46 protein-coding genes (1 of these 46 only partly in view) are annotated in these 57,671 nt (G+C 55.4%); 24 read left to right on the forward strand and 22 right to left on the reverse strand.

Annotation, left to right across the window (positions count from 1 at the left end):
• The 8 genes from secY to LCM31_RS15765 form a co-directional block, all read left to right on the forward strand.
• Window positions 1-198 carry the 3' portion of a preprotein translocase subunit SecY gene (secY, locus tag LCM31_RS15730; RefSeq protein ID WP_077406642.1) on the forward strand. Its footprint begins 1,149 nt before the window's first position, so only the last 198 of its 1,347 coding nucleotides appear in the window; its start codon lies off the left edge, out of view; its stop codon occupies window positions 196-198.
• A gap of 39 nt (window positions 199-237) precedes the next feature.
• Window positions 238-354 (forward strand): 50S ribosomal protein L36, encoded by a 117-nt coding sequence (gene rpmJ, locus LCM31_RS15735; protein WP_010133825.1) that lies wholly within the window; start codon window positions 238-240, stop codon window positions 352-354.
• Between the two features lie 394 nt (window positions 355-748).
• On the forward strand, window positions 749-1,105 hold the full coding sequence (gene rpsM, locus LCM31_RS15740) for a 30S ribosomal protein S13 (RefSeq protein WP_010133823.1): 357 nt from the start codon (window positions 749-751) through the stop codon (window positions 1,103-1,105).
• 49 nt (window positions 1,106-1,154) lie between these two features.
• Window positions 1,155-1,544 carry a 30S ribosomal protein S11 gene (rpsK, locus tag LCM31_RS15745; protein WP_010133822.1) on the forward strand — a complete coding sequence of 130 codons (390 nt, stop codon included), beginning with the start codon at window positions 1,155-1,157 and terminating at the stop codon, window positions 1,542-1,544.
• Between the two features lie 15 nt (window positions 1,545-1,559).
• The gene (rpsD, locus tag LCM31_RS15750) at window positions 1,560-2,180 is read left to right on the forward strand and encodes a 30S ribosomal protein S4 (protein ID WP_222232525.1); all 621 of its coding nucleotides are present in this window, start codon (window positions 1,560-1,562) and stop codon (window positions 2,178-2,180) included.
• Between the two features lie 45 nt (window positions 2,181-2,225).
• Window positions 2,226-3,230 (forward strand): DNA-directed RNA polymerase subunit alpha, encoded by a 1,005-nt coding sequence (locus LCM31_RS15755; RefSeq protein ID WP_224871629.1) that lies wholly within the window; start codon window positions 2,226-2,228, stop codon window positions 3,228-3,230.
• Between the two features lie 122 nt (window positions 3,231-3,352).
• Window positions 3,353-3,745 carry a 50S ribosomal protein L17 gene (rplQ, locus tag LCM31_RS15760; RefSeq protein ID WP_010133817.1) on the forward strand — a complete coding sequence of 131 codons (393 nt, stop codon included), beginning with the start codon at window positions 3,353-3,355 and terminating at the stop codon, window positions 3,743-3,745.
• Between the two features lie 129 nt (window positions 3,746-3,874).
• The gene (locus LCM31_RS15765; RefSeq protein ID WP_224871631.1) at window positions 3,875-4,138 is read left to right on the forward strand and encodes a YeaC family protein; all 264 of its coding nucleotides are present in this window, start codon (window positions 3,875-3,877) and stop codon (window positions 4,136-4,138) included.
• A 108-nt stretch (window positions 4,139-4,246) separates the two neighbouring features.
• Here the strand turns inward: LCM31_RS15765 and LCM31_RS15770 are convergent, their stop codons facing one another.
• The 12 genes from LCM31_RS15770 to LCM31_RS15825 all read right to left on the reverse strand — a co-directional run bounded on the left by LCM31_RS15770 (window position 4,247) and on the right by LCM31_RS15825 (window position 20,148).
• Complete coding sequence (locus LCM31_RS15770) at window positions 4,247-6,241, reverse strand: glycoside hydrolase family 19 protein (RefSeq protein ID WP_224871633.1); 1,995 nt, start codon at window positions 6,239-6,241, stop codon at window positions 4,247-4,249.
• Between the two features lie 291 nt (window positions 6,242-6,532).
• Window positions 6,533-7,465 carry a 5-oxoprolinase subunit C family protein gene (locus tag LCM31_RS15775; RefSeq protein WP_224871635.1) on the reverse strand — a complete coding sequence of 311 codons (933 nt, stop codon included), beginning with the start codon at window positions 7,463-7,465 and terminating at the stop codon, window positions 6,533-6,535.
• Entirely contained in the window at window positions 7,459-8,241 is a 783-nt protein-coding gene (pxpB, locus tag LCM31_RS15780) for a 5-oxoprolinase subunit PxpB (RefSeq protein ID WP_224871637.1), read from the reverse strand. Before pxpB ends, LCM31_RS15775 begins: the two co-directional genes overlap by 7 nt.
• Window positions 8,238-8,987 carry a 5-oxoprolinase subunit PxpA gene (gene pxpA, locus LCM31_RS15785; protein ID WP_224871639.1) on the reverse strand — a complete coding sequence of 250 codons (750 nt, stop codon included), beginning with the start codon at window positions 8,985-8,987 and terminating at the stop codon, window positions 8,238-8,240. The genes pxpB and pxpA overlap by 4 nt, the downstream gene beginning before the upstream one ends.
• Before the next feature lie 105 nt (window positions 8,988-9,092).
• Complete coding sequence (locus LCM31_RS15790; RefSeq protein ID WP_224871641.1) at window positions 9,093-9,884, reverse strand: WecB/TagA/CpsF family glycosyltransferase; 792 nt, start codon at window positions 9,882-9,884, stop codon at window positions 9,093-9,095.
• A gap of 87 nt (window positions 9,885-9,971) precedes the next feature.
• Window positions 9,972-11,012: a polysaccharide deacetylase family protein gene (locus tag LCM31_RS15795; RefSeq protein ID WP_224871643.1), complete on the reverse strand. Its 1,041-nt coding sequence runs from the start codon at window positions 11,010-11,012 to the stop codon at window positions 9,972-9,974.
• A 19-nt stretch (window positions 11,013-11,031) separates the two neighbouring features.
• Window positions 11,032-12,357: a UDP-N-acetyl-D-mannosamine dehydrogenase gene (gene wecC, locus LCM31_RS15800; RefSeq protein ID WP_224871645.1), complete on the reverse strand. Its 1,326-nt coding sequence runs from the start codon at window positions 12,355-12,357 to the stop codon at window positions 11,032-11,034.
• Window positions 12,332-13,465, reverse strand: a complete 1,134-nt coding sequence (gene wecB / locus LCM31_RS15805) for a non-hydrolyzing UDP-N-acetylglucosamine 2-epimerase (protein WP_224871647.1) — start codon at window positions 13,463-13,465, stop codon at window positions 12,332-12,334. The genes wecC and wecB overlap by 26 nt, the downstream gene beginning before the upstream one ends.
• Window positions 13,466-13,812: 347 nt before the next feature.
• Window positions 13,813-16,797, reverse strand: a complete 2,985-nt coding sequence (locus tag LCM31_RS15810) for a polysaccharide biosynthesis tyrosine autokinase (protein ID WP_224871649.1) — start codon at window positions 16,795-16,797, stop codon at window positions 13,813-13,815.
• A gap of 12 nt (window positions 16,798-16,809) precedes the next feature.
• Window positions 16,810-17,373, reverse strand: a complete 564-nt coding sequence (locus LCM31_RS15815; protein ID WP_224871651.1) for a polysaccharide biosynthesis/export family protein — start codon at window positions 17,371-17,373, stop codon at window positions 16,810-16,812.
• Between the two features lie 17 nt (window positions 17,374-17,390).
• Window positions 17,391-18,575, reverse strand: coding sequence for an outer membrane beta-barrel protein (locus LCM31_RS15820; protein WP_224871653.1), 1,185 nt, complete (start codon window positions 18,573-18,575; stop codon window positions 17,391-17,393).
• Window positions 18,576-18,738: 163 nt separating this feature from the next.
• Window positions 18,739-20,148 (reverse strand): undecaprenyl-phosphate glucose phosphotransferase, encoded by a 1,410-nt coding sequence (locus LCM31_RS15825; RefSeq protein ID WP_224871655.1) that lies wholly within the window; start codon window positions 20,146-20,148, stop codon window positions 18,739-18,741.
• A 786-nt stretch (window positions 20,149-20,934) separates the two neighbouring features.
• Here LCM31_RS15825 and LCM31_RS15830 point away from each other — a divergent pair.
• Window positions 20,935-22,431, forward strand: coding sequence for a right-handed parallel beta-helix repeat-containing protein (locus tag LCM31_RS15830; protein ID WP_224871657.1), 1,497 nt, complete (start codon window positions 20,935-20,937; stop codon window positions 22,429-22,431).
• A 21-nt stretch (window positions 22,432-22,452) separates the two neighbouring features.
• Here LCM31_RS15830 and LCM31_RS15835 read toward each other — a convergent pair whose 3' ends face one another.
• Together LCM31_RS15835 and LCM31_RS15840 are read right to left on the reverse strand one after the other, a co-directional pair.
• The gene (locus tag LCM31_RS15835) at window positions 22,453-24,003 is read right to left on the reverse strand and encodes a hypothetical protein (RefSeq protein ID WP_224871658.1); all 1,551 of its coding nucleotides are present in this window, start codon (window positions 24,001-24,003) and stop codon (window positions 22,453-22,455) included.
• A complete protein-coding gene (locus LCM31_RS15840; protein ID WP_224871660.1) occupies window positions 23,993-25,480 on the reverse strand; it encodes an oligosaccharide flippase family protein in 1,488 nt (495 codons plus the stop codon). The genes LCM31_RS15835 and LCM31_RS15840 overlap by 11 nt, the downstream gene beginning before the upstream one ends.
• A 330-nt stretch (window positions 25,481-25,810) precedes the next feature.
• Between LCM31_RS15840 and LCM31_RS15845 the strand changes: the two genes are divergently transcribed.
• The 5 genes from LCM31_RS15845 (at window position 25,811) to LCM31_RS15865 (ending at window position 31,781) form a co-directional block, all read left to right on the forward strand.
• On the forward strand, window positions 25,811-27,088 hold the full coding sequence (locus tag LCM31_RS15845; protein ID WP_224871663.1) for a polysaccharide pyruvyl transferase family protein: 1,278 nt from the start codon (window positions 25,811-25,813) through the stop codon (window positions 27,086-27,088).
• 194 nt (window positions 27,089-27,282) lie between these two features.
• Window positions 27,283-28,536 (forward strand): Coenzyme F420 hydrogenase/dehydrogenase, beta subunit C-terminal domain, encoded by a 1,254-nt coding sequence (locus LCM31_RS15850; protein ID WP_224871664.1) that lies wholly within the window; start codon window positions 27,283-27,285, stop codon window positions 28,534-28,536.
• A gap of 67 nt (window positions 28,537-28,603) precedes the next feature.
• Window positions 28,604-29,953, forward strand: coding sequence for a hypothetical protein (locus LCM31_RS15855; protein WP_224871666.1), 1,350 nt, complete (start codon window positions 28,604-28,606; stop codon window positions 29,951-29,953).
• A 30-nt stretch (window positions 29,954-29,983) separates the two neighbouring features.
• On the forward strand, window positions 29,984-30,934 hold the full coding sequence (locus LCM31_RS15860) for a glycosyltransferase family 2 protein (RefSeq protein ID WP_224871668.1): 951 nt from the start codon (window positions 29,984-29,986) through the stop codon (window positions 30,932-30,934).
• Window positions 30,927-31,781, forward strand: a complete 855-nt coding sequence (locus LCM31_RS15865; RefSeq protein ID WP_224871670.1) for a glycosyltransferase — start codon at window positions 30,927-30,929, stop codon at window positions 31,779-31,781. Before LCM31_RS15860 ends, LCM31_RS15865 begins: the two co-directional genes overlap by 8 nt.
• 39 nt (window positions 31,782-31,820) lie before the next feature.
• Here LCM31_RS15865 and LCM31_RS15870 read toward each other — a convergent pair whose 3' ends face one another.
• Genes LCM31_RS15870 through LCM31_RS15880 form a run of 3 tightly spaced genes read right to left on the reverse strand, consistent with a single transcriptional unit; the run spans window position 31,821 to window position 39,888 of the window.
• Window positions 31,821-33,095, reverse strand: a complete 1,275-nt coding sequence (locus tag LCM31_RS15870) for a GNAT family N-acetyltransferase (RefSeq protein ID WP_224871672.1) — start codon at window positions 33,093-33,095, stop codon at window positions 31,821-31,823.
• Between the two features lie 56 nt (window positions 33,096-33,151).
• Window positions 33,152-39,082 (reverse strand): non-ribosomal peptide synthetase, encoded by a 5,931-nt coding sequence (locus tag LCM31_RS15875; RefSeq protein WP_224871674.1) that lies wholly within the window; start codon window positions 39,080-39,082, stop codon window positions 33,152-33,154.
• Window positions 39,079-39,888 carry a CheR family methyltransferase gene (locus LCM31_RS15880; protein ID WP_224871676.1) on the reverse strand — a complete coding sequence of 270 codons (810 nt, stop codon included), beginning with the start codon at window positions 39,886-39,888 and terminating at the stop codon, window positions 39,079-39,081. The genes LCM31_RS15875 and LCM31_RS15880 overlap by 4 nt, the downstream gene beginning before the upstream one ends.
• 327 nt (window positions 39,889-40,215) lie before the next feature.
• Between LCM31_RS15880 and LCM31_RS15885 the strand changes: the two genes are divergently transcribed.
• On the forward strand, window positions 40,216-42,393 hold the full coding sequence (locus tag LCM31_RS15885; protein WP_224871678.1) for a penicillin acylase family protein: 2,178 nt from the start codon (window positions 40,216-40,218) through the stop codon (window positions 42,391-42,393).
• 22 nt (window positions 42,394-42,415) lie between these two features.
• On the opposite strand, the gene uvrA is transcribed toward LCM31_RS15885, so the two are convergent.
• Window positions 42,416-45,241: an excinuclease ABC subunit UvrA gene (gene uvrA / locus LCM31_RS15890; protein ID WP_224871683.1), complete on the reverse strand. Its 2,826-nt coding sequence runs from the start codon at window positions 45,239-45,241 to the stop codon at window positions 42,416-42,418.
• A gap of 193 nt (window positions 45,242-45,434) precedes the next feature.
• Between uvrA and LCM31_RS15895 the strand changes: the two genes are divergently transcribed.
• The 3 genes from LCM31_RS15895 to LCM31_RS15905 all read left to right on the forward strand — a co-directional run bounded on the left by LCM31_RS15895 (window position 45,435) and on the right by LCM31_RS15905 (window position 48,270).
• Window positions 45,435-46,607, forward strand: a complete 1,173-nt coding sequence (locus tag LCM31_RS15895; RefSeq protein WP_224871687.1) for an MFS transporter — start codon at window positions 45,435-45,437, stop codon at window positions 46,605-46,607.
• 213 nt (window positions 46,608-46,820) lie between these two features.
• Window positions 46,821-47,405 carry a single-stranded DNA-binding protein gene (ssb, locus tag LCM31_RS15900; protein WP_224871691.1) on the forward strand — a complete coding sequence of 195 codons (585 nt, stop codon included), beginning with the start codon at window positions 46,821-46,823 and terminating at the stop codon, window positions 47,403-47,405.
• 16 nt (window positions 47,406-47,421) lie between these two features.
• A complete protein-coding gene (locus LCM31_RS15905; RefSeq protein WP_224871694.1) occupies window positions 47,422-48,270 on the forward strand; it encodes a sugar nucleotide-binding protein in 849 nt (282 codons plus the stop codon).
• A 96-nt stretch (window positions 48,271-48,366) separates the two neighbouring features.
• Here LCM31_RS15905 and fabB read toward each other — a convergent pair whose 3' ends face one another.
• Both fabB and fabA read right to left on the reverse strand, forming a co-directional pair.
• Window positions 48,367-49,590: a beta-ketoacyl-ACP synthase I gene (gene fabB / locus LCM31_RS15910; protein ID WP_224871696.1), complete on the reverse strand. Its 1,224-nt coding sequence runs from the start codon at window positions 49,588-49,590 to the stop codon at window positions 48,367-48,369.
• A gap of 76 nt (window positions 49,591-49,666) precedes the next feature.
• Entirely contained in the window at window positions 49,667-50,191 is a 525-nt protein-coding gene (gene fabA, locus LCM31_RS15915) for a 3-hydroxyacyl-[acyl-carrier-protein] dehydratase FabA (protein ID WP_010132163.1), read from the reverse strand.
• A gap of 329 nt (window positions 50,192-50,520) precedes the next feature.
• On the opposite strand from fabA, the gene galU reads away from it, so the two are divergent.
• The gene (galU, locus tag LCM31_RS15920) at window positions 50,521-51,357 is read left to right on the forward strand and encodes a UTP--glucose-1-phosphate uridylyltransferase GalU (protein WP_224871698.1); all 837 of its coding nucleotides are present in this window, start codon (window positions 50,521-50,523) and stop codon (window positions 51,355-51,357) included.
• Between the two features lies 1 nt (window position 51,358).
• A complete protein-coding gene (locus LCM31_RS15925; protein WP_224871700.1) occupies window positions 51,359-52,708 on the forward strand; it encodes a phosphohexomutase domain-containing protein in 1,350 nt (449 codons plus the stop codon).
• A 105-nt stretch (window positions 52,709-52,813) separates the two neighbouring features.
• Here the strand turns inward: LCM31_RS15925 and ispB are convergent, their stop codons facing one another.
• The gene (ispB, locus tag LCM31_RS15930) at window positions 52,814-53,776 is read right to left on the reverse strand and encodes an octaprenyl diphosphate synthase (protein ID WP_224871702.1); all 963 of its coding nucleotides are present in this window, start codon (window positions 53,774-53,776) and stop codon (window positions 52,814-52,816) included.
• 362 nt (window positions 53,777-54,138) lie between these two features.
• Here ispB and rplU point away from each other — a divergent pair, with 362 nt between their 5' ends.
• The 4 genes from rplU to proB all read left to right on the forward strand — a co-directional run bounded on the left by rplU (window position 54,139) and on the right by proB (window position 57,253).
• Window positions 54,139-54,450: a 50S ribosomal protein L21 gene (gene rplU, locus LCM31_RS15935; RefSeq protein ID WP_222232593.1), complete on the forward strand. Its 312-nt coding sequence runs from the start codon at window positions 54,139-54,141 to the stop codon at window positions 54,448-54,450.
• A 31-nt stretch (window positions 54,451-54,481) separates the two neighbouring features.
• Window positions 54,482-54,739 (forward strand): 50S ribosomal protein L27, encoded by a 258-nt coding sequence (rpmA, locus tag LCM31_RS15940; protein WP_010132157.1) that lies wholly within the window; start codon window positions 54,482-54,484, stop codon window positions 54,737-54,739.
• Window positions 54,740-54,841: 102 nt separating this feature from the next.
• A complete protein-coding gene (gene cgtA, locus LCM31_RS15945) occupies window positions 54,842-56,047 on the forward strand; it encodes an Obg family GTPase CgtA (protein ID WP_224871704.1) in 1,206 nt (401 codons plus the stop codon).
• Between the two features lie 72 nt (window positions 56,048-56,119).
• Entirely contained in the window at window positions 56,120-57,253 is a 1,134-nt protein-coding gene (gene proB, locus LCM31_RS15950; RefSeq protein ID WP_222250602.1) for a glutamate 5-kinase, read from the forward strand.
• A gap of 49 nt (window positions 57,254-57,302) precedes the next feature.
• Here proB and rpsT read toward each other — a convergent pair whose 3' ends face one another.
• A complete protein-coding gene (rpsT, locus tag LCM31_RS15955) occupies window positions 57,303-57,569 on the reverse strand; it encodes a 30S ribosomal protein S20 (RefSeq protein WP_010132154.1) in 267 nt (88 codons plus the stop codon).
• Window positions 57,570-57,671: the final 102 nt, after the last annotated feature.

Here is a 57,671-nt window from a genome sequence, read left to right on the forward strand (position 1 = left end):
TACATCGCATTGGTATCCCTGCTGCCGCAGTTCCTGGTAGTTGGGCTGAACATTCCGTTCTATCTGGGCGGTACATCACTGCTGATCGTTGTGGTCGTTGTGATGGACTTCATGGCGCAAGTGCAGTCGCACCTGTTGTCCCACCAGTATGATGGGTTAATGAAAAAGGCAAATCTGCAAGGCTACGGTCGCCGTTAATCGGTGACCCGGGCAGCAGGATTGAATTGAGGTAAGGTCATGAAAGTACGCGCTTCTGTTAAAAAGATCTGCCGTAACTGCAAAATCGTACGTCGCAAAGGCGTTCTGCGGGTTATCTGCAGCGCTGAGCCTCGTCACAAGCAGCGGCAGGGCTAATCGGCCATTTTGTCGATTAGTGGCTCGCCAGGGAAGGCGAGTTTCGGCGTCAACACGCCGAGTTGGTTGGGAAACCAATTGTTCGTGAAAGAATTTGCCTCTTGGCACAGCCCCGTGTTAAAAGGCGCACCGCAGATGTTTTGATTTGCGGTAAGACCAAAGAGTCAGCAGGTGCTGTTTCGGCGGTCTAAAAAGGGGGCGTTGACTGTCGTCCGTTTCACCCTGAGTTTCGGCTCTGGGAAGGCGGGCTATTGCAATTTGGTGTATGAAAAGCTATTCTTGCGCGCCTTTTTGGTGGTGTTGGTGGCTTTTTATTCGCTGTCAGCGCCGAATTAAGAATTGAATCGCGCCACAACCAAAGTTGTGCGGTTCACAATACGTGGAGTACGCCTCTATGGCACGTATTGCTGGTGTAAACGTACCAGACCACAAGCACGCCGTGATCTCCCTGACCCATATCTATGGTGTCGGACGCACTACGGCCAAGTCTATTCTGGCAGCGGTAGGTATCGCTGAATCCACCAAACTTCGTGATCTGTCCGAAGACCAGATCGAAACCATCCGCGGTGAAGTTGCGAAACTGACCGTTGAAGGTGATCTGCGTCGTGAAGTATCCATGAACATCAAACGTCTGATGGACCTGGGTTGCTTCCGCGGTCTTCGTCACCGTCGCAGCCTGCCGCTACGCGGTCAGCGCACCAAGACTAACGCTCGTACCCGTAAAGGTCCGCGCAAGCCGATCCGTAAGTAATTACTTACGTCGCGCAAGTCTTCACAAGTACAGGATTTAGGATATAGGTATGGCTAAGCCAAAAACTACTGCTCGCAAAAAGGTCAAAAAGACCGTTGTCGACGGTGTTGCCCACATCCACGCATCGTTCAACAACACGATCGTGACGATCACTGACCGTCAGGGCAATACTCTGAGCTGGGCTACCGCTGGTGGTTCCGGTTTCCGCGGTTCTCGTAAGAGCACCCCATTCGCAGCCCAGGTTGCTGCTGAGCGCGCAGGCACTGCTGCTCAGGAGTATGGCCTGAAAAACCTTGATGTCGAAGTTAAGGGCCCTGGCCCCGGTCGCGAATCTGCTGTTCGCGCACTGAACAACTGCGGCTACAAGATCACCAACATCACCGACGTGACGCCAATTCCGCATAATGGTTGTCGTCCGCCCAAGAAACGTCGCGTGTAAGAGGGGGTTGACGAAATGGCACGTTATATTGGACCAAAATGTAAGCTTTCCCGTCGGGAAGGTACCGATCTTCAGCTGAAAAGTGGCGTTCGCCCGCACGACTCCAAGTGTCGTGCAGAGACCAAGCCGGGTGTTCACGGCGCTGGTCGCGGCCGTCTGTCCGACTACGGTATTCAGCTGCGTGAAAAACAAAAAGTACGCCGTATCTACGGTGTGCTGGAAAAGCAGTTCCGCAACTACTATAAGGAAGCGGCGCGTCTGAAAGGTGCAACCGGTGAAAACCTGCTGCAACTTCTGGAAAAACGCCTGGACAACGTGGTTTACCGCATGGGCTTCGGCTCTACTCGTGCTGAAGCACGTCAGCTGGTATCTCACAAGGCGATCCTGGTGAATGGCGCTACCGTAAACATCCCTTCTTACTCTGTTAAAGAAGGCGACGTTATCTCCATTCGCGAGAAGTCCAAGAAGCAGATGCGTATCCAGAACTCCGTTTCCCTCGCTGCACAGCGTGGTGACGTTGAGTGGATAGACGTGAACGCGAGCAAGCTCGAAGGTACCTTCAAGCGTGTTCCGGATCGCGTAGATCTGCCGGCAGAGATCAATGAAAACCTTATCGTGGAACTCTACTCCAAGTAAGGCTCTGTTCCATTTAAGGAATAAAACTGTAATACAGGTATGGCTATGCAGACTGCTGTCAACGAGTTTTTGACACCTCGTCGTATTGACGTCACCGAGTACAACCAGAACCACGCTAAAGTGGTTCTGGAACCGCTGGAGCGTGGTTTCGGCCACACTCTCGGCAACGCGCTACGCCGCATCCTGCTGTCCTCCATGCCGGGCTGCGCCGTCACAGAAGTTGAGATCGACGGTGTTGAGCACGAGTACAGTGCAATTGAAGGTGTGCAGGAAGATGTAATCGAAATCCTGCTCAACTTGAAGGAAATTGCGGTGGTGATGCACGGCAAGGACCAGGCAGTGCTGAGCCTGAGCAAGAAAGGCCCGGGTGCGGTTACCGCAGGCGACATTCAGGTGGACCACGACATTGAGATCGTGAACCCCGAACATGTGATCGCTAACATCACTGGCGATGTTGAACTCAACATTCGTCTGACCGTTGCGCGCGGTCGTGGCTACCAGCCCGCCGACGCACGTCGCGAAGACGAAGAAGAGACTCGCGCCATTGGCCGTCTGCAACTGGACGCATCTTTCGGCCCGGTTCGTCGCGTGTCCTACAGTGTGGAAGCCGCACGTGTGGAACAGCGTACTGACCTGGACAAGCTGGTTCTGGATCTGGAGACCAATGGTACTCTGGACCCGGAAGAAGCGATTCGTCGCGCCGCCACTATTCTGCAGCAGCAGCTTGCAGTATTTGTGGACCTGGAAGGCGAGAAGGATGCCCAGCCAGAAGCCAAGGAAGAGGAAGTTGATCCGGTGCTGTTGCGCCCGGTTGATGACCTTGAGCTGACCGTTCGTTCGGCTAACTGTCTGAAGGCAGAAAACATCTACTATATCGGCGACCTGATTCAGCGTACCGAAGTAGAGCTGCTGAAGACTCCGAACCTGGGTAAGAAGTCTCTGACTGAGATCAAAGACGTTCTGGCCTCTCGCGGTCTCTCCCTGGGCATGCGTCTTGAGAACTGGCCGCCGGCCAGCCTCAAGGGCGATAGCAAGCTGAGCCCCCTGTAAAGCGTTTGTGGTGCGGGTGTTGAGCCCGGCCCTGTAAGAAACCCGAGTGGTGTGTGCCCATAGCAAATACCACTCACAAACGACTTGCTGAGAAAGCAATTCTAGTCGTGAGGAATTGAGTTATGCGTCATCGTTATAGTGGCCGTAAATTCAGTCGTACTAGCTCTCACCGCAAGGCCATGTTCAAGAACATGACCGCCTCTCTGGTAGAGCACGAGCTGATCAAAACCACACTGCCTAAAGCCAAGGAACTGCGTCGCGTTGCCGAGCCGCTGATCACCCTGGCCAAGAAAGACAGTGTTGCTAACCGCCGTCTGGCTTTCGCCCGTATCCGTGATAAGGATGCTGTGCGCAAGCTGTTCGACGAGCTGGGTCCTCGTTACGAAGCCCGTCCTGGTGGATACATCCGCATCCTGAAATGTGGTTTCCGCGCAGGCGACAAGGCGCCGATGGCCTACGTTGAGCTGGTGGATCGCCCGGTTGCGGACGAAACTGCAGAAGCTGCAGAAGCTTAAGACCGCGTGTCTTAAGTCGTCGGTAAACTGTCGGTCGCAAGGCCGATAGTATCCGAGCAAAGGAAAGCCGGTCTTTGACCGGCTTTTTTTTGGTTTGTCTGTTTTGTTGAATACGAAGGTGATTCGAAGATGTTCCAATCGCTCGATGAACTATTGAAGATACTCAATCCTCAGATAGTCGGTAGCCTGAAACGCGCAATTGAGTTGGGCAAATGGCCGAACGGTGTTGCGATTACCGCGGAGCAGAAAATGCTTTGCGCGGAAGCAGTGGCGCATTGGGAACAGCAGCATACCGACCCGAAGAGTCGTATGGGTGTGGTTCCACCCAAGTCCACTCCGTGTGCCGATAAGCATGGAGACGATGAGGCTTCGATAACCTGGGTTGACTCTTAACCTCCAGATTGCTGCTCACGTTTTACGTGACATTGATCCTCGTACAACCGCACTGAACATCGAATGGATAAACAGTGCGGCCTTGCTCATGGCAGTTACAGGATCGCGCTAGTGGCTGTAGTCGATATTCACCTCAAAGAAATGGTCGACGCAACGTACATAGTCGCCCTCGATAAAGGCAGAGAAACGCGTCTGGTAACCGACGAGTTTACACGCGTAACTCTCACCATTCGGATAGCTGGGGTCCCAGCTCCAATCCTGCTCCCAGTAGATTTCCATTGCGCCCGCACCGCCTACTGCGAACCTGTCCATTGAGGCGCAGCCTAATACTTCATCTGCATGAATCGGTACAGACAGATACTCCGCGAAGTTTCGGTAGTAATCGATACGATTTTGCGATTGCGCATGTTCCGTAGTGCCGCCACATTCGATCCCGCCATTTATGATCATCGTCGTGACACCAAAGCCGGGTACCAGACCACTGTTAAGATCTTGACCGTTTGGCTGCCAGGTTCCGTCGATGACGTGCAGCATGCTGGGCTTGGGGGGTTGCGGATAGACGAAAAAGAACACGGCGCTGGCGAGGTTAAGCCAGGTGTCGGCCACTAATTCTGGTGACTCAAGCAGGACGTTTACATCGCCAAACATTGCTGCAGAAAATGGCCCGTAGTTGTAGTTATAACTTAGTTGCTTGGCGCCGCGACCGAAGTAGCTTTTGTAGCTACCGTCAGCAAAGGTTGCGCACGGCCACTGTTGTGCCTGCCAGGTTGATAGATCGCAAATTCCGTAGCCGTTCGCGGCACTCTCGGTCCAGCCCTGCTCGCGCAAAAAGTACAATCCCTGACGCCACTCGGGTTCGATCCAGTGACTCGTATGTCCACCGGTCTCTTGGGTGAAGTGCGCGAACATGGTCGCGAGTGATTTTTGGCAGATGGCGTCCGCATCACGCCCGTCCGAGTAATCACCACAAAATGCCGGGAACTTAGCGATCGCGCGGAGAAAATTGGTGTATGAATATTCCGGAGAGCGGACGGGGAACAGGAAATTCCAGTTGTCGTTGCTGACGATCGCTTCCGCACGGCGCACGTTAGCTGGGTTTGAACTGAGCCCCGGTGCCACCTGTTCAACTGCTGTGTTAGTACGTGTTGCGATCGTTTCCTTTACCGCTTGGAACAGGTCGCTAGATGTCAGTTCAGCTTCTTTCTGTTGCAGAGTACTCAGGGAAATTGGATAACCACTCCCCCCGCATTGTTGGGAGATAGTGGTCGCATCACTGTGTTGTAGTGCACCATCACTCACCGTTAGCTCAAACGAAAAATTCCCGGCCGTACTTGGTAGAGTTACCTGAGTGGTTGGATCGTTGGGCGAGCTAATTTGGGCTGTGGCTCCTGCGGTCTGACGCCACTGGAAGGAAAGGGTATCAAGATCGCTATCGGAAGAGTTACTTCCGTCGAGTAATACCATTGCGGGGCAGCTTACCTGAGACTGATCCGCTTCGGCTCGCGCTACCGGGGCGGTGTTGCCCTGCGTTGTATCAGCACGTTGGAGCAAGCTAATGGAATCTGTTGCGGTCAAACTTCCATCACTGACGGTCACTCGGAAACGGTAGGTGGTGTTAGTGGCAACGGCGGCAAGTTGAACTTCAGTAGTTGCATTCTGCGGGCTTGTGATACTCGCGAGTGGTGTGGCGGGCGAAACCTGGCTCCACGCAAAGCTGAGGGTGTCGCTGTCGGGGTCGTATGAGCCGGCAGCGTCCAGGACCACGCTGCCCGCACCGGTTATCTCTGAAAGTGATACGGAAGCTACAGCTACCGGAGTGGCGTTCGGGTTGCTGTCTGTGCAGCCTCCCTCGGTCGCTAGCAGCCAGGGACTGTCCCAGCTGTTTGTCGCCGTGTATACCGCCTCGGGCGATTGCCCGGCCCCGGCCCACCATTGGGCACGAAACAGGTCAGACTGATAGCAGACCTCGCTGCCACCGGCGTAACTTTGTGTTGGATCGTATGTGGGAGCGGATGCTGCGGTTACCTGTCCCACACAGGAAAGCGCGCAGGTAAGGAAAAGTATGCGACAGGGTATCCATCGAAAAGCGTCGAAAGTAGTCATATTGTCTCCAGTTATTGTTATTTCGGACCGGTCACTGCTTGGCCAGGCTTTAAATCGCGCAAGAGACAACCAATTGACAGCGTTGTCATTTCTTGTGAAAAGCGCATGCACCTTAGAGTCTGTCTCGAGACTAGGGAAGGGGAGCAGGCGCCACACGACCGCATTGAGAGGGACCGCACGTTTTCTTACCGGAAGATTTCAGTCTGCAGGGATTGAAGTGATATTCCGGCGCGCACGAAGCTGAAGGAGATAAGGCGTTAGGGCGGCTTACATCGCGGTGGGAGCAATCGCTTACGCGAGGCGGGCTGGAAGTTGCGCCAATAGTGCGTGTTTTTCCTTGAGGAGTTGGTGCGCAATGTCGAGTGTTACAGGGGTGAAGTTAATGCGGTCACGCGGCTTAAGTTGGCCAAGCAGGTGCTGGTCGGCTTCGATAATGTGGCCAATGCGCGGATAGCCCCCGATGGTTTGTGCCTCTACGAACGACACAATGGGTTGGCCACTCGGGGGTACCTGAATGGTACCTGGGCACAGGCCAGAGGACGTCATTTGCGGCAGTCCCGAGGTGTCTAAGGGGGTGCCCTGTAAACGGATCCCCATGCGGTTACTCTGGGGCGATACCGCATAAGTGGTCGAGGCAAAGCGCTCCCGGTCTTGGGCGGAGAAATACTGCGCCTCGGCACCATCGATTACCCTCAGCTGGGGGCGCCCACTGTAGTTCAAGCGGAATTCGACCGGCAATTGACGTGTGATGGCCATGCGCAAGTTGCACAGTGGGATGTTGTCTCCGGTTTTTAAAGCGCGGTTGCGGAAGCCGCCGAGCCCAACCTGTAACAGGGTGGCAAGGCTACCGAATACGGCGGGAACCTGTATGTCGGCCGATATTGCAAGGTAGGCTCGGGCACCACTGCGTAGAGCGCCAAAATTGAGAATATCTCCCGGACGAACATGGATGACAGTGTCGTTTTCCACGGGTATATCGTTCTGCGACAGATCAAATCGTGCGCCACATACGGCCAGGCACAATTCTACCTCGAACTGAATTTTCGGGCCGACCATGGTGACTTCGAGGCAGGCTGCGGCTGACGGGTTCCCCAAAAGTTGATTGGCCATTGCCATGGCGACTGGATCGGCAGCGCCACCTGGCGCAACGCCATATCGCATCCAGCCACTACGGCCCCCGTCCTGAATACTCGTTTGTAGTCCGCCCGAGAGGATATTCAGCATGGCGGTGTTTTCCCTATCAGCCCCTTCTCTTGCGCCATCGCGAGAGCCTCAAATTCCGCCGGCGAAATAGGGACAAACTGAATACGGTCGAGCGGGCGCGCTATAAACGGGGCGTCGCGCGCCGGGTCGAACAACTGGATCGGTGTGCGGCCGATTATTTGCCAGCCGCCGGGCGTCTCCTGGGGATAAACGCCGGTCTGATTACCGCCAATACCGACCGAGCCTGCCGCGAGCTTCAGTGTAGGTTTGGGTTTGCGGGGGCAGGTAAGCCGAGGGTCAAGGCCGCCAAGATAGAGAAAGCCGGGTGTGAAACCGAGCATATGCACCAGATAGCAAGGGGCGCTGTGCCGGCGAATGACCTCATCGCGCGTCAGGCCGACAGTTTCGCACAGCTCGTTCATGTCCGGCGCATAATCGCCTTCGTAGCACACCGGGATTTCAACTGTCGTGGCACTTGACGGAGGGGTCGGAGCACGGACTTTATCGTTTGCGTGAACGAATTCACCTACCAGCCTTTCCAGTCGCTCCTTCAGTGGCTGCTGATCTTCAGGTGGGGATTGCAACGGGTTGTAGCGCACTGTCAGACAGCAGTACGCTGGAATTAGCTCGATAACTTCGGGCCACTCAGCGCCTCCCATCTCATGCTCAAGATGGGTCTCGATACCAATAATCAGCGTGCTCAATGCCTTCGAGACTTCATCGTCAAAACAGATATCCCAGGCTGTATCGCCATTACTCTGAATAACGAAGCCGGGGGCGTGCATTGTATCGCTCATACGCCAACGCGGATGTGTTCGCGCTGCAGGGCTTCCACGAGTTTTTCCGCGATTTGCACTGCATTGGGGTTGTCACCATGCAAGCAAATGCTGTCTGCGGTAAAGATAAGCTCGTTATCGTCGATGGAAGGGAAACCGTCGCCGCGGATGAGCCCGAGGGTTTGTTGGATACAGTGGTCGAAGTCCTCGATGACAGCGCCGGGCATTGACCTGGGAGAGAGCCGCTGCTTGTTGAGGTAGCGGCGATCCATAAAGCCCTCGCGAATAAATGGATGAGCGAGCACCTTGGCGGCGGTTTCCAACGCGCCGTTAGCGAGTCCAAGGATGTACAGGTCGGGAAAATCACGATGGATCAGTTCGGTCATAAGCCTTGCCAGCTCGGGATTGGCCTCCGCGTCGTTGTATAGAGCCCCATGCAGTTTTACGTGGCCGAGAACGACTCTCTGTTGGTTGGCAAGATCAGTCAGAGCCTGGATCTGTGCGGTTACCGATTCAACGAGTTCTCGCTCCGAAATCTGCAGGCTCTTGCGGCCAAAATTTTCAGGGTCCGGATACCCTGGGTGGGCACCAATGGTAAGTTGGTGCTTTGCCGCGTTTATAAGTGAAATAGCCATGGTTTCCTGATTGCCTGCGTGGCCACCACAGGCAATATTGCAGCGGGAAATATAGGGCATTAGCAGTGCGTCACGCGCACAGTCCTCAGCCGTGCTACCCTCGCCGAGGTCGCAATTGATATCGATATTCACGCGCGGATAGCTCCCCAAATGGCATTCCTAAAGTTCTGGATTGTGCATCCAACTTACTCGAGTACGTAAGCCTGAAGATGGGAGCTTCCGTGCGCAATAGGCAAGTTACTCCCTTGTTTGATTTGATTCTCGTGCATTTACATGGTGGGCGGGTCGGGGCTTGAATCCCAAACGGAATTTCTCTATTAGAAGCTGCCACGCAAATACGCTATTGGTTACCAAGTAGCGGCGCCACATGCGGCGCGGTTCTTGTAGTAGCCGGAATAACCACTCTAGGCCGGCCCGCTGCATCCACATGGGGGCACGCTGCACCTTGCCCGCAACCACATCAAAGGTGCCACCAACGCCCATAACGAAGTCGACGTTAAGCTGGTCACGCCAGCGGTGGATAAAATTTTCCTTGTGCGGGGATGTGATGGCAACGAACAATAATCTTGCCCCGGAACGGCGGATGTCGTCCACCACCGATTGCTCGTCTTCCCAGAAGTAACCATGGTGCCACCCGGCTACATTGAGCGTGGGAAAACGCGATTTTATCCTCAAAACCGCTTTTGATACTACTGGTGCGCGGGCACCAAGAAAATATACTGGGAAGCCCTTTTCACTACTCATTTCCAACAGGCTGTAAAACAGGTCGATGCCAGCAACCCGTTCGGGTATATCGTGACCGAGAAAGCGCGCGCCCCATACCACGCCGGCGCCATCAATATTTATGATGTCACACGATCCGACCGATTGAGCAAGCGTGGAGTCACTCTGCATATGAATCAGTTTTGCCACATTGACGACGACATGCTGCGTAAATGTGTGCGATTGGATCCGATCGCCAATCAGCGCCACGGTATCTTTCTGGGATGCGACGTCCATGGGAGCGCCAAGTAATTCAATTCTATGCATGGAATGAAATCCTTTTCCTGGGCGTGTAACGTCAACTCTCACAAGACACTTCCATGTGCTTGTGAAGGCGTTTTGGCTGGAATCCAACTATTCGTGGACGACCTTGGGTGGCGCCTGAGCCGTTTTAGCTGGTAAGGGGGCTGGACGGCGATAGCCCGACAGCTGGAGACCTTTGTCGTAGAGCCCATGCACCCATTTATGCAGCTGTTCGAGGCTGTAGGGGGTGAGTGATTTTGGATGCCCCATCGCGATGAAGCATTCGAGATGCTTGCGTCTGGCATTATTGAACGCATGCCGTAACAGGCTTGCCTTAAACCCATCCACAGAGACAGCCATGTGCGAGTAATGTGTGAGCAGGTGCAGTAAGTCGGCGCGGCTATTCGCCACAGCCGAGCCATCTCCGAAAGGCCGGTGGTGCCCACCGCGAGCGAGCAATCGGTTCAGTGCAAAGCGCCAGTAGAAGAGTGGTGATACTCGAAGAGAAGAGATCGCCACTTCAGTAAACGGGCCACTGTCCACGGCTTGGCATGGATCGCGATCAAAGTTCCAGCACGCAGCGGAGGGAGCAGAGCGGAAATCAAAATCGTGTGCTTTTGAGCTGGCTCCGCCGCCGTAATAGACCGAGCTGTCTATGCTGAGCCCGTTGTCGATCAGCGGTTGCGCGAGGGGAGCAAACGGCTGTATGCACCAGCCACCGGCGCGAAATGCAAATACCTTTTGTTTGAGATGCTGATTCAGCTCCCGCGTGCATCGAGTAACAATTGAGACGATATCCTGATCTGGCCACTGAGAGAGTCTGTAGCGGTCGATCACCGTTTGCCACTGGCGGCCGTCATGCCATGAGTCAAACCAGTGCGGATGTATATGCAGCTGGATTTGATGGCCGCGCGCTTCAAGCCCGCGGATATGCGACACCACCGAAAGGTATTCTTGCTCGAGGTGTGGGAATTTCTCTACGAACTCGCGCAATCGGACAAGATAGCTGGCGTCGACGAAGAACACAGCAGGTGCTGAAAATACATCGAGAGTTCGTATTAGTGCGTCGCAGGGCTTAAACAAGCAGGCGTCGGGGCTCCCGGTCTGTCTGCCAAAGAACAGCTCATAATCCAACGTTAATGCGATATGCATGTGTGGCAATCCGGTTTAGCTACTCGGCTGTCATTGTGTAGTTATCCACATGCTCTGCCTGTTTATTTAACCGAGGAAGCAGCCCGCGTGTATCTACCACCGTTTTCCCCGCGAGCTGATTACTGTCTATGGCGAGAAATGACGAGTGATCGACAAGCACTACAACGATATCCGCGCAGGCTAGCGCCTCGTCAAGGGACGAAAGCCTGATTCCCTTCGATTCAAGTTCCGCTGGTAACTTGCCTATGTTTGGTTCTACGGTAAGCAGCTGATTGCCACCGTGCTGTGACAGTTCTTTCACCACTTCCATGGCCGGGCTTTCCCGCAAATCATCGATGTCAGGTTTGAATGCAAGCCCGAGACAGGCGATGACGGGATCTGAGTGATTCTGTGTGGCGAGTAAAACCTGTTCCGCTACATAGGCCGGGCGTGCGTCGTTGACCTTCCTGGCCTGAGTAATGAGCTTTGCCTGTTGCGGAGCCCCGCTGACAATAAACCAAGGATCCACGGCTATGCAGTGGCCGCCAACCCCCGGGCCCGGGTTGAGAATACTGACTCGCGGGTGACGGTTGGCAAGACGAATCAGCTCCCAGACGTTGACGCCAAGCTCATCGCAGATAAATGCCATCTCATTGGCGAATGCGATGTTTACGTCACGGTAGGCATTCTCCGTTAGTTTGGATAGCTCCGCCGTGCGTGCATCAGTCACAATACAGTCACCTTCTACAAAAAGGTGATAAAGACTGAGTGCAGCTTGGCTACAGGCGTCACTTACCCCGCCGATGATTCGATCGTTAGAGATCAGTTCTTCAAGCGCTTTGCCCGGAAGAATACGTTCAGGACAGTAAGCAATATGGACATCCGCCGTACCGTGTTGACCCTGGATAGGAAAGGACAAATCGGCGCGCGCGTCACGTAACCAGCACGACAGCTTTTCCGTTGTCCCAACAGGAGATGTGGACTCCAGAATAACCAAGTCTCCGGGCTTCAAAACCGGCGCAATTGCTTCCGCTGCGGCCTGGATATAGCTCAGATCTGGGGCGGGCGACCCGGATGATGTGTCTTCGACGAATGGTGTGGGAACCGCGATAATAAAGGCGTCTGCAGGCTCGGGACTCGTTACCGCCCGCAGTCTACCAGCACTTACGACTTGGCTTACCAGCCGTTCCAAACCTGGTTCAGTAATATGCACTTTACCAGCATTCACAGCTTTAACAGCGGGAGCGGCTACGTCGACCCCAACTACCTCAATACCTCTGGATGCTATAACGGTCGCGGTAGGAAGACCGATATATCCGAGGCCAATAACGGAAACCCGATTAAACGGCGACTTCCTGTGCTGCATGTAAAATTCCTTTCAATATTTTCTCACAGGCGAATCCGTCGCCGTAGGGATTTACCGCCGCGCTCATTGCCTCATAGGCAAACTCATCGTTCAGCAGCGTATTAACTCCAGAAACAATTTTTGCGCTATCTGTCCCCACTAGCTTGACCGTGCCTGCCCTTACACCCTCAGGTCGTTCGGTGATGTCCCGCATTACCAGTACGGGTTTCCCGAGAGATGGAGCCTCTTCCTGAATGCCGCCGGAGTCCGTCAAGATCAGGTGCGCGCGGTGCATCAGGTAGACAAACGGAAGATAGGTAAGCGGACTTATCAAATGGACATTATCGAGTTCTGACAGCATTTGATTGACGGGGCCCTGTACTCGGGGATTGAGATGTACTGGGTAGACAAACTGTACGTCATCGCGAGCGGCGAGTTCACGAATAGCGTGACAAATATTCTCCAGTCCGGTACCAAAGTTTTCCCTTCTATGACCGGTAATCAATACGATCCTTTTGTCCGGATGCAGGAAAGGGAATTGTGATTCGAGTTCTGCACTAAGCTTGTCATCGGTTTCGATGCGACGTACGACGTCAATCAGTGCGTCAATGATAGTGTTTCCGGTCACCGTGATTTTTTCTTCCGCAACAGATTCGTTGAGTAGATTCTGACGGGACAACGTGGTGGGCGCGAAATGGTATTGTGCAATGGCTCCAGTCAGCTTGCGGTTCATTTCCTCTGGCCAGGGGCTGTAGATATCGTCCGTGCGCAGACCAGCTTCGACATGCGCTACGGGTATTTTGCAATAGTAGGCTGACAGAGATGCGGCAAGTGTGGTGGTGGTGTCGCCGTGTACGAATACACGGTCAGGCTTGCAGTCGTTCAGTACATCCCGCATGCCGAGTATAATTCGGGAGGTTACCTGAAAGAGGTCTTGGTCTGGCTCCATAATGTCCAGATCATAATCAGGCTCAATCTCGAATAGAGACAATACCTGATCCAGCATTTCTCGATGCTGGCCGGTGACACACACCTTTGTATCGAATCGCGAGTCTCCCCGCAAGAGGTTTACCAGCGGGGCCATTTTTATCGCTTCTGGTCGTGTTCCAAAAACAAGTAATACTCGCATAACTCGTCGATTCCAGCTGTGGGGGACTTATTAACAACACCCCTTTCTTTATAGCTGTGAGACGCGCGCTTGGCATATCTGATTTCGAATTTCTCGAAGGAATAAATGCCCTTATTTTTTCTGGCTTTTCATACTTTTGATTATTCAATCGATGGTGTTCGTGGGACCTATCCAATTGTTCCCACGATAGTGGGCCGAGGCTTTTCGTCAAAAGTAAGCGGAAGAAGGAAGGGGTTATATGGGCGGTTGGGAGTGCGTGTCTATAGCCACAATAGTTACGTGGCTATAGACAACTGCACTAGGGATAGTTTTGTTAGATCAGCTTTTGAGTGGTTTTTTCGTAGGTGTTACTTTGCCGCTCTTCGTTTAGCTCTCGCACGCTTTTTCCTTTTCTTCTTTTTGGCTCTTGATTTCTGACTTCTCGGGGATCGAGATTTTTTCGCTGTTTTTTCATCGCTATTGGATGTGGTTTCCTCATCGAAGTCGACCTCTGCAATTGCGTCCTCGTCCTCTAATTCATAGTGGTCAAATCGCGCTTCCTGCAGCGGTATAACATCGCCTTCTATTTCCCTGTCGATGGAGGCTTCGGCTGTGTCATCGTCTTTAGACATGAGAGCGCTATAAATGGCCGTTTCGGAGAAACACTCAGGATCGTCATTTACACTACTCTCAGCCTGATCTTCTTCCAGTGAGCCCTCCTGGACATACTCCTGGGTGTCCTCTTGTGAGACTTCTGATTGAATGCCGGTTTCGCGGATATCGGTATCATCCACAGGTACGTGATCTCGTGCACGCACGACTACCACTTCTTGGGTCTCTATCACGACCTCTGATTCGATCAGGTCTACCATTTCAGTATCATCTTCGATCGTTCCGATCTCATCTTCTACTCCCGCCGTTATCGTGCGCTCGACCTCCAAGTCATTCTCCGGGGGGGCAACAACAGCTACATCATCGTCCTCAAGCACGTACGCCTGTTTCACATCTGTATCAAAATTATTAGTAGGAGTGCGCCTTACACGAGCGGAAGACTGTGTGCAGGGTTGCGCATCCAATGCGGGTGAAACAGCCTGAGTAGTTGCGGGAACTATTCGTTCGCCGATGATCGAGTCCGGTCCGGGAGGCTGCGAAACAGGAGAGACCGATTGCGCACGTTTACCGCCTCGTCGCGTGTTGCCATAATCGTAGTCGTAGTACTCGTCGGCGTAGATCGCATCCTTACTCGTGTCCACGTGCGTGAGTACAACACCGTCAATCTTGCTGTTGATTTTGGTGAGCCGCTCCACGCCCCGTGAAACGGTGCGCTTATTGGTGGAGTCATACTTGACCACATACAACAATGCATCCGACAGCCTTGAGATGATCAGAGCATCGCTGACGGCCTGAACGGGTGGGCTGTCGATCACGATACGATCATAATCTTGTGCCAGAGTACAGATGGTTTCCGAAAATTGTGGTGACACAAGTAGCTTTTGCGGATCGGAAAGATGGCTTCCGGACGGCATTACATGCAAGTTGCTGGCAGTGTCAATATAAACGCAGTCTTCTACGGACTTATTTCCCTGAATCAAGTCGGTAATTCCGGGATGATTGGATGCGATGCGGAAATCCGATGCTACTGTGGGCTTGCGTAAGTCAAGGTCCACGAGCAGCACGCGCTCAACCTGACTGAGAGCGAAGGCGAGATTCTCCGCGACCGTTGTCTTGCCCTCAGCGGGGACAGAAGATGTCACCAGTATGGTGCGCATGGTTTTGCCGAGGCCCGTCAGTACCACGCCCGTACGCAACGTACGGACCGCCTCGTTGAATGTATAGTGATCAGGGTCGAAGAAAGTGCGTAGATTCAACTTGGCGTCTTTGGGCTTGTTTACTTGCGGCAGCAGGCCAATCAGGTTCTGGCCGAGATGTACCTCCACATCTTCGGGGCTACGCACGCCCATACGCAGGAAGTCCAGTAACAGGGCGATGGCGGTTGCAAGTACTGCGCTCAAGGCGAGCGCCATCATGGCCAACAGCTTCTTGTTGGGTTTGGTGGCCCTGTTTGGGACGACCGCTGAATCAAGGAAGCGAGCGGGAGCGATTTCGAAACCTGAGGCCTCTCGCGTTTCGTTAGCCCGGGTAAAAAAGGTGTCGTAGAGCTGGCGACTCACGTCAACTTCTCGAACCAGCTCTTGATAACGGAACTCTTTTTGTGAAACGCTCTGATAAGCTGCCTTTGCACGCTGAACTTCCTGCTCTTGTGCCTCAACCCGTGCCCTGGCTGTGTTGTATTGGCTTTCAATAGACTCAGCAAGAATGCGGACTTCACTGGCCAGCTGATTGCGAATCATTTCCAGTTCGTTACTGGCCGCGATCATTGTTGGGTGCTTGGGCTTGTAACGCCGCGCCAGCTCGGAAACATTACGCTCTGCAGCCGCTTCGTTGCGCTTAATTTCCTGAATCAGTGGGTTGCTGATGACCTCCGGCAAGTTGGCTAGCGCCAGCTCATTGCCTTTGAGGCGCTCAAACTGATTGAAGACACTGGTGATCTGCTTGAATTCACGGCGTGTTTCCTGAAGTTGGCTGGTGGCCGCATTCAAGTCCTGTTCAGAGAGGCCTCGCACCCCACTGAGATCAACGAGATCTTCTGTCTCACGGAAGCGTTGAAGATTAGTTTCGGAAGCTTCCAGTTTGCTGCGCAGTGTTTCCAGCCGTTCGTTGAGCCACGACGTAGCCCGATTAGTAAACTGCTCCTTTGCTTCCGATTGGAAGAAAATAAACTCTTCTACCAGTGCGTTAGCGACATCGGCTGCGAGTTTTGCCGATTGTGCTTCAAACTCGACTTTGACCAGGTTTGTATTACGGGCCGGTGATATGGTCAGTCGCTTGAGAAATGCTGATGCAACATTGTCGAGGGAGGCCGTGTCCGCTTTGACCGGCGTGGCGCCGTCTGACCCTTTCGTGCGCGAAAGTAGCCCGAACAGCCCAGCATTTCCTTTAGGCGCAAATTCGGGATGATTGATCAGGTCGAGGCGTTCGATAACCCGCTCGGCGAGTTGCCGCGATTTCAGCATCTCTGTTTGCGTGAGAATGTAATCTCGGCGCTGCGCGCCAAGATCATAGATTTCTTCGACGGAAACCGGATTCGCCTGGTCCACTTCAAAAACCAGCGATGCGGTAGCCTGATAGCGCGATGGCATTTTGTAGATAAATGCAATAGCGACGGCAGACATAGTCAGGCTGAGGCTGAAGATCAGCCAGCGCTTGGCGAAGAGAATTTTCCAGTAACGAAGTAAATCCAGGCTTTGTTCCTGAGGTAGTTCGTCGCCACCATTGCCCTGTGCATAGTTCATATGGTTTCTCTACTAAAAAAAGCTCTGCTTTACGGTAATAATGTCACCAGGATATAGCTTCGTATCCAGGTCCGCTTCGATCGTAATTTGCTCGTTTCCCTGCCCCCGCTTGATCAATATCTTGTCTTGCGACGCACGCGGAGTGAATCCACTGGCCATGGCTACGGCTTTATTGATCGTAAGACCAGGCAAATAGGCGTAGCTGCCGGGCGTGTTTACCTCGCCATCAACAAAGAATGATCTGTATTGGGTAATCGTTACCTCAACACTGGGATTTACCAGATATCCATCAAGCAGGCCTGCAGCAATTTTTTTCTCGATTAACGACGCACTAAGCCCTGCAACCTTAATCTCGCCGAGGAACGGATAGTTGATCACTCCGCTGTCACTGAGGCGTACTTCCAGAGAGAGCTCTTCTTCGCCAAAAACGCGGATATTGATGACATCGCCGGCACCGAGCTGGTACTGGTCGTCAAGCAATTTCGAAGATACCTCGGCATTAGCTTGAGTGATGATTACTGCTATAAACCATGGGGCTAGAAAGCACATGGCCCAGCGGATTCTATGTTTGCGCATAAACTCTCCTCACATCTTCAGTAGGACGCGTCAAATCCGATGAATACTTGATTGCGTTGGTAAGAAAATAGTTGGCTACTTGCACCTTGATTCAGGGTGGAAATGCCGGTTCGAAGGTCCATCCAGGGGCGAAATCGATAACGCACAGTTGTGCCCCAACGACGGATGTTCTCGGTCAACTGTGTTCCGGTAAAATCTGCTTTTGTGTAACGAAAGAACAGATCGCTGTCGATTTTTTCGTTCCACGAGTGTTGCCATGCGACAGATCCGGAAGTGGCGTCGACAAAGTTTGCGATACCGGCTGCTGAATCGATTGGGCGCCGCTCGGCGGTGATCAGCAGCTCACTTGTTTCAAGCGGGCTCCAAGTCAGGGAGGCTTGCCAGCGGGGCCGCCGATAGTCTGCTATTGCTGAATCGGTGTAGCTTTTCTTGACCATACCACCAAGAAGCGTGGCACTGAGTTTTTCGGTCTCGCGTTCGACGCCTACCATTAGTGTGGCTTCGTCGTTATCGCGATCCAGTATGTCGCCGGCTGGGGTGTCGTAGCGGATGCGTCGCCCTCCCAGATTGGCGAGAAGAGCCGTTTTGCCACCGATGTTTGCGGAAAATGTACCGTTGATAAATGGCGAGCGCCGATCACGTGCAACGATTTCTTCCCGGTAGTCGCGGTTGGTTGTACCCAGGGTGATGCCAAGAAAGCCACGCGCATCGTCTGCGCCGAAACCATAAGATACAAAGAGGTCGGACTGGCGATAGCGATCTCGCTCGAAAATCAGGCTTTCCAGGTCGTCTACAACCTGATCGTTGAATTCGTCGTTGATACTCAGGTATGCAGCACCGAGCGTTAGATTGTGTCGTGTACCCAGATCCCAGTCTGCGGCGCCACGGAGTGCGTGGTCCGTATAGGAGCTTCGTCCGCTGTTCAGGTAGTTGCCGTGTGAAAGGGCGTACTCCATCGAATAGACAATAGCGCCCCGATCGTACTCGAGCCCAACACGGGGTGTGGTTAGTAGCAGAAAGCTATCGATGCCATCTTGCGGAGCGTTGTTGATGTTGTCATCGTATCGTAAATCCATGCCTATGGCGGGGGTCAGCAGCAGTCCAGATCCAAGTTTGATTGGTTCGGCGGATGCGACAATACAATATGCGGAGAACGCTATGGCAAGAAAACTTGCTGACAAGAAGCGGATGTTAGGGTGCATAGACGTCCTTCCTGCTTGCGATATCGCTTTGAGGCGGGGACTGCTACTAACCCGTCCGTGACAATCGAGATGGTTCTTTTCTACTGAAGTAAGAGTTTAGAAGCACATATGAAGTGTGCACATGAACTGTATGCAAACTTGCAATAATCGGCGCGATGTTATTTCAGTAGGCATTTTTGCCTACAAATCCTCGCGAAACAGTGAGGCACAAAATACGCAGGTCGAGAAAAATTGACCAGTTGCGAATGTAGTCCAGATCGTGCTCGACACGTTTGTGCATTTTTTCCAATGTATCTGTCTCGCCGCGCCACCCATTGATTTGTGCCCAGCCAGTGATGCCAGGCTTTACCTTGTGGCGTAGCATGTAGCCGCTCACGATGGAACGAAATTGCTCATTGTGAGCTACCGCGTGCGGACGTGGCCCCACGATAGACATTGTGCCGCCGAGCACATTGAAGAGCTGCGGCAACTCGTCCAGAGAAGTGCACCTCAAAAATCGTCCAAACGGCGTCACTCGCGCATCATTTTTTTGTGCCTGTTGAATGGTGGGCCCATCTTCTGTGCATGTCATGGAGCGGAATTTCCACACGTCGATAGTATGACCGTTTAGGCCATAGCGTCGCTGCTTGAAGAGCACCGGGCCTGAGCTGGTAAGCTTTACGCCCAGTGCGATGAGCAGCATCAAAGGGCTCAAAAGAGTCAACGCCATTGTGGATACCAGTAGGTCTTCGAGCCGCTTTAACCAACTGTTGATTCCTTGAATTGGACTGTCGTAAATACTCAGGACTGTGCTGCCACCAATACGTTGCCAGCGTGTGCGCAATAGATTACTGCCGAAGATATCCGGGAGAAGAAACACGGTTGCGGTAGTGTCCCCCAGAGCCGCCAGTAGCTGGCCAATATGGCGGGCCTCTCCCACCGGCAATGCGATATAGATTAGATCGAGATCGCCGGTTCTGGCAGCAGATAATGCCTGTTCTAAATCACCTGCGATAAGGTGGGAGTTTCCGGGAAGTGCATCGTCGCCTTCGCCCCCGAGCCCGGGCAGTCGGTAGACACCCTGTAGTCGAATGCCCAGTTGGGGGTTGCGTTGTAATTCTTGCGCCAGCTTGACAGCTGCTTCATTGAATCCAAGGATCGCTGCGGAACGAGTGTTGTGGTCATTGACCCTAAGGTAGTGGAGCAGCTTTCGCAATGCGAAGCGCCATGACCCCAGGCCAAATAGCGTTACGCAGAACCAACTTCCTACCACCAGGCGAGAATAGATTGCTGCCTGCGCGGAGAAGTAGCCGATGAGTAGCAGTAGTAGGCATACCACGGTCCAGGCGAGAGCAGTCGTTAGAAGCATATTGCGGAAGCTTTCTGTACGCCATGACCGGTAGAGCTCGAGGGACTCGCCAATAAAGGCAAATAATATTACCGCAGTAAGACCAGCTATGAGCCAGTCCTTGTCGAGTGGTATGCCACCGACGAGCGTGCAGGCTAACAAGGCGCCGAGTATCAGCGCACCATCAAGTAGACGATAAACAGCGGCCAAATCACTTTGGTGTGTGCGAATCCATCCCTGCTGCACTGCGATACCTCCGGGATCACTTCTAAAACTAACTGCTGATGTTTTGCACGGCCTGTATGTATATTGAACCAGTCGAACATCTTTTGAACATAATATTGGACGAGTATCCGAAGCACGCAAGGTTGCCAGAAAAGAATTGTCACCAATGATTGCGTGTGTGTGGAACCCGCCAACTTTTCCCTTTGCACCAACGACGCAGGCGTCGCCTAACTTCCCTGGCGAGCCACCACCCTGTGGGGATTCCAGCAACGCCCGCAAAGAAGTCCGCGCTCGAAGCTGCGCGGCGTGATAGCAGTACACCTTGTGCCACCTCAATGAAAACCGCTGCAAAAAAAAGCGCAACCATGACACAGTGGCGTAGCGGTGGTCGGAATGCGAACACCACAACGTACGCAACGCCCGCGCATGCGATGAAGTGAAGAACCAGATCGAAATGACGAAACAACTGGGGAATCGGGTTGGGTCGCAAGCCGGCATATAAACAGGCGATGAGTATTGAAAAGAGGAGCAGCCGCCACTTTCCCTGGTGACGTTCGGAAGTGTCATTGAGGTTGAGTTTCACGATTAGAATTTACCGCTGAGAGCAAGAGAATTGAGATAGATACCGGTAGTAGTTAGTGTATGTGTCAATATGTGAAAAGAGGGCATAGATACATATTCCAGCCGCCACTTTATCGAATGTTTGTAAGCAATAATTGATTTCGCCATCGTAGGATGGGTAACAGGGCTATCCTGATTACGCCGTTATCTGGATGTTGTAATTATTGAGTATGAGAGGTCCCGAGAGTGAAGGTTCAGGCGCTAAATCTGTGCGTATTCTTGTTACTGACACTCAGCGTGAATCTATGGGCAGACTATCACGTTGACGGAAAAAACGGTGACGATAACAACCGTGGCACGGCGGATTCTCCCTGGGCAACACTCGAAAAAGCACGCCGCACTGTAAAGGGGCCTGCAAAAGTAATCGTTCATGACGGTCACTACAGGGCGTTTATCGAGGATAAGTCACGTGGTTCCACAGAATTTCTTGAATATGTGGCCGCACCAGGTGCGCGTCCGCGGCTCGAAGGGATCGACATCCATTACCCGGAGCCCTCCGACAGTTATGTTTCCTTCGATGGCTTTGACATCTTCAGCACGCGCCGCTTGCGACTGGTGCAGGTCGTTAATGCACGCCACCTGATTATACGCAATAGTGAGTTGCACGCTGATCATTGGTCGCGGGGTCCAGATGATGGTGTTTATGCGATCAACCTGCGGCGTACCGAAAACGTGCTGATTGAGAGAAACCGATTTTATGAGGTGTTTCGCGGAGTTTTGATTCGCAAATCAAATCACGTCACCGTACGAGGAAACTTTATTACGGTCACCGGCTCGTCAGGCATCATTTACATGAGCCAGAGCCGCAATGGACTTATTGAGAATAACCACATAACCGGGAGGGACTATGTACGCTACCCGGAGGATCCATTGGCGTACCATAAACCTCACCAGAGCATCATTGCGATTAGCGCCAATGATCTGGTGGTGCGAGGAAACCTTTTACACGGTATTGGCAACTCTTCCGGCATGATGCTCTACCAAAATGATATGCCTACTGATGTTACCGCCTATCGCAATATACTCATTGAGAGTAATGCTCTTTACGATACATCGAATAACAGTGCTCTCCGTATCTACAACCTCGGCGACAACGTGATACTGCGCAACAACTTCTTTTTCTCTAAAAAACGACCGGGTAAATGTGATGGTGTAACGAATGATGGCCACTACCGCTACAATGTCGCTTTGAACGTGCATTCGGTGGCCGAGGGGTTCGACGGGTCTGGGCTCAAGCTTTACAACAATATCTTTCTGGGCGCTGCTATGATTCCACCTGCGGCGGAGGAACGGAGCAATGTATTCTGGTCGCTGAAACGTGGAAAAAGATGGCAGGCTCGGCCTATCGACAAGGCATCACGCCTGATTGTTGGCCGTGACCGAGGCTGCGGGGAACATCCGATGTTGATGGAAAATGGCGGATTTTTCCGTGTTCGCAATGATTTAACCTTCCCGGAAAAGTCGGTACTCGATTTAACCCCGTCTGCGGCACCTGAGGAATGGCAAAATGTGGCTGCGGAGCAGCTACCCGAATACTTTCTCGCTCCGTTACAGGAAAGCGGGTTTCTCGGAGCGCCGGTGGTGCGTAAGCAGGTTCTTCGGCCGGTGCCAGGTCCGGTTCAATTGACCGAATCTTCAACAGCAGAAATGCCTAATACAAGGGCGACTGGTACCAGCCCGTAACACCGGGCGTCAGAAAATAAACTAGACCTGAGCCCTCTGCCGGGAACGCACCTTGCGAGCGTGCAACGCCGCGCGAATACGCTTTATCTGATCCTTAAATTCTACAGGCAACATCCGACGTATTTCTTCAGAAAGAAAAAGCAGTTTGGCAAATCCGCTGGCACGGTTGAATGGCGTGTCCAGCAGTTCTGGCCAGAGGTGCCTGTAGACCGAGGGGATCAAATCTCCACGGGCACGTATATTTTCAGGGATGGCCAAGATCGCTCGATAGTAGCGCGCGCTGTTGAATGGACTGATGGATGGGAAGGGTACGTCATGGCCAAACATGCTGGGCCCAGCCCAGCACCCTAAACGCAGTTCGACATAGGCGAAATCCAATAGATTACCGGTGCTAATGTTCTCTGGGAACTCGGCTATCCACGCCTCTGCCAGCTTCGTAGTGATGTCGTTTTCCGGGAACTCGAAGCGGCGCAGCAATCCCTGCGTCGTTAGTGTGGATAAGTTTTCGTCGCCCGGGTACCAATACGGGCTCTTTAATGCTTCGCCACAGGTGCCGGTCATTTCATGGCAATGGTTGTTATGAATGCGCGCAGTCGTACACAGCAGGGTAACCGCGTCCTCCACACAGTAACCGGTGCGCTGACGCCAAGCTTGGATCTCTACATCGGTTGGCTGTTCAAATTGCAAGGTGCGGTAATTGAGCCTGAATTTTCGAGCGATTCTACCCGCGATATGATTATCCAGACGTGTACCCGCATCATCCGCGTGCACTGTCTGGAAGCGCATTTGGTCACTAAGTTCCCTGGAAGCCGCCAGTATCATTCTCGAGTCTACGCCGCCGGTCAAATGCGCCACGTTATGGCCCGCGTTTACCAATGCCGTGACGTTTTGCTTTACCCAGCCGGCAATCAGTCCGGTTACGTTTTCTACATCGAATTCGTCGCATGAAGGAGTGTGGCTCAAGAAGGACTCGATGTGCTGACCATCAGTGTTGGCCAGGTGAGGGTATGTGCGCTCAGCATTCCAATCGCTCAGGGTAAGCCGGTGGTTGGGGAGCAGTCGCTTTACCCCGTGATAGGGAGTGACGCCGAAAGGAAGCCATTTCTTTGGGCTTCCCGCTGTCAGTGCGTCAAAGGTTACCTGATCAAAGTTCAGTTCCTGGATAATTTGCAGCGCTGCGGGGGTAGACGCGGCAGCCTCGAGATCGTCGCTGTATACCAGTGACATCATGCCACCGGCATCCGTAATTGCCGCTAGCTGCTTTTGCAGAGGATATAAGTATACAAAGCGTCCACAAAACGCTTCGTACTCTACAGCGATACCGTCAGCCTGGTTTGTGGATTGGATGATATCCCCGTCCTGCAGGAGTTTTCCCTGCCATATCACCCAGCCGATAATTCGTCCGATAAGCTCTCCTTCGAGGTTCTCAACCGCGATAAGCGGCACTTCTTTGGAGAGAGACAAGCACCAACCCTGGTACTCAACATTGCGCCAGCCGGAAAGTTCGGAAGCTGGTTGCTTCGCTATCAGGTATTGTTTGGGAAGGTGCATGGCGTTTGATTCAAAAGTCATTGTTTATCAGTGATTGCTCTGCAGATTTTGTGTCACGTGCGCGATGCCAGAGGTGACGACATTCCTTACGCAAATGAGGATCTGTCAGCGCAAGAAGGCTGGCCAGTAACAGTGCGATACCGCCACCGTACAGCAACTGCAGGATAAGGCCGGATAACCCACTGACCGTTGTGGGTGGGGGAGCCAGTCCAATTGTGACCACCGCAATTGCGGTACCAAATCCAGATAGCATGATCAGGCGGCGCACGAATATGGATTTCCCTTGCTTAATGGGCGCCAGATAGACGGAGATGGCGAGTGCAACGGCTTCCCCGCCAATGCCGCAGGCCGCAACCGCCTGAACGGAGTGTCCCGTGGCCGCGAGATAGACTGCGACTGGCAGCGCCAGGCTGCGAAAAATATTCGCAATCATTGCATTCTCGGTTCGTCCCTGGCTGTTAGCGATGATGGAAGGCGCAATACGCAGTACTCGTAGCGCTTGCATAACGCTCAATATGACGATGACACTCGCAGCCTGCATATATTGATCGCCGAAGCTCAACTGGATCAATGCGGAACCGGCCAGTGCAAATCCCAGTACCATCAATAAGCCGAAGGCGGCGCAGGCGGTGAGACTCATGGTGCAACAAGGTACGAATATTTCACTCTTGCCGCGATTGCGCGAAAGTATTGGCATCAGAATTGACGCGCTGAGTTTTGCGAAGATGATTGTCGGTAGCATGCAGAGTGAAAACGCAACGCTGTACCAACCGAGGGTATGCATGTCGAATTGTGAACCGATGATTACCCGGTCACCCTGAAAGATTCCGAACATCAGAAAGCCATTAATCAACAGGGGCCAGCCGAAGCGAAGTTTGCGCTTCGCTAGAGCCCAGTTCAATGTCCAGCGATATGGACGACGCGCGAGTATGTGCGAAGCGAGGACGCAGAGTATCGCCTGCAGCAGAATCACAGTAAGCATTACCCGGTAGTCATCGAAAATGTAGGTTGCGAGTAGTGCAACCAACAGGGTGAGCAGTTCAGGCAAGGTATCGAATAAGGCGGTGGGAAAGAAGTCGAGCTCGCGCTGCCGTACAACGAGATCGAAATGCATCAGTCCGTGCAACGCAGGGATCAGCGCCACCAGTTGAAACGCTTGAATCAGGTGGGGCAGACCAAATAGATTTGCCACTGGAGCGGCGATTGCCACCAGAACCAAAGCGATCAGGATGCCTTTGATGAACTGTATCAAGTGTGCGGAGCCCAGCATGGCGTCGCTATCGCCTTCATCATCCTGTACCAGTACGCGATCCAGTGCCAGATTGCTGGTCATTTCCACAAGTGAGATGGTCAGCGCAAACGTTGTGGCAATACCAAAATTCTCACTATCTATATGACGGGCGACAATAATGTTGCGCAACATCGAGCTGATTGCGACGAGTCCCTGACTGGCACTGAGTATCGATGCGCCTTTAAGAATGCTTGAGCGAACGGACAAACCAGACTCCCGCGTACAGGGTTTTTATAGCTAGCGTGATTTCAGCGCAGTCGCCAACAGCGCGCTTGTGCGGCAATACGTAAAGTGCCGGTGAAGGCCCTCGCTAGTTTAGGTCTAATAGAGAGTGCGGAGAGTTAACCGGCGCCAACTATGCAGACATATATATCCCCCCAATGCTTGAATCGCGCACAGATCCATTTTCCGCAATATCAATTATTTCTGCATGAACTAGTCTTCTGCGAGTAGAAATAATTGTTACCGATGCTAAATACAGCGGGATGTGTGTGCCTGTGCTTGGTATCGGGAAGTATCCCAAAAGGCTAATGATCAATGACCAGTATCTCCTTGCTGGGCGCCGCACCCGATACCGGAAATCTTGGTGTAAGTGCGCTCTCCAACTCCGTCGTGCACGCCATTCACGAGCGTATTCCTGGCGCTGACCTGTGTGTGTTTGACAACGGCAAAGGCATTCGGCGTAGAAACCTCCGTATCGGCGATAGCGAGTGGTCCCTGCGCGGTTGTGGGCTGGTGAACAGCCGGCGTGTGTACAGAAGGGAGAGCCTCGCCCATATGCGGCTGAGCCAGATATTTCCGAAATTGATGAACCCGGGGATAGAAACCATCCGCCAGTCCCATGTGGTACTTGATATCAGTGGTGGTGACAGTTTTACGGACCTGTACGGCAGTCGCCGATTTGAATTGATTAGCCGCCCCAAGGAAATCGCATTAGCCGCTCAAAAGCCGCTGATTTTGCTGCCGCAAACCTACGGCCCGTTTCGCAGTAAAAAGGCGCAAGCCCGCGCGGCGGATATTGTGAAGCACAGCCATGCAACCTGGGCTCGAGACGCGCGCAGCTTTGAGATAATGGTGGATTTGTTAGGTTCGGAATTCGACAGTGAGCGACACAAGTGCGGCGTCGACGTTGCTTTCTTGTTGCCGACAGTACGCCCGCAACAGCTGGAAGACTCCGTTGCACAGTGGCTGGAAGATGAAGCGTATGGCGCTAATTCCGATGTCATCGGCCTGAACATCAGCGGATTGATTTACAACGGCGGTGACTCGGCCGCGCGCCAGTATGGTATTTCCGCAAACTATGCCCTGACGGTACAGAATTTGGTTGAGCGACTATTAAGGGAATCGGATGTCAATGTGTTGCTGGTTCCACACGTGAACGTGCCGCAGGCTGAGATTGAGTCCGATCTGAGAGCCTGTCGACAACTGGCGCATAAACTGGGTCCAATCGCCAATGGCCGGGTGCGCGTGCTTACCGGTCAATACAGTGAGATGGAGATTAAATGGGTCATTGCACGATTGCAGTGGTTTTGCGGTACTCGTATGCATTCTACGATTGCTTCGCTCTCTTCTGGTGTGCCCAGTGCTGCAATAGCCTATAGCGATAAAACACTGGGCGTCTTCGCAACTTGCGGTCAGCAGGATCAGGTATTTGATCCTCGAGTTACACAGACTCAGGACCTGGTCGATTCTGTGTTCGAATCTTTTGCGCAGCGGGAGCACATAGCACCGCTACTGCAAAATAAACTCCCCCGTGTACTTTCCATTGCCAGATCACAAATGGATACCATTGCAGAATGCTGCGAGAACCTGTGAGGGTGGGGTCCGCGGGATGATAAACAGACACTACCTAGTAATATGCGCCGTTTTTCAGTCAGCCAGCGGTGAACTACACGTGTTGGACTAATATTTTCATGGCCGATACGCACTAGAAGAAGTCTGCAACGTCGACGCAGGCTTATTTTTCTGACTGATGCAGTTACGAAGAAGTCTTTCGGATATAGAAGTTCATGCAGAAAATCAACACGATTGAAGATGTACGGAATTATCAGCTTTGCACCGGTTGTGGTGTCTGTGCGGAGCTGGAGAGTACGCGATATTCCATTGCGGATATTCCCGGCGAGGGAATTCGTCCATATGTGAAAAACGCTGAAGCAGAGAGCAACGGTGAGGCATTCTCGGTGTGTCCGGGGGCACAGCTGAAGCACGATTCCAGTTTCAAAGATCCACAAGCTCGCGAGGATCTGCGTTCTGGCTGGGGTCCTGTGTATGACGTGCTGGAAGGTTATGCCTTGGATGAAGAAGTTCGGCGAGGCTCATCCAGTGGTGGAGCGATTACCGCAATTGCGTTGTTTTGCCTCGAACAGCAGAACATGCATGGTGCACTCCACACCGCAGCCGATCCGAAGCAGCCTTACCGAAACCGCACTGTGTTTAGTGAGGATCGCGCGTCGCTGCTGGCCGCTGGCGGTTCCCGGTACGCTCCTTCCAGCCCTTGCGCGGATTTGCGAAAGATCACTGAATCCGAAGGTCAATGCGTATTTATTGGTAAACCCTGTGATGTGGCTGCAGTAAATGCCGCACAAAAGGTCTCGCCAGCACTGAAAGAAAAGCTCGGTGTGAGTATCGCGTTGTTCTGCGCCGGTGTGCCGTCTACTAATGCGTCTCTGAAGCTCGCTAAGATGCAGGGAGCGAAGACACCCGAGTCGATTCGTTCGTTGCGCTACCGTGGCAACGGCTGGCCCGGCGTTTGGTCATTGGAGTTTATGGATAGTAAAGAGGGACTTCAGCGACGCGAGATGAGTTATGCCGAATCTTGGGATTATTTGCAGCGCCACCGGCAATGGCGCTGTTACATCTGTCCGGATCATACCGGTGAGTTTGCCGATATTGCGGTTGGCGATCCTTGGTATCGCGAGATAGCCCCGGGAGAGCCAGGCAGTTCCCTGATCGTTATTCGGAGTCAACGCGGCAAAGCAATTGTCGAGGCCGCCATCGCCGCCGGCTATCTGAAAATTACTGCGCGGGATGCATCGTTGCTTCCGCGCTCGCAGCCAAATTTACTGGCAGCGCGCGGTAATCTTTGGGCGCGCTTACATACGCTACGGCTGTTTGGCGTCGCCGTGCCTAACTATGCGGGCTTTGCTTTATTTCCATTCTGGCTGCGTGAACTAAAGCTGGTGGACAAGTTGCGGTCATTCGTTGGAACGATCCGGCGAATTTACCGAAAGCGGCTTCGTGAGCCGGTTGTTGAATCACGCTAGCGTGCAGATTTTTGGGGCGCCCAGCCCAGGGTAAGAGAAGCGGGAAATGTGTCTGGAGTAATCGTGGATGACTGAACGTGTAATGCCGGAGCATTTTGGCGGCGCTCTATGGGCGGACCAGACGATGGTGCATCCCATTGGGCTGGCTGCGCTCGTTGCTGCGCTGCTTGCACTACTGGTACTACCGCGGCGTTTTCAACTAATACCCTTGCTATTGATTGCCGTTGCGCTACCCGGCGCCCAGCGCATCGTAGTACTTTCTCTCGATTTCACCTTTGTGCGCATCATGATTATGGCCACGCTAGCGGTGGCGATTCTGAGTGGGCAATTACGCACAATCCGTTGGGGCTTGGCGGATTCCCTTATTCTGGCTGCGACGCTGTGGAATATGCTCGCCTCGGGGATACTGATTGGGAGCATCGATGGTGTGATTACCAGTGCCGGCGGTGCCTTTGATACCTTCGGAGCCTACCTGGTCGGGAGGGCGTACTTGCATTCATTCGCAGATATGCGGCGAATATTGCTGTGTTTTGCGATGCTATCACTGCCGATGCTTGCCTTTTTCGTGCTGGAGCAACTCAGTGGACGCAATGTATTTTCCGTATTTGGTGGCGTACCGGCGGAGACGCTCGCCCGCTATGGCCGGCTGCGCGCACAGGGCCCATTCATGCACCCGATTATGGCGGGTATTTGCTGGGCAACCATTCTTCCCTGTCTCGTTGCACTGTGGCAGGGGAGAGTCGGAACCCGCCTGCTAATTGCGGCCGGTATCGCCAGCATGCCGTTGATTGTACTGGCCACCGCTTCCAGTACCCCCGTGGTGGCGCTTATATGCGGTTTTGCTGGACTCGCCTTCTACACGTTTCGTCATTACATGCGCACGATGGCAGTGGCCATGGTCGCCGTACTCACTGTCCTGCATTTTTCCATGGATACCCCGGTCTGGCATTTGCTTTCGCGGATTGACATTACCGGTGGGTCTACGGGTTGGCATCGCTACAATCTGATTCAGCAATCCATCAACCATGTGGGTGAATGGTGGGCCTTCGGTACCACCGCCACCGCGCACTGGGGCTGGGGCATGCAGGACATCACGAACCAGTATGTGCTCGAAGGGGTCGATGGCGGAATTGTCCAGTTATTACTGTTTTCGTTCTTTCTACTGGTGCTGTTTGTCCGACTTGGTCGCGCGCAAAAATTTACCCGCTCTCACGCCCAGAGTCGCCTGCTTTGGGGCATGGCGGTGGCACTGTTTGTGCATTGTGTCAGTTTTCTCGCCGTATCGTATTTCGGCCAGATGGTGTGTCTGTTCTATCTCTTCTGTGGCGCCGTGGTTGCGGTTACGGAGCTGCGTCGACCAGTGCCCGCTAGGGTGCCAGCGACGCAGGGGACGCTAGCTCCGGCGACGCAAAACTAACGCTTCATCGAATAACTTCGGGAGGTGAGCGTGTCCAGTAAGACTCGGCTCAATATCGTTATTGTCTGTTACAACTGCGGTGCAGATATTGTCAGATTGCTCGCGGATATCGATGATGGTGACCTGCCGTTAGCGTCGATGGAATTTTTTGTGGTGGACAATGCTTCCATGGATGATTCCCTGTCGATTCTGCGGCCATTGGCTCCGAAAATTCACCTGATAGAGTCTGAAAAAAATATCGGCTTCGCGGCGGGATGCAACCTGGGTGCCGCGGCGATCGACAACTCGGCGCCGATCCTGTTTCTGAACCCCGATGTGCGCTTGCAACATGACAGCCTCAGTAATTTACTGACATTCGCGGCTGCCACGCCCGGCGCAGGAATTTGGGGCGGTGTGACCTGTGATGAGCAGGGCGAGTACGACGGAAAGTCCGCGTGGCGGGAACCCTCCTTAATTGATCTATTGAGCTGGAGCCTGGGGGCGGACTTCCTGCTGCGCAGGACGTTCGGGCGTACCAGTGCCGGCTACTCTCCTCGTGCGCTGTGCAAAGGAGCAAGCGTTGACGCAGTATCAGGCTGTTTTCTGCTGATCGATCAGGCACTTTTCCGGTTGCTGAATGGATTTGATGAGGGCTTCTTTCTGTATTCGGAAGAAATTGATTTGTGCCGCCGGGCGCGCGGCCTCGGGGCGCAGCCCCGGGTCACCGGTAACGCGGTGGTTTTGCATGCTGGCAGTAAGACGCTCTCTGGCATCAATAAACTGAATTATCTGTATCGATCGAAACTGCAGTACTTCGCCAAGCATGGGTCCCCTGTCACGGTTGCTGTAGCGCGAGTACTGATCGCGCTGGGTTCCGCGATACGCTTTGCAGCGTTCTCAGCGTTGGTGCAGATAGGTAAAGGAAGTAGGGAGCAACAATCGGTCTGGAAGCAGTTTTTGGATGACCAGTGGCAACGGCACAAGGCGCGCAGTGATGCTTGATCCGCACAAGCCAGCGATCATTATTCCCGCGTATAACGAAGAGCACTCGATCGCCACCTTGTTGGACGCTGTGTACCCAGGTGTGCTTCTCGGTCACTATTCCGTGGTGGTTGCCTGTAACGGCTGCACGGATGCCACCGCGGAGATTGTGCGCAGTACATTCCCACAGGTTTACTGCCTGGAGATTCAGCGGGCAGGCAAAACACACGCAATTAATGAGGCGGAGAAGCTGGGCCTCGGGTTTCCTCGTATTTATGTGGACGCGGATGTCAGTATTGATGATATATCACTGCTAAAGCTGCTTGATCAGTGCGGGGATAACAATAATGCCGTGGAGCCCGCCGTAGTCGCGCCCGAAGGTGTAATGGATATGGCGCATAGTAGCTACTTGGTCCGGTGTTACTATGGCGCCTGGCAAAAAACGCGATTTTGTAGTGAATTTGGCTATGGTGCAGGGGTCTATGGACTGAACCGCGCTGCGCGCGAGCGATTCACTCTATTCCCGGAGATTATTTCTGACGACGGCTATGTCCGTGCGGTTTTCGGTTACGAAAACATTGTGGTAAATAGAGAAAGTCAGAGTCGTGTTGTTGCGCCGAGAGGCGTCTTGGACCTGCTGAAGATCAAGACTCGCAGCAAACTGGGCAAATTGCAGCTATTGCAGCTGCCCGAATGTCATACCCCCATGACGCATCGCAGTGCAGTCTTTACACGGCGTCCCAGTATACTGGAGTTGCTGGTGTATTACGGGGTTAATGCTGCTAGCTACCTCACAGCATGGCGCTACCGGCATGGCAATGCGCGGTATCAATGGCAGAGGGATGAATCCAGCCGCGAACTTGTCTAGACGTTGACGGCAAAGTCTCTGCGGCCAGGTGTTGCAGGACTATTTGTTGCGGTGCTCGAGACGGCGTCGCCACTGACGTTTCGTCCAGGTCATCAGACCGCTCTTGACCAGAAGAGTGCGTATCCATTGCTTTCCAATCCGGGTCGCTCCGTCCGCTATTCGTGTTACCTGCGCGGCCACAGATTTTCCGTAAAAATGCAGGGTCACCTCCTTGTTGTTCTTGTTACCGTAGAGCGCCTTGTAGCTCGCATCGCCAAAGCCGAAGTCAAACCAGCGGACCCCTTCGGCTTGCAGCTTTTCCTGAATGCGACGTAACAGATAGCCGCCGGGTGCAATGTCGCGATGTGCCGGCAGAAAGGAGGCGGCCATATAGCAGAAGCAGCCGTTGCACAAGCCGCCTACCGCATACGCAATGTTGTTTCCATCCGCCTGCAGTAAGAAGCCACGCAACTGGCCATTGTTTGCGAGGATACCCAAAATGTTCTGCCAGTGCTGATTGTCGCGGACGCCGACACCAAGGCCCCCCTGATAGCTCTGGTCGCCTATCTTGGAGGCCGCGGCGATGAGACGCTTTACCTGATGCGGTTCGGTAAACTCAACGACCTGGATCTTGTTGTCAAAGTGCCGCTCCAGTTTACGGTCTTTGCGTCGAAAGGAACCGCGCGTTTTCGAGGAGTTGGTGATCACCGGCTCGCCATCAGCATCCGTCAGCTCGGTGTACCAATGCTCCGTATAGACCGGATTTCCTTCTCCTGCCTGGTGTAGACCGTGTGACAAGACTTTGCCAAGTTCACTGTCGCTGCGTAGATGGTGGACAGCGATACAATCGATCTCCTTGCTGGCAAGCAGATCACGAAGGTAAAGCAGCTGTTGCTGTGCAACTTCCGGACTATCGGCAACAAACCCGCCGTTTACTATTTCCAAGGTCCTGAGCAATGGCATTGGGATCGAAATCGGTCCCAGCGAGCACCGGGTTCTGCTCAATGCGATACGGGCGATTAATATTCCCCGAGGGGCATCGGCAGACTCCCACAGAACCACCCGTGGACTTCGGTAAATATCATTTGATGCAAGGAAAGGAAGGTAGAAACTAGAATGCGCATGAAGTGAGCCGGGTGCGTCACAACGCGACTGGGAGAACGACTCCCAGTGCGATAGCAGAAGGCGTGCCTCCTCATTTGTGTGTGCAGTCCGAAGTGCGGTATTTCTATCAATGGATTCACTGTGGGTATCGGCAGTGACAGAGACAAATTGTGCTTGTTTCAGATCGACACTCGTCTCTGGGTGCAAAGCTGTTTCAACTTCCGAGGGCATTCTCAGGTCCTTTTGATCTAGTACCGGTATTTCAATTCACAGTCGTATGCACACGATTATCGGATTTTTTCGCCCTCCAACGGTTTCAAAAACTCCCTTCTACTGTGATGGAGTTGTTTGCCCGACATGGTCCACCACTGAAGTTCCAATAGTTTCGCAATGGTTTCCTGTGAAAAGCGATAACGGACGATCCGTGCTGGGTATCCAGCGACAACAGCATAGGGTGGAACATCTTCGATAACTACTGCACCAGCGGCGATGACGGCACCATCACCAATTTTTTGCGTGGGGTAGAGTATTTTCGCTCCATCGCCAATCCATACATCGTTGCCTACCTCGATAGTGGTTCGATCGAGTTCATAGCCCGCACTGAACCCGAGCCGTGAATGGTAAAAAATACCATGCGTAGAGAGTGTATTACGGGGGTGATCTGCGGTTTGGAATTGCACCGTGGGGTAAATTGTTGAGTACCTGCCAACGCGTGTGTAGCGCTTCAACTTTGAAGGTTCAAATCTGACACTGGTGAAGTCGTCGACCTCAATGTCGTAGTACTTGCGATAGAGATCGCGCATGGTAAGGCTGAATGTGGAGCCACCTTCCAGTTTAAGGATGAGTTTCTGCAACGCGATGCGTACCAGCCCCCGCTTAATCGCGAACATCGGTGCCAGCAGCATACTTGCGATTTTAGAGCGTTGCATCTTCATACCGTGCGGGAAGCTCGGTAGATCACTTGCCTGCTGGTTCTCACGTAGCCTGCCGAGGATGCTGTTGACCTGAAGCTCCGTTTTTTCGTCGACGGTCGCTGTTGCGAGTACCTGGGCTTCGGACTTCCCATCTCGGAATTGAGAAATGGCCTGTGCCAGCGCACTGACACTGGGGAAATCGAAAAGTAGTGTCGGCGGCAACTCAAGTGCAAATAGCTTGTTCAGTCGTGCAATAACGTTAAGAGCCGATAAGGAGTGGCCGCCAAGGTCGAAGAAACTGGTTTCCAAATTGGTTACTGATGTTTTTAGCTGGCTTTCGAAAACACTTTGGATTGTTTTGTTGATATCTACTGGCGTTGCGATGGTTTTGGCGGTTCCGCCGTCGGCTTTGGTTTGCTGGTCAATTGCAGTGCCCGAAGTGTCGCGGACTTCTGTGGAGGGTATGGTTGCACTTGTGCTCGGTGGCGCAAACGCCTTTCTGTCCACTTTACCATTGGGCGTGAGCGGGAATGACGCTACCGGGATAAAGACGGATGGCACCATATACTCCGGGAGAGTGAGGCGAAGCTGCTGACGTAGGGTCTCGCTATCCGGTAACTCACTGATCGTTTGCCCCGAGGTTTCTGCCTGTTGGCCCAGAAGATAGGCGACCAGATATTTTCCGCCGGACTCGTCATCGTGTGCGATCACCACACATTGCCGCACAGATGGGTTCTCGGCGATGCGCGCTTCGATCTCACCTATTTCGACGCGAAAACCACGGATCTTAACCTGGTGGTCCATGCGCCCCAGGTACTCAATGCGTCCGTCGCGATGGCGTACCACCAAGTCTCCGGTGCGGTATAGCCGCTCGCCGTTGAGTGCCTGGCACGAGAAAAATCTTTCGCGTGTGAGCTCTTCACGATTGTAGTAGCCGAGCGCAACACCTTCGCCACCGATACACAGTTCACCGGGCACACCGGCGGGCAGCGGTTGGGCCGCAGTATCCAGCACGTAGAGTGTGGTGTTCGCGATGGGCATCCCGATAAATGCCGAATCATTGGGGGATTCCACGGCGCTGACGGACGACCAGATTGTAGTTTCGGTTGGACCATAAAGATTCCACACTTGCAGGCCGCAATCCAAAAGCCGCCCCGCCAAGTCCTTACCCATGGCCTCGCCGCCACACAGCACGCGCACGCCTGGGTCACCTTGCCAGCCATGATCGAGGAGCATTCGCCAGGTAGACGGTGTCGCTTGCATCACGCTAATGTTCTCTCGGCGCAAGGTTGACTGTATCGCCTTGGGATCTCGAGACTGCTTCCAGTCCTGAATCACCAGTCGACCACCGCTCAATAGAGGGAGGAACAGTTCCAGCAAGGCAATATCGAAGCAGACGGTGGTGAGCGCGAGCAGCGTATCGTCTGTGGAAAAGCCGGGTTTTTCCTGCATGGAGCAGAGAAAATTCACCAGGCTGCGCTGGGATATCTGCACGCCCTTGGGGCGGCCGGTAGAGCCGGAAGTATAAATAACATAGGCGGGCGCGCCTGGCTGAGCTTGCTGCTCTCCTTCTAAGGAAACCTCCTGCGTAGCAGAGATGGCCTCATAAGTGGCATTTTCGCTACTTTCGAATCTCGCGCTTGCGTCCAGCAGGATCGCTTCGCCGGTGAACGAGGGGAGCTGGTCGCGGCTGGCGCCGTCAGTAACCAGCAACTTGGTCCCGCTGTCGTCCAGGATGTGGCCGAGCCGTTCGGCGGGGAACATCGGGTCCAATGGAACAAAGGCGCCACCCGCCTTCCATACCGCAAGCAGCGCTACCATCAGGTTGGTCGAACGTTGCATACATATGGCGACCAGGGTGCCGGACTTAACACCGCGGGTGCGTAGCTCCTGTGCGAATCCCTCGGCGCGCAGGTTCAGCTGTTGATAACTGAGCTGTTCATCGGAGCCGGTTACTGCGGTCTTTGCTGCATGGATTTTCACCTGTTGATCGAACAGCTGTGGAACCGTTGCTTGCTTGGGAAGCTCGGTTTGGGTCTGGTTCCACTGCTGACATACCAGACTGCGCTCTTCAGTAGCCAGTAATGGCAGTTGGGTGAGCGGCTTGTCAGGCATAGCCACGATGCTACTCAATAGCTGTTCCAGATTGAGCGTAAGATTTTTTGCCGTTTCCCGGTCGAAGAGTGCCGAGCGGTATTCCAGTGTCCCGGACAGGGACGATTCCCCCTCCAGTATCGAGAGGGTGAGATCAAATTTTGCTCCGCCGGCATGGGTGGTTAGTGGCGTTACACGGAGCCCTGGCAGTGTCCACTGCCCGGCGCTTTGTTTGCGGTGGATGAACAGGTGGCGGAAAAAGGGCGGCTCTCCAGAAGCGCGCGGGGGATTCAGCTCGGCCACCAGATCTTCAAATGGGACCTGATCGTTACTGAAGGCATCAATGGTGGTTGTGCGTACCTGCTGCAACAAGTCCCGGAAATTTCTTGCCTGGGAAAAATCTGTGCGCATCACCAGAGTGTTGATAAACAGACCAATCATGGATTCGGTCTGTGTATGTGGGCGGCGACCACTGGGTGTGCCAATAATGATGTCGTTTTGTTGCGTATAACGATGCAGCAAAAGCTGCCACGCTGCGAGTAGCAGCATAAAGCTGGTGGCGGATTCCTGGCGGGCCAGGAGATGTAGCTCTGCGGTCAAGGTGGCGGGTAACTTAAAGGTCACCATACCCCCTTTGAAATCCGGTTCTTCCGGGCGTGTGCGGTCTGCGGGAACATCCAGGGGCGTGGGCAATGCCGTAAGCTGGTTGCGCCAGTAGTTTAACTGCTGGCGATAGGCTGGCGAGGCTTCACGCTGCTGTTCCCAGTAAGCAAAGTCTGAAAACTGCAGTGGTTGTGATGGCAGTGAAATTGCTCTTCCAGTATCCAGTGCGCCGTACAAATTTCCTAATTCAGTAAAGAATATTCCGCTGGACCAGATATTGTCGTAAATGATGTGGTGGAAGCTCAGGACGAGAATCGCCGTTTCGTTATCAATGCGGATCAGATGAGCGTGAAATAACGGCCCCTGCTTCAGTGAGTCTGGTTCCCGCAGTATTTTCTGGCAGTAGGCGAGGGCGCGGGTGGCGCGCCCTTTTTGTGGCTCCTTGCGCAGGTCGATCGTGTTGAGACTGAACGAGGTGTGCGGTAGTACCTGTTGATAGGGCCCCTCTGCGTCTTCCGGGAATACCGTTCTCAACACATTGTGGCGTTCAAGCAGGGTCGCAATAGCCTGCTCAAGGGCACTGATATTCAGCGCCCCGCGCAGCAGTACCGAGTTGGAGATTCTGTAGGCTCGGCTATTTCCCCACAGCTTTTCTGCCAGCCACATCCGCTTCTGCGCCGAACTAAGTGGAATCCGCGTGTCGGCGGGTGCACGGGCAATACCTTTGTCTACGATTTGGTCCCCAGTATTGGTGTTGGTTTTGGTTTTTGCTTTGGCTTTGGCTTTCAAAGTATCGATGCGGGCGGCGAGTGCACGAAGGTCTTTTTCCTCGAAGATACTGCGCATATTCAAGTTCACATCAAACTGTTCGTTGATGCGCGCCAGCAATTGGGTGGCGTTTAGTGAATGGCCACCGAGTGCAAAGAAGTTGTCGGTGATGCTGATGGCATCTTTGCCGAGTAGCTCCTGACAGTACTCGACCAAGCGGGCCTCAGTTTGCCCTTTAGGGGGCATGTAGGGTGTGCCGGGTAGTGTTTTGCTTTCCGTTACTGACGGTAGTGCGTTGCGATCGATTTTATTGTTGGGGGTTTTTGGTAATTGCTCGAGCTGCACGTATAGGGTCGGAATCATGTAGTAGTTGAGCGTCTCGCTCATATGGTCGCGCAGCTGCTGGACGCTTAGCGCCGCGCTTTCTGACGGCACCAGATAGGCCACCAGTTGTGTTTCCCGCTCATGTTCGCGCGCAACGATTACCGCTTCGGTGATGTCGGGGTGGGCCAACAGTCGCGCTTCGACTTCGCTCACCTCCACGCGAAACCCGCGAATTTTCACCTGAAAATCCCTGCGTCCACGGTGGTGCAGCAGGCCGTCGGCGTCCATCTGGCCGAGGTCGCCGGTGCGGTAAATCGTGATTCTGGGGTCTTGGCGGTCGCGACTAAATGCCTTGGTGCTTGCCTCCAGGTTTTTCCAGTAGCCAAGTGCCAGGTAGCGGCTGCGTGCGGTAATCTCGCCGATCTTTCCCGGTGCTACCTCTTCGCCGTTTTCATCGAGCAGCAATATGTCTACGCCCTCTACCGGGTAGCCAATCGGCACCACGTCGCCATCGAGCTCGGTGTCTGGGCCTACGTGGAAGTAGCGTATGGTGCCGGTCTCCGTGGAGCCCAGCCCAGTGTAGAACTCAATGTTTGAGGAAAATACGTTTCTTGCCAGAGTGATATCACTGGTCAGGACTCTCTCACCACCGAAGGTCACTAGTCGAATTGAGAAGTTGTCGTCTTCCTCAGGGCGGTACTGCGCAGCAAACTCCCGGAACAGTGAGGCGACCGAGTGATAAATCGTGATGCGCCGTGACTTCAACCAGTCTGCCAGTTTTTCCACGCCCTCTCGATGGAAATCGTAGGGAAACAACGCGGCACCATTGAGCAGGGCGCCAAAAATACAGTAAACAGAAGCGATGACGCTGCAGGAGTACAGCAGTGTCATACGGTCTTCGGGTGTCACATTTTGCAGGTTGCTGCGCCGCATGCAGCCGTGTAACAGGTTGCGGTTGTTCTGCACCACGCCTTTTGGGGTGCCGGTGGAGCCAGAGGTGTAAATAATGTACGCCAGTGTGTCCGGCGAAACGGGAATATCCGGGTTGCTGCTGTCGTTATGCTCGGAGACACTGTCCAGGTTGAGCACCGCAGCATCGTCGCGAGCGAGCTCGCGGGCTTCCGTCAGACTTGAACTGTTGCTGATAATCAGCGCCGCCTGGGATTCTTGGTAAATGTATCGATTGCGCGCCTGGGGAAAGGCGGGGTCTATGGGGACATATGTGTGACCACATTTTAATATCGCCAGAATGGCCGCAATTTGTGGAATCCCTTTTTCCAGATACAGGGCCACTCGCGCCGGTTTCTCGGCTGGGACCTGGGCGAGAATCTGGTGTGCGAAGCGGTTTGCCAGCTGATTGAGTGCGCTGTAAGTAACCGACCCGCTGGCGTCGGTAATGGCGAGACGATCCCCGTAACGTTCTGCCAGTTTTTCAAAGCGCTGGGCAACTGATTGCTCGGTATCTGCAAGGGTAAATTCGGTGGCGTTCTGTGCGGTTACTTCGACAGTAGTCATACGGTGGCCTTTCGATAAATAGTGCAGTGTTCGCGAATCCATTCGCGGGAGCGGCGGCTGAAGGGTTTTCTGCCCCAGTAGGCACCAGCCCACCCGTCACCACGGTCGCGGCGCGCGTCGTTATGAATTTCTTCGATCAGATAATCTTCCGGCTGCAGCTGAAATTTTTTGGTGAGCTGCACACGCATGTCCATGTCCATACCATTGACAAATAGCGCGCCGCCTGGTGCTACAAGCTTCTCCAGATGGGCAAACGCCTGGCGCGCATTGGCGGCCGGCAGATGGAACAGGACATTCTGGGCAAACACCAGGTCGGCATGCCCCAGCTCGGCAATAAAGTCCGTGTCCAGCATGTCGCCGACATGGAACTGGATGCTGTCCAGTATTTCTGGTTTAACCCGGTAGTTGTCGCCCTCTATATCGAAGGTTCTGCCGACAAAATCTTCGGTCACGAATGGACCCTGGTAGACCTCTTCACGGGAGTAAATTGGGTTTTGCGCGCGCTCAATGACTTCCGGCACTATGTCGAACGCTTCGATACGGAAATCGAGATCTGGAAAGTGGCGGCGCAAGGTAGTAGCCAGGGAGATTGGCTCGGCGCCACTGCAACAGCCGAATATAAGGATGCGCATTTGCGCTGCCGGATCGCTGATTATCTGCGGTAACACCCGCTCCACCAGAGCGCGATACTGGTGTGGAAATCGGTGGAACTGGGTATACACGCGATTGGTGCGTGGCGTGGTTTTCACGACATACCAGTGTTTCAAATGCCGCAGCAAATTTTTGATAGGCGATGGGTTTTCCATGTAGGAGAACATCCTTTGTCGACTTGTTCAGGGCGATAAGTTTCCGCGCCGGCAATTACTGTTATTCGGCGGGAGGGATCGTCAGAGCTTCGTTGCTTTTTGGGTTACGGAGATCGTTTGTATGGTGTGGAAGAAACACGTTTGTCTGTGCTTCCCGCTCCGGTTTACCGCGAAAATTATAGATATTGGTTGAGGTATCACCGGCGCAGTAGATGAATGACCGGACAATTAATTGTTGGCGGAGTTGACCGGTCAGACAGGTTCGCGGCTTTACCTGTCACGCAATGGGCCTGAAACTGACGGTTTATTTGCAATAAGAAAATAACAATGCGCTTGCTCACATCACTATTGGCCGCCTCCGGTTGCCTTGCGACGGTCTGGTACGCTGCCGAACAGAATTTGCCGGCCCCTATCGACGCCATCTTACGTGCCCAAATGGAAACTGCCGCGAGCCACTACAGCGCGGAGATCCTGCGTGATGAATGGGGCATTCCGCATGTTTTTGGTGTCACCGATGCGGATGCGTCCTTCGGGCTCGCATACGCCCATGCCGAGGATGATTTCGCCACCATTCAGGATGTGATCCTGACGACACGCGGTCGCCTGGCAACACACAAGGGCTGGTCCGCGGTCAAAACGGACTACCTGGTGCAGTGGATGGGGGTATGGGATGCGGTGAATAGCAGCTACCAGCAGCGCCTGTCACCAGAAGGGCGGGCCATGGCCGAAGCCTACGCGGCGGGTATTAATCTGTATGCGGTGCAGCATCCGGATGCCGTTGCGCGCGCGCTGTTGCCGGTCACGGGGAAAGATCTCGTTGCCGGCTTCACCTTTAAGACACCAATGTTTTATGGCTTCGACAAAGCGCTCGGTGAGCTGCTGAATAGTGAGCAGCCCCTTGAGCTTGCGGTGGCCGGTGACGACGCGCTGAGCTGGCAGCCCCTCAGCAACCTGCCAATTGGTAGCCAGGGCATCGCCGTGGCACCCCATCGTTCGTCGGATGGTGCGACCCGATTACTGGTGAACTCGCACCAGCCACTGACCGGGCCGGTGGCCTGGTATGAGGCGAGTATTCACTCCGATGAGGGGCTGGATATGGCGGGGAGTACTTTCCCCGGATCGCCGGTGATTATTCACGGCCACAACCGCGATGTTGCCTGGGCCAATACGGTGAATAAGCCGGACCTTGTGGATATCTACCGGCTGAGCATTAACCCGGAAAATGCCAACGAATATCGGTTGGATGGCGAATGGGTAGAGTTTGAGCGCGAGCCTGCCTCGATGACGGTGAAGCTCTTCGGGCCACTGCACTGGACCTTTGACAAGGACGTGCTGCGCTCACAACACGGGCCAGTGATGGAAACCGAACACGGTGTTTATGCGCTGCGCTGGGCGGGTATGCAGGAGTCGCGCACGCTGGACTTTATGCTGGCGCTTAACAAGGCGCGAAACCTGAATGACTTCGAGGCCGCGTTACGCCTGCAGGCGATGCCCAGCATCAACTATGTGTACGCCGATCGTGCGGGCAACATTGCCCACTACTACAACGCGCAGTTCCCGCAGCGGATTGAAGGTTGGGACTGGTCCAAGGTCTTGCCGGGTGATCGCTCCGAATTGATCTGGCAAGGGTACCGCCCGTTTGCACAGATGCCGAAAACCGTGAACCCCGCATCGGGGCTGGTGTACAACGCGAACAATCCACCGTTCCAGGCAACCGATGGCGATGACGATCCACGGGCCGAGCAGTTCCCCGCATCAATGGGCATCGAGTCGGTAATCACCAACCGCGCACTGCAGATCGAAGCCCTGTATGGCGACAGCGCGCAAATCTCCCCGCAGCAGTTTGAAACCTTCAAGTACGATGTCGACTACCACCCGCACTCTTATCAGTTAACCGGGCTGAATGCGTGGTTAAGTGACGCCCACGAACGTTTCGTTGATACGGACTACGCCGCCGCGCTGGAGGATTTACGGAGCTGGTCGGGGAGCTTTGCGCAGACGGATAATCTTGCGGCGCTGGCGGCATTGACCCTTGCCCCGTTCCAGGCTGCGAACACTGCGCAGGTTGCCGACACGCTGGTGGACGAGGCCTTCCGTACCGCGGTGGATGGTCTGGTTGACGCGCACGGGCAGCATCGGCTGCCTTTCGGTGAGGTTAACCGGCATGTGCGCGGGGATCTTAGCCTGCCGCTGAGCGGCGCTGCGGATACGCTGCGTGCGGTTTACGGGGGCGAGTTAAACGACGAGGGCTTCTGGGAGAATCGCGCTGGCGACAGCTACGTGATGTTTATCAGCTGGCCCGAGGATGGTGAGGTGCAATCGCGCGCTGTGCATAACTTTGGCAGCGCCACGCTGGACACTACCTCACCGCACTACGCGGATCAGGCGCCCCTGTTTGCCAATGAGCAATTGCGTGCGGTGTATTTCGATCGCGCACAGATTGAGCGACAGGCGGTACGTCGCTATCGCCCGCAGCAGTACTCGGATTCTGCTGCAGGCGAATAAGCCGAGGTCTTAAGCCTGGGTCTTAACCGAGCATCGGCCCAAGGAAGCGGCCGGTGTGGGAACCCTCTACCTCGGCGACGTCTTCCGGCGTGCCGGTGGCAATGATCTGGCCGCCGCCGGAGCCGCCCTCCGGGCCGAGGTCAACAATCCAGTCCGCGGTCTTCACGACATCCAGGTTGTGCTCGATTACCACGATGGTGTTGCCGTGATCGCGCAGTCGGTGCAGTACGTCCAGCAGTAGTTGGATATCGGCAAAGTGCAGACCGGTGGTGGGTTCGTCGAGGATATACAGGGTCTGCCCGGTATCCCGTTTGGAAAGCTCACGGGAGAGTTTTACCCGCTGTGCTTCACCGCCGGAAAGTGTGGTGGCGGCCTGTCCGAGCTTGATATACGACAGGCCCACGTCCATTAGTGTCTGCAGTTTTTTCGCGATAGACGGAACCGGGTCGAAGAATTCCCGCGCGTCTTCCACGGTCATTTCCAGGACTTCGTGGATGTTCTTGCCCTTGTACTGCACTTCCAGTGTTTCCCGGTTGTAGCGTTTGCCTTTGCAGGTGTCGCAGGGCACGTAGATATCCGGCAGGAAGTGCATTTCCACCTTGATTACACCGTCACCCTGACACGCTTCGCAGCGGCCACCCTTGACGTTGAAGCTGAAGCGCCCGGGTTTGTATCCCCGTGAGCGGGCTTCCTGAGTGCCGGCAAACAATTCACGGATGGGGGTGAAGATGCCGGTATAGGTGGCAGGATTGGAGCGCGGTGTGCGGCCGATGGGACTCTGGTCGATATCCACACACTTGTCGAAGTGCTCGAGCCCCTCAATTTTTTTGTGCGGCGACGCTTTAAGGGTGGTGGCCTTGTTCAGCGCAGTGGCAGCCAGCGGGTACAGGGTGGTATTGATCAGCGTGGACTTACCGGAGCCAGAGACACCGGTGATACAGGTGAACAGGCCTACCGGGATTTCCAGATTGACCGACTGCAGGTTGTTACCGGTGGCACCTTCAATGCGCAGCACGTAATCCGGGTCGAATACATAGCGCTCTTCTGGAATCGCGATCTTCTTTTCACCGGACAAGTACTGCCCGGTAAGCGAGCGATCACACTCGGCGATTTCCTCCGAGGTGCCCGCAACCACCACCTCGCCGCCGTGTACCCCGGCACCGGGGCCGATATCCACAATAAAGTCGGCACTGCGAATGGCGTCCTCGTCGTGTTCGACCACGATCACGGTGTTGCCCAGGTCACGCAGGTGGGTGAGGGTGTTGAGCAGACGTTCATTGTCGCGCTGGTGCAGGCCGATGGAGGGTTCGTCGAGGATGTACATCACACCGACGAGGCCGGCGCCGATCTGGCTGGCCAGGCGAATACGCTGGGCCTCACCGCCGGACAGGGTTTCGGCGCTGCGGTTCAGGGTCAGGTAGTTTAGCCCCACATCCACCAGGAAGCGGAAGCGATCGCGCAGTTCCTTGAGGATCTTGTCGGCAATCTCTTTTTGCGCGCCCTTGAATTTCAGTTGGTCGGCAAAGTATTCGAAGGCGTCGCCCACCGGCAGCTCGGTGATCTGCGCCAGGGTGCGGTTATCCACAAATACATGCCGGGCTTCACGGCGCAAACGGGTGCCGTGACACTCGGGGCATTTCTGGGTGCTCAGGTACTTGGCCAGTTCCTCGCGCACCGATTGGGATTCGGTATCCCGGTAGCGGCGCTGGAAGTTGGGGATAATGCCCTCGAAGGTGTGGCGGCGCACGGTGATATCACCGCGGTCGTTGACGTAGCTGAAGTCGATGGGCGTATCGCCACTGCCATTCAGAATCACCGCGCGATACTTCTTCGCCAGTTTTTGCCACGGCTTGTCCAGGTCGAAGCCGTAGTGCTGCGAGAGGGAATCGAGCATATGGTAGTAGTAGATGTTGCGTCGGTCCCAACCGCGAATGGCACCCTCGGAGATGCTGCTCTCCGGATCGAGGATCACCTTGTCTTCGTCAAAGAACTGTTTTACGCCCAGGCCGTCACAGCTGGGGCAGGCACCGGCGGGGTTGTTAAAGGAAAACAGCCGTGGTTCCAGTTCCTCCAGTGAGTAGTCACAGATGGGGCAGGCGTGGCGGGCGGAGAACAGGTAATCGTCGCGGCCGCCATCCATAAAGCTGATCGAGGCGATGCCATCGGTGAGGTTCAGCGCGGTCTCGAAAGACTCGGCCAGGCGCAGCTGTAGGTCCTCGCGTACCTTGAAACGGTCCACCACCACTTCGATGGTGTGCTTCTTGCGCTTGTCCAGCTTGGGGGTGTCATCCAGGTCGCACACGGTGCCGTCGATACGCGCGCGTACGAAGCCGTCGCGGCGCAACTGCTCAAACACATGCAGGTGCTCACCCTTGCGGTCGCGCACCACCGGCGCCAGCAGCATGATCTTGGTGCCCTCCGGCAGGGCCAGCACGTGATCCACCATCTGGCTGATGGTCTGGGCCTGCAGCGGCACATCGTGATCCGGGCAGCGCGGCTCACCGACACGGGCGAACAGCAGGCGCAGGTAGTCGTAAATCTCGGTGATGGTGCCGACGGTGGAGCGCGGGTTGTGGGACGTGGACTTCTGCTCGATGGAAATCGCTGGCGACAGCCCCTCCACAGTGTCCACATCGGGCTTTTCCATCATCGACAGGAACTGGCGTGCGTAGGTGGACAGGGATTCCACATAGCGGCGCTGTCCCTCGGCGTACAGGGTGTCGAAGGCGAGTGAGGACTTACCCGAGCCGGACAGGCCGGTAATCACAATAAGTTTGTCGCGGGGAATATCCAGGTCGATATTCTTCAGGTTGTGGGTGCGTGCACCCCTGACGTAAATCGTGTCCACTCGTCTTCCTGTTGCAAAAAGTGTGTGACTCGCGCGTCGGGCCATGTGTGGCCCGGCGGAAACAAACGGTCAAGTATAATCCGAGGCGCCGACGTGCCAAAATCCGCGTAACGCGATACGCCGAGGGGGATCAATTCCTGCGGCCCGCACTGGTACAATGCGTCCCGATTTTTCCTGTGTCCGGATTTTTTGCATGAACTCCACCGAACGCCGCGCGCTCGCCGGCCTCGCCTCCCTGTATGTGTTCCGCATGCTCGGCCTGTTTATGGTGCTGCCCGTGCTGTCTCTTTACGGCAGCGACTACAGCGGCAGCACCCCGGCCCTGTTGGGGCTCGCCCTGGGAGCTTATGGGTTGAGTCAGGCGATTCTACAGATCCCGCTGGGTGTGCTGAGTGACCGCTGGGGGCGCAAGCCGGTGATATTTCTGGGCTTGGCGGTGTTCGCGATCGGCAGCGTGGTGGCGGCCACGAGCGAGTCGGTGTACGGCCTGATTGGCGGACGCATTCTACAGGGCGCCGGTGCCATTGCCGCGGCAACCATGGCGCTGGCAGCCGACCTGACCCGGGATGAGAACCGCGGTAAGGCGATGGCGATCATCGGCGCTTCCATTGGTGTGGCCTTCGTGCTCGCAGTGGTGCTCGGCCCGCTGCTGGCCAACCTGGGTGGCCTGTCCGCAATTTTCTGGCTGACCGCGCTCCTCGCGCTGCTGGGGATACTCCTGGTGTGGCGCCTGGTACCCAACCCGCAAGTCCAGATACGACGCGGTCCGGTATCGGGCGATTTCGCGCGTGTGCTCAGTAATGCTTCCGTGTGGCGCCTGGTGTGTGGGGTCTTTTTCCTGCACCTGTTACTGACCGCGCTGTTTATACCCCTGCCGTTATTGCTGGTGGAGCAGCTGCAGTTGCCCAGTGCGGACCACTGGAAGCTCTACGCACCGCTGTTACTGGGTACCTTCGTGGTGATGGTGCCGCTGATGCGCATGGCGGAAAAGCGCCAGCAGGTCCCCGCGGCAATGCGACTGGCCCTGTTGGGACTGGTTTTTGGCGGTGTTGCCCTGATGCCGTCGACCGAGGGGGGCTGGATTGTCGCCTGTCTGGCACTGTTCTTCCTGGCGTTCAACCTGCTCGAAGCATTACTTCCCGCACAGCTGACCCGGGAAGCGCCAGCCGAGTGCCGTGGTGCGGCTTCCGGCCTTTATGCCACCTGCCAGTTTTTGGGGGCGTTTGCCGGCGGTAGCCTGGGCGGGCTCCTGTATGGTCATGGCGGCGCAGGCAGCGTCGCGACCTTCGTATTGGGTGTGCTGGTGCTCTGGTCGATCAGCTGGTGGCAGCTGCGAGGCATCCGCTTGACGGTTGCGAGTAGCTAATCACATACCCCCTTGTCTCAGCTTGGGCAACTCCAGCCATTCGCCCCGGCGGTGACGGCCCTTGCCGAGTATTGTATGCTGCTGGATATAAATACACCGTTGGCTGCGCCGGGGTTTGCCCTGCCGCAGCCCCGTTGGTTTTCCGGCAATATTTTTAACCTTTTTTAGAACATGAGAGCCCCGGTCGCCCCGGGGCGCAGAGAGGAGAGGCACATGGCTTCCAGAGGCGTGAACAAAGTAATCCTGGTGGGCAACCTGGGCGGTGACCCCGAGACCCGTTACATGCCGAGCGGTGGTGCCGTAACCAACGTGACCGTAGCGACTTCCGAGACCTGGAAAGACAAGCAGAGCGGTCAGCAGCAAGAGCGTACCGAATGGCACCGTGTGGTGTTTTTCAATCGCCTCGCTGAAATTGCCGGCGAATACCTGCGCAAGGGCAGCAAGGTATACCTCGAAGGTTCCCTGCGTACCCGCAAGTGGCAGGACAAGAACTCCGGCCAGGACCGTTACACCACCGAAATCGTTGCCAGCGAAATGCAGATGCTGGATAGCCGCGGCGAAGGTGGCTACCAGCAGCAGGGCCAGGGTGGTGGCTTCCAGCAGCAAAACCAGGGCGGTGGTTTTCAACAGGATCAGGGTGGCTACCAGGACGAATTCGCCCAGGGCCGTTCTGCGCCTTCACCGATGGCACCGTCCAACCAGCAGCAGGGTGGCGGCCAGCCGCAGAGTCGCCCCGCAGGTAATCAGCCTCCCGCCGGTGGCTTTGACAACAGCTTCGACGACGACATTCCCTTCTAAGTTGGCCTGAACCGCCATGCACCACACTGGCTACAAGCCCGACACCGCCGTTGTGATCGGTGCGGGTAACGCAATGGATAGCGCCTTGCAAAAGGGCCTGCAAAAGGTCGGATTCCGGGTGCAATTGCTCAGCGCCGAGCAGTTTATCGAGGGCGGACTTCCGGATGGCGTGCGCCCGATTATCGTCAATGCCGCCAGCTGTGCTGGCGGGATTCGCATGCCCGAGGCCAAGGCGGTGTGTCACGCACTGCTGAATCAGTCGTGCCACGCGATACTGCACCTGTCCTCCTACGGGGTCTTCGGTCATGTAGGCAGCAGAAAAATTGATGAGGATGCCGAGCCCGACCCGCTGTCCGAGCGCGGGCGTGACTGGTTTGCGTGCGAGCAAACGCTCACCTCGCTGGATAACGTCAGTATCTTGCGCCTGGGCTGGCAGGTAGACCGCAGCGAGCAGGCGCTACTGGGCCGGGTCATTCGCAGCCTGCTGGACGGGCGCGCGGTGTCGCTGGACGACGCCAGCCTGGGCAACCCGGTAACTGTGTCCGACCTTGTGCGTGTTGTGGTGGCGATTACCCAGCAGCTTGCCAGCGGTGCACCGACATCCGGCCTGTATCACTATGGCTCCGCGGATACCTGTACCGCCATGGATTTTGGGCGCGAGGTGGTCGATCGGATGCGCTCGCTAAACGGGGATGATTTCGCCGCGGAGTTGACCGTGCTGGAACCCGCGGAAAAGGATCGCTCCTATGTGCTGGCCTGTGGTCGCCTGCGGGATGTGTTCGGTATCCAGCAGCGCAGCTGGCGGCAGGGGCTCACCCGTCAGGTGGAGTTGTGGCTGGAGCGCTTGCAAAAACCCGCCTCCTGAGTCTGGCTTGTAGAAATATGCAGAACAAAAAAGGGCGAACCGCTAAGCGGTTCGCCCTTTTTTATTGCGCTGAGGGCTGCGGCCCTCGCACAGCGATCAGATTTTGTCGAACACCAGGCTGGCGTTGGTGCCACCAAAGCCGAAGGAGTTGGACAGCGCGCGGTTGACCTTGGCCTCGCGCAGTTCCGTGACCAGGTCCAGCCCTTCCGCCGCTTCATCCACTGTCTCAACGTTGGCGGAGGCCGCGATAAAGTCATTCTGCATCATCAGCAGGGAGTAGATGGCTTCCTGTACGCCGGCAGCGCCCAGAGAGTGGCCGGTGAGGGACTTGGTGGAGGCAAACGCCGGTACGTCATTGCCAAACACTTCCTTCATGGCGCGCAGCTCCGCGACATCGCCCACCGGCGTGGAAGTACCGTGGGTATTGATGTAGTCCACTTTGCCTTCCAGGCCCTTGCCGTCCATGCCAGCCAGTGCCTGCTGCATGCAGCGTGCCGCACCTTCGCCGCTCGGGGCCACCATGTCGTAACCGTCAGAGGTGGCGCCATAGCCGACCAGTTCCGCGATGATGTTGGCGCCGCGGGCCTTGGCGTGTTCGTACTCTTCCAGTACCAGACAGCCGCCACCGCCGGCAATTACAAAGCCGTCGCGGTCCGCGTCGTAGGGGCGGGATGCGGTCGTTGGGGCATCGTTGTACTTGGAGGACAGGGCGCCCATGGCATCAAACAGGTGCGTCAGGCTCCAGGCCAGCTCTTCGCCGCCGCCCGCGAATACCACGTCCTGTTTGCCCATCTGGATCAGTTCTGCGCCGTTGCCGATACAGTGCGCGGAGGTGGCACAGGCGGAGGAGATGGAGTAGTTCACACCCTTGATCTTGAATGGCGTGGCCAGACACGCGGATACGGTGCTGCCCATCACCTGAGGAACCCGGTAGGCGCCTACGCGACGCACACCCTTGGTTTTCAGGATGTTGGCTGCCTCAATGATGGCGGCGGTGGAGGTGCCGCCTGAGCCCATCACCAGGCCGGTGCGCGGATTCGAAACCTGGGATTCTTCCAGACCTGCCATGGCGATCGCTTCCGCCATGGAGATATATGCGTAGGCCGCGGAGTCTCCCATGAAGCGCAGGTGCTTGCGGTCAATGTGCTCTTTGAAGTCGATATCGACCACACCGGCGATCTGGCTGCGCAGGCCCAGCTCTGCGTACTCTTCCATCGCGCGGATACCGCTGCGACCAGCTTTCAGGGAGGCCAGCACTTCTTGTGTGTTGTTACCGATACAAGAAGTGATACCCATTCCGGTAATGACTACGCGGCGCATAGTGATCTCCAATAAAACTTGTAGAGTGAATTGTTATATTTCTATGTGACAGCCACTGGAGTGACTGTCTGCCGTATCAGAAGTCGTCGGTACGGGTAAACAGACCCACACGCAGGTCTTTTGCGGTGTAGATTTCACGGCCGTCCACGGACACAGAGCCATTGCCGATACCCATCACCAGCTTGCGCTCTACCAGGCGACTCATCTGGATGTGGTAGGTGACCTTTTTGTTGGTTGGCAGGATCTGCCCGGTGAACTTCACTTCACCACAACCCAGTGCGCGGCCGCGACCGGGGTTGCCTTTCCATGCCAGGAAGTAACCCAGCAGCTGCCACATGGCGTCGAGGCCGAGACAGCCGGGCATTACCGGGTCGCCGGGGAAGTGGCAGTCAAAAAACCACAGGTCTGGAGTGATATCCAATTCGGCGATCAATTCTCCCTTGCCGAATTCACCGCCGTCTTTGGCGATGTGGGTGATGCGATCCAGCATCAGCATGTTGGGAGTCGGCAGCTGTGCGTTGCCCGGCCCGAACATTTCACCGCGGCCACAGGCCAGAAGTTCCTCACGGGTATAGCTGCTTTTTTGAACGAAATTACTCATTGGGTCCCCATTCTGGGTATTTCTTACACGAGCCGGCATTCTAAGCGCTAAGGATATCTTGTCCAGTCAGTCATAACGCTTTTTGTGACTGGAACTGTCCCAATTAGCCCTTGACCCTCGTTGTTTGGCTCGAAACTCCGGACATCTTGCCAGATTGCCCGCAGAGACCGCTAGTCCTGTGTTGCTGTAACGAGGTGTGCCTGAAGGCTGTCATCCATTTGTGATAAGTTGCGCGGTCAACGGATGTCCGAGGTTTTGCCGTTGTGCTCTTGAAACTCAGCGTTTCGGCACAAGTTACACGGAATCGATTTAATAATGAGGGACGTGCAATGCTCAAAAAGTGTCTTTTCCCGGTCGCGGGCTACGGCACGCGGTTCTTGCCGGCCACCAAGGCCATGCCCAAGGAGATGCTGCCGCTGGTTAACAAGCCACTGGTCCAGTATGGCGTCGAGGAAGCCATTGAGGCGGGACTGACCGAGATCGGTTTTGTCACTGGCCGCGGCAAGCGCGCGATCGAAGACCATTTCGATACGAATTTTGAGCTGGAACACCAGATTGCCGGCACCGGCAAGGAGCGTTACCTCGATTGTGTGCGCAAGGTGATCGATACTGCGAGTTTTTCCTACACCCGTCAGGGGGAAATGCGCGGCCTTGGGGATGCAATCCTGCAGGGGCAGCGCCTGATCGGTGATGAACCCTTTGGCGTGGTACTGGCGGATGACCTGTGCCTGAACGACGATCTGGGTGTGCTGGGGCAGATGGTGCAACTGTACAAACAGTTCCGCTGCAGCATTGTCGCCGTTGAGGAAGTGCCGAAAGAGCAGATCCACAAGTTCGGGGTAATTGCCGGCAACGAAATCAAGCCGGGCCTGTACCAGGTCACCAACATGGTGGAAAAGCCCAAGGCGGAAGAGGCCCCCAGCAATATGGCCATTATCGGCCGTTACGTGCTGACGCCGGATATTTTTGACCTGATTCGCGAGACCCCGCCCGGTAAAAACGGCGAGGTCCAGATTACCGATGCTCTGCTGACCCAGGCCAAACGTGGCTGTGTTCTTGCATACCGATTCAAGGGGCGCCGCTTCGACTGCGGTTCTGTCGACGGCTTTATCGAAGCCACCAACCATGTTTACCAAAATGTCTATTTGCCGGGAGAGAGTGGCTGAGATGTCTGAATTAACCTGTTTTAAAGCCTATGACCTGCGCGGCCGGGTGCCGGATGAGCTGAATACGGATGTGGCTTATCGTGTGGGCCGGGCTTTTGCCCAGTATCTGGATGCGCGCCGCGTGGTGGTTGGCCATGATATTCGCCTGACCAGCGGCGAGCTGACCGATGCGCTGGCCAATGGCTTGCGCGATGCTGGTGCAGACGTCTACCACATCGGTGAATGCGGTACCGAGGAAATCTACTTCTCGACCTTTCACGGGGACTTTGACGGCGGTATCTGTGTAACCGCAAGCCACAACCCCATGGATTACAACGGTATGAAGTTCGTCCGCGCGGGCTCACGCCCGATCAGCGGCGATACCGGCCTGCTGGATATCAAGAAGCTGGCCGAAGACAACGATTTCGCTGCGGTGGAGACGCGCGGCGAACTGCACACCTTTGCCCACCGCGATGACTTTGTAAAACACCTGCTTGGCTATGTGGATACTTCTGCACTGAAGCCGTTAAAGTTGGTGGTCAATGCGGGTAACGGTGGCGCCGGCTCTGTGGTAGATGCACTGGCCCCGAGCCTGCCGTTCGAGTTTGTGCGCGTGCACCACGAACCCAATGGCAACTTCCCCAACGGTATTCCCAACCCGATTCTGCCGGAGAACCGCGAATCCACCGCTGCTGCGGTGCGTGAAAGCGGCGCCGATTTCGGTATTGCCTGGGATGGCGACTTTGACCGCTGCTTCTTCTTTGATGAAAGTGGCGAGTTTATCGAGGGTTACTACGTAGTTGGCCTGCTGGCCGAAGCGTTCCTGGCCAAGCACCCGGGCGCGAAGGTTGTGCATGACCCGCGTCTGACCTGGAATACTGAAGACATCGTGCAAGCTGCTGGTGGTACCCCGGTGCAGAGCAAAACCGGCCATGCATTCATCAAGGAGCGCATGCGCAAGGAAGACGCCATCTATGGTGGTGAGATGAGTGCCCACCACTATTTCCGTGATTTTGCCTATTGTGACAGCGGCATGATTCCCTGGCTGCTGGTGGCTGAACTGGTGAGCCGCAGCGGCAAGTCTCTGTCCCAGCTGGTGGGTGAGCGCATGGCCGCCTTCCCCTGCAGTGGCGAGATCAACTCCAAGGTCGAAGACCCCAAGGCGCTGCTGCAGTCGGCGGAAGAGAAATACGCGGGCGGCGCTAACAGTGTCGAGCACGTGGATGGCCTGAGCGTTGCCTTTGACGATTGGCGCTTTAACTTGCGTATGTCCAATACCGAGCCGGTTGTGCGCCTGAACGTCGAATCCCGTGGCGATGCGGCGTTGATGAAGGCCAAGACCGAAGAGTTGTTAACCTTGATTCGTGGCTAGCAGCCTTCTGGCCTTAGTGGCCCCGCGGCTGTAAACAAAGCCGTAAATAAAAAGCCCCGGAGTAATCCGGGGCTTTTTTGTTTGGTGCAGGAGGCTTGGTGCGCGTTACTTGGTGCGCGCTACCGAAAATTCTGCGAGCTGGCGCAGTGCCGTCTTGTGCTCCCCGTCGGACAGAAATTCCAGCTTCTCCAGTGCAAGTTCCACTTCCCGGTTGGCGCGGGCAAAGGTGTAGTCCAGCGCGCCACAGCTTTCGATGGCGGCGACAATCTCTGTCAGCTTGTCGGCGCTCTTCTGTTCAATGGCCTCTTTCACCAGCGCCGCCTGTTCCTCCGTGCCGTTTGCCATTGCGTAGATGAGCGGCAGGGTGGGTTTGCCTTCGGCCAGGTCATCGCCCACATTTTTGCCCAGCTCTTCCGGGTTGCCGCGGTAATCCAGCGCGTCATCCACCAGCTGGAACGCCGAGCCCAGGTGGCGGCCGTAGAGCTTCAGGGATTCGCGCTCGTCGGCACTGCATCCCGCCAGCACCGCGGCGGTTTCACAGGCGGCTTCGAACAGGGCGCCAGTTTTTTTATGGATCACGCTGAGGTAGTTCGCTTCGCTCACCGCAGGGTCACCGGCGTTCACCAGCTGCTGTACTTCGCCCTCGGCGATGGTATTGGTGGTATCCGAGAGGATCGACATGATGTCCATGTCTTTCAGTGCCACCATCATCTGGAAAGCGCGGGAGTAGAGGAAATCGCCTACCAGCACCGCCGGCGCGTTGCCCCACTGGGCGTTGGCGGTCAGGCGGCCGCGGCGCATGTCGGACGTATCCACAACATCGTCGTGGAGCAGCGTGGCGGTGTGGATAAATTCGATAATCGCTGCCAGGGTGATGTGGGCGTTCCCCTGATAACCCGCGGCGCGGCTGCACAGCAATACCAGTAGCGGGCGCAGGCGTTTGCCGCCGGCCTCGACCAGATAGTGTCCGATATTCTCCACCAGAGGGACGTCGGAATGCAGTTGGTCGATGATTTGCTGGTTGACGGCCGCGAAGTCGTCGGCGGCTACCTGGTGGAAGGGCAACATGCGGGGGTCCTTACAAGGGTCCTTATTACAGCGCGATTTCCGCGCTTATCTCTCTCACGGCGGCAAGACTAGCGGTTTTGCCTTCACTGGGAAAGGCGCGTCGCTAGAAAGAGCCTGCAAAGCCCCAGTTGGCGGGCAGTCAGGGGCTGCTCTGTCCGAAAAATGCACTATTGTATCCAGCGGGCGAATTGATTAGAATCTGCGCCCCGCTCAAACCGCGTCCGTGTTTTGTGGATGCAGTGTGGGTAGGGAAGAAGTTTTTAACATCAACGGCGCAAGCCCCCAAAATGCTGGTTAGTTGGTCACTTATTTTGTTGTGACTCTGCCGCTGCTTCGTGTCGTCCATTTTGGAGCATAGAGATATGTACGCTGTTATCGAGAGCGGTGGCAAACAACACCGTGTAGAAGAAGGCGAAGTACTGCGCCTGGAAAAAATTGAAGTCTCTACTGGCGAATCTGTCGATTTCGACAAGGTTCTGATGGTAGTGGACGGTGACACCATCAACATCGGTGCGCCGGTAGTGGAAGGTGCCAAGGTGACTGCAGAAGTGCTGAGCCACGGCCGCGGCGAAAAAGTACGGATCATCAAGTTCCGTCGTCGTAAGCACTCCATGAAGCGTCAGGGCCACCGTCAGTGGTACACCGAAGTTAAAATCACTGGCATCAAAGGCTAATCCCCGGGTAATAGAAGAGGAGTAACTACTCATGGCACATAAGAAAGCTGGCGGTAGTACGCGAAACGGTCGCGATTCCGAAAGTAAGCGCCTGGGCGTTAAGCGCTTTGGCGGCCAAGCGGTTTCCGCAGGCAGCATCATCGTTCGTCAACGCGGCACCAAGTTCCACGCTGGCGTAAACGTTGGTATGGGCAAAGATCACACCCTGTTCGCTACCGCTGATGGCGTAGTGAAGTTCGAGGTGAAAGGCGCTAACAACCGTAAGTTTGTTTCCATCGAAACAGCCTAAGCGGTCACAACGCCCGATCGAAAAGCCCCGCATTCGCGGGGCTTTTTTGTATTGATGGACCGCAAATTACACTGAAGACCGGATAACCCGGTAAGTAGACACATGAAATTTGTAGATGAGGCGCCGATTTCGGTGCAGGCCGGCAACGGCGGTAAAGGGTGCTTGAGCTTTCGTCGCGAGAAGTTTGTCGCCAAGGGTGGCCCCGACGGTGGCGACGGCGGTGATGGTGGCTCTGTGTATCTGGTGGCCGATGAGTCACTGAATACCCTGGTGGATTACCGCTATCAGCCCCGCTACCAGGCCCAGAACGGCGAAGGGGGACGCGGGCGCAACTGTACCGGCGCCAAGGGTGAAGACCTGGTGCTGAAGGTGCCTGTGGGTACCACCGCCATCGACGTGGAAACCGGGGAGACCCTCGGTGACCTGCTGGAGCCCGGTGAGAAGCTGCTGGTGGCACAGGGTGGCTGGCACGGCCTCGGGAATACCCGCTTCAAGTCCAGTACCAACCGCGCGCCGCGCCAGACCACCCCGGGCAGCGAGGGTGACCGCCGCAACCTGAAGTTGGAGCTGAAGGTGCTCGCCGATGTGGGCATGCTGGGCTTGCCGAATGCGGGCAAGTCGACGTTTATCCGTGCGGTGTCCGCGGCCAAGCCCAAGGTGGCCAATTACCCGTTTACCACCCTGGTGCCAAACCTCGGTGTGGTGAAGGTGCAGAAGTACCGCAGCTTTGTCATTGCCGACATCCCCGGATTGATCGAGGGGGCTGCTGAGGGCGCGGGGCTGGGTATTCGCTTCCTCAAGCACCTGACCCGTTGTCGTGTGTTGCTGCACCTGGTGGACCTGGCGCCGTTCGACGGTTCCGACCCCGCGCAGAATGCGCTGGCCATCGAGCGCGAACTGGAATCCTTTAGTCCGACTTTGGCCGGGCGCGAGCGCTGGCTGGTGCTGAACAAGACCGACCTGGTGCCGGCGGATGAGCTGGAGGAGCGTTGCCAGGCCGTGGTGAACGCGCTGGGGTGGCAGGGGCCGGTATTCCGCGTGGCAGCCATTCGTGGTGATGGCACCGATGTGCTGTCCGGCCAGCTGATGGACTACCTCGAAGAGCGCAAGGAGCAGGAAGAGCTGGACGGCGATCTGTTCGAGGCGGAGCAGGAAGCGCAGCGCCAGATGCAGCGCGAGGCCCGCGAGCGCATCGAGCATTTGCGTGAGGCGCAGCGCGCCAAGCGCAAGTCGGCGCAAGAATCTGGGGAAGATGATGAAGAATGGGACGACGACGACTACGACGTCGATATAGAATATCGTCCCTGATTTGTCGGCCCCTGCAGCGTAAAAATCTGGACAACGGTTTTTCTGCGGGGGCATACCCCATATGAGGAAGAAATGGATTCCATCTCGCCACGCCGGCAGCTTGCGGCGAGCAAGCGCTGGGTTGTAAAAATTGGCAGCGCCCTGTTAACCGATAATGGTCGCGGGGTTAATCGCGCGGCCATCCAAAACTGGGCCGGCCAGATCAGCGCTTTGCGCCGGCAGGGGATCGAGGTGTTGCTGGTCTCCTCTGGCGCGGTCGCCGCGGGTATGGACCGCCTTGGCTGGCGCAAGCGCCCGGACTCCATTCATCAGTTGCAGGCGGCGGCCGCCATTGGCCAGAGCCACCTGGTGCAGGTCTACGAGCACGCGTTTGGGCAGTACGACTGCCGCACCGCGCAGATCCTGCTCGACCATGACGACTTCTCCAATCGCACCCGCTATCTCAATGCGCGCAGTACCATCAAGACGCTGCTGTCCCTGGGCGCCGTGCCCATCATCAATGAAAACGATACGGTGGTGACCGACGAGATTCGCTTCGGCGATAACGATACCCTGGGGGCGCTGGTGGCGAACCTGGTGGAGGCGGATGCCCTGCTGATTCTCACCGACGCGGACGGCCTGTTTACCGAAGATCCCCGAGATAATCCGGATGCAGAGCTGGTGCGCGAAGCGGCCGCGACCGACCCGCGGCTCGCAGCCATGGCGGGGGACTCCCGCAGTGGTCTCGGGCGTGGCGGTATGGCGACCAAGGTACGCGCGGCGCAGCTGGCGGCGCGTTCAGGAGCGCGCACGGTGATTGTTGGTGGCAGTATCGATGGGGTGATCGAGCGAGTCGCTGCAGGCGAAGACGTCGGCACCCTGTTGCTGCCGGAAGCGGACCCATTGACCGCGCGCAAGCGCTGGCTGGCAGGGCAGCTGCAGGTTCGAGGCAAGTTGGTGCTGGACGCCGGTGCCGAGCGCGCGCTGTGCAACCAGGGCAAAAGCCTGTTGCCGGTGGGTGTTGTTGGCGTGGAGGGGCGTTTTCACCGCGGTGAGCTGGTGAGCTGCGTGAGCAGCGCTGGTGTGGAGGTTGCCCGCGGGCTGGTCAACTATGACAGTGCGGAGGCTGCCAAGGTGTGCGGCCAGTCGTCTGACCGTATTGTTGAGCTGCTTGGTTATCGCGACGATGATGAGTTAATCCATCGCGACAACCTTATTTTGCTGTAAATAAAAAACCCCGCATAAGCGGGGTTTTTTGTGCTCAGGAAGCGGTGGCTTAGGCAGCCAGCTTCTTGATCTGGGCATTCAGGCGGCTCTTATGGCGAGCAGCCTTATTCTTGTGAATGATGCCCTTGTCGGCCATGCGGTCGATAACCGGCACAGCTTCCGCGTAAGCGGTCTTGGCTTTTTCTGCGTCACCTGCATCAATGGCCGCAACTACCTTTTTGATGTAGGTGCGCACCATGGAGCGCAGGCTGGCGTTGTGATTGCGGCGCTTTTCGTTTTGGCGCGCGCGTTTCTTCGCTTGGGGTGAGTTGGCCACCGGTTGCTCCTGTCTGGAATCTATAAAATCTCGAACAATCGGGCCGGGGGCCCGTTTGGGACGCGACATTATCCCCAGCGTTGGTTGTTTGTCAACCGCCTT

This window comes from Microbulbifer agarilyticus (assembly GCF_020171345.1).
Taxonomy (GTDB): domain Bacteria; phylum Pseudomonadota; class Gammaproteobacteria; order Pseudomonadales; family Cellvibrionaceae; genus Microbulbifer; species Microbulbifer agarilyticus_D.

Excerpts from the sequence above, each read along its gene's own strand:
- LCM31_RS15895 (WP_224871687.1), top strand. The coding sequence starts at position 45,435 with ATGAACTCCACCGAACGCCGCGCGCTCGCCGGCCTCGCCTCCCTGTAT.
- rpmA (WP_010132157.1), top strand. The coding sequence starts at position 54,482 with ATGGCACATAAGAAAGCTGGCGGTAGTACGCGAAACGGTCGCGATTCC.
- galU (WP_224871698.1), top strand. The coding sequence starts at position 50,521 with ATGCTCAAAAAGTGTCTTTTCCCGGTCGCGGGCTACGGCACGCGGTTC.
- wecB (WP_224871647.1), bottom strand. The coding sequence starts at position 13,465 with ATGCGAGTATTACTTGTTTTTGGAACACGACCAGAAGCGATAAAAATG.
- LCM31_RS15865 (WP_224871670.1), top strand. The coding sequence starts at position 30,927 with ATGCTTGATCCGCACAAGCCAGCGATCATTATTCCCGCGTATAACGAA.
- proB (WP_222250602.1), top strand. The coding sequence starts at position 56,120 with ATGGATTCCATCTCGCCACGCCGGCAGCTTGCGGCGAGCAAGCGCTGG.
- rplU (WP_222232593.1), top strand. The coding sequence starts at position 54,139 with ATGTACGCTGTTATCGAGAGCGGTGGCAAACAACACCGTGTAGAAGAA.
- LCM31_RS15775 (WP_224871635.1), bottom strand. The coding sequence starts at position 7,465 with ATGCTGAATATCCTCTCGGGCGGACTACAAACGAGTATTCAGGACGGG.
- LCM31_RS15855 (WP_224871666.1), top strand. The coding sequence starts at position 28,604 with ATGACTGAACGTGTAATGCCGGAGCATTTTGGCGGCGCTCTATGGGCG.
- rplQ (WP_010133817.1), top strand. The coding sequence starts at position 3,353 with ATGCGTCATCGTTATAGTGGCCGTAAATTCAGTCGTACTAGCTCTCAC.
- ssb (WP_224871691.1), top strand. The coding sequence starts at position 46,821 with ATGGCTTCCAGAGGCGTGAACAAAGTAATCCTGGTGGGCAACCTGGGC.
- LCM31_RS15755 (WP_224871629.1), top strand. The coding sequence starts at position 2,226 with ATGCAGACTGCTGTCAACGAGTTTTTGACACCTCGTCGTATTGACGTC.
- LCM31_RS15815 (WP_224871651.1), bottom strand. The coding sequence starts at position 17,373 with ATGCGCAAACATAGAATCCGCTGGGCCATGTGCTTTCTAGCCCCATGG.
- rpsD (WP_222232525.1), top strand. The coding sequence starts at position 1,560 with ATGGCACGTTATATTGGACCAAAATGTAAGCTTTCCCGTCGGGAAGGT.
- ispB (WP_224871702.1), bottom strand. The coding sequence starts at position 53,776 with ATGTTGCCCTTCCACCAGGTAGCCGCCGACGACTTCGCGGCCGTCAAC.
- fabB (WP_224871696.1), bottom strand. The coding sequence starts at position 49,590 with ATGCGCCGCGTAGTCATTACCGGAATGGGTATCACTTCTTGTATCGGT.
- LCM31_RS15850 (WP_224871664.1), top strand. The coding sequence starts at position 27,283 with ATGCAGAAAATCAACACGATTGAAGATGTACGGAATTATCAGCTTTGC.
- rpmJ (WP_010133825.1), top strand. The coding sequence starts at position 238 with ATGAAAGTACGCGCTTCTGTTAAAAAGATCTGCCGTAACTGCAAAATC.
- rpsM (WP_010133823.1), top strand. The coding sequence starts at position 749 with ATGGCACGTATTGCTGGTGTAAACGTACCAGACCACAAGCACGCCGTG.
- LCM31_RS15905 (WP_224871694.1), top strand. The coding sequence starts at position 47,422 with ATGCACCACACTGGCTACAAGCCCGACACCGCCGTTGTGATCGGTGCG.
- cgtA (WP_224871704.1), top strand. The coding sequence starts at position 54,842 with ATGAAATTTGTAGATGAGGCGCCGATTTCGGTGCAGGCCGGCAACGGC.
- LCM31_RS15845 (WP_224871663.1), top strand. The coding sequence starts at position 25,811 with ATGACCAGTATCTCCTTGCTGGGCGCCGCACCCGATACCGGAAATCTT.
- LCM31_RS15925 (WP_224871700.1), top strand. The coding sequence starts at position 51,359 with ATGTCTGAATTAACCTGTTTTAAAGCCTATGACCTGCGCGGCCGGGTG.
- LCM31_RS15820 (WP_224871653.1), bottom strand. The coding sequence starts at position 18,575 with ATGCACCCTAACATCCGCTTCTTGTCAGCAAGTTTTCTTGCCATAGCG.
- LCM31_RS15770 (WP_224871633.1), bottom strand. The coding sequence starts at position 6,241 with ATGACTACTTTCGACGCTTTTCGATGGATACCCTGTCGCATACTTTTC.
- LCM31_RS15875 (WP_224871674.1), bottom strand. The coding sequence starts at position 39,082 with ATGACTACTGTCGAAGTAACCGCACAGAACGCCACCGAATTTACCCTT.
- wecC (WP_224871645.1), bottom strand. The coding sequence starts at position 12,357 with ATGCAGCACAGGAAGTCGCCGTTTAATCGGGTTTCCGTTATTGGCCTC.
- fabA (WP_010132163.1), bottom strand. The coding sequence starts at position 50,191 with ATGAGTAATTTCGTTCAAAAAAGCAGCTATACCCGTGAGGAACTTCTG.
- pxpB (WP_224871637.1), bottom strand. The coding sequence starts at position 8,241 with ATGAGCGATACAATGCACGCCCCCGGCTTCGTTATTCAGAGTAATGGC.
- LCM31_RS15810 (WP_224871649.1), bottom strand. The coding sequence starts at position 16,797 with ATGAACTATGCACAGGGCAATGGTGGCGACGAACTACCTCAGGAACAA.
- LCM31_RS15885 (WP_224871678.1), top strand. The coding sequence starts at position 40,216 with ATGCGCTTGCTCACATCACTATTGGCCGCCTCCGGTTGCCTTGCGACG.
- LCM31_RS15870 (WP_224871672.1), bottom strand. The coding sequence starts at position 33,095 with ATGCCCTCGGAAGTTGAAACAGCTTTGCACCCAGAGACGAGTGTCGAT.
- rpsK (WP_010133822.1), top strand. The coding sequence starts at position 1,155 with ATGGCTAAGCCAAAAACTACTGCTCGCAAAAAGGTCAAAAAGACCGTT.
- LCM31_RS15795 (WP_224871643.1), bottom strand. The coding sequence starts at position 11,012 with ATGCATATCGCATTAACGTTGGATTATGAGCTGTTCTTTGGCAGACAG.
- LCM31_RS15835 (WP_224871658.1), bottom strand. The coding sequence starts at position 24,003 with ATGACTTTTGAATCAAACGCCATGCACCTTCCCAAACAATACCTGATA.
- LCM31_RS15765 (WP_224871631.1), top strand. The coding sequence starts at position 3,875 with ATGTTCCAATCGCTCGATGAACTATTGAAGATACTCAATCCTCAGATA.
- LCM31_RS15880 (WP_224871676.1), bottom strand. The coding sequence starts at position 39,888 with ATGGAAAACCCATCGCCTATCAAAAATTTGCTGCGGCATTTGAAACAC.
- LCM31_RS15790 (WP_224871641.1), bottom strand. The coding sequence starts at position 9,884 with ATGCATAGAATTGAATTACTTGGCGCTCCCATGGACGTCGCATCCCAG.